At 62.6% G+C, this 56,107-nt stretch carries 52 protein-coding genes and 2 pseudogenes (1 of these 54 cut by a window edge); 31 read left to right on the top strand and 23 right to left on the bottom strand.

The window, feature by feature from the left end; all coding sequences use genetic code 11:
• The 3 genes from RFM52_RS00275 to RFM52_RS00265 all read right to left on the bottom strand — a co-directional run.
• Positions 1-177, bottom strand: the beginning of a protein-coding gene (locus RFM52_RS00275; protein WP_320293872.1) for an SDR family NAD(P)-dependent oxidoreductase. The gene continues 591 nt to the left of window position 1, outside the view; only the first 177 of its 768 coding nucleotides appear in the window; its start codon is at positions 175-177; its stop codon lies off the left edge, out of view.
• A gap of 648 nt (positions 178-825) precedes the next feature.
• Positions 826-2,175, bottom strand: a complete 1,350-nt coding sequence (locus RFM52_RS00270) for a putative bifunctional diguanylate cyclase/phosphodiesterase (RefSeq protein WP_217578399.1) — start codon at positions 2,173-2,175, stop codon at positions 826-828.
• A 264-nt stretch (positions 2,176-2,439) separates the two neighbouring features.
• Entirely contained in the window at positions 2,440-4,236 is a 1,797-nt protein-coding gene (locus RFM52_RS00265; RefSeq protein WP_320293871.1) for a GtrA family protein, read from the bottom strand.
• Between the two features lie 127 nt (positions 4,237-4,363).
• On the opposite strand from RFM52_RS00265, the gene RFM52_RS00260 reads away from it, so the two are divergent.
• The 5 genes and pseudogenes from RFM52_RS00260 to RFM52_RS00240 all read left to right on the top strand — a co-directional run bounded on the left by RFM52_RS00260 (position 4,364) and on the right by RFM52_RS00240 (position 8,775).
• The gene (locus RFM52_RS00260; RefSeq protein WP_320293870.1) at positions 4,364-5,368 is read left to right on the top strand and encodes a glycosyltransferase; all 1,005 of its coding nucleotides are present in this window, start codon (positions 4,364-4,366) and stop codon (positions 5,366-5,368) included.
• A gap of 110 nt (positions 5,369-5,478) precedes the next feature.
• Positions 5,479-5,856 carry a GtrA family protein gene (locus RFM52_RS00255; RefSeq protein WP_430699222.1) on the top strand — a complete coding sequence of 126 codons (378 nt, stop codon included), beginning with the start codon at positions 5,479-5,481 and terminating at the stop codon, positions 5,854-5,856.
• Positions 5,857-5,935: 79 nt separating this feature from the next.
• Positions 5,936-6,877: a glutathione synthase gene (gene gshB / locus RFM52_RS00250; RefSeq protein WP_320293869.1), complete on the top strand. Its 942-nt coding sequence runs from the start codon at positions 5,936-5,938 to the stop codon at positions 6,875-6,877.
• Between the two features lie 189 nt (positions 6,878-7,066).
• Positions 7,067-7,708: pseudogene (locus RFM52_RS00245) on the top strand (magnesium chelatase domain-containing protein); the annotation flags it as partial.
• 116 nt (positions 7,709-7,824) lie between these two features.
• Entirely contained in the window at positions 7,825-8,775 is a 951-nt protein-coding gene (locus tag RFM52_RS00240; protein ID WP_320293868.1) for an HNH endonuclease, read from the top strand.
• Between the two features lie 33 nt (positions 8,776-8,808).
• Here the strand turns inward: RFM52_RS00240 and RFM52_RS00235 are convergent, their stop codons facing one another.
• Together RFM52_RS00235 and RFM52_RS00230 are read right to left on the bottom strand one after the other, a co-directional pair.
• The gene (locus RFM52_RS00235) at positions 8,809-9,387 is read right to left on the bottom strand and encodes a hypothetical protein (RefSeq protein WP_320293867.1); all 579 of its coding nucleotides are present in this window, start codon (positions 9,385-9,387) and stop codon (positions 8,809-8,811) included.
• A 295-nt stretch (positions 9,388-9,682) separates the two neighbouring features.
• Positions 9,683-10,999, bottom strand: coding sequence for a zinc-binding metallopeptidase family protein (locus RFM52_RS00230; RefSeq protein WP_320293866.1), 1,317 nt, complete (start codon positions 10,997-10,999; stop codon positions 9,683-9,685).
• A gap of 204 nt (positions 11,000-11,203) precedes the next feature.
• Between RFM52_RS00230 and RFM52_RS00225 the strand changes: the two genes are divergently transcribed.
• The 3 genes from RFM52_RS00225 (at position 11,204) to RFM52_RS00215 (ending at position 14,165) form a co-directional block, all read left to right on the top strand.
• Entirely contained in the window at positions 11,204-11,575 is a 372-nt protein-coding gene (locus RFM52_RS00225; RefSeq protein ID WP_320293865.1) for a hypothetical protein, read from the top strand.
• Positions 11,572-12,627 (top strand): serine/threonine-protein kinase, encoded by a 1,056-nt coding sequence (locus RFM52_RS00220; RefSeq protein ID WP_320293864.1) that lies wholly within the window; start codon positions 11,572-11,574, stop codon positions 12,625-12,627. The genes RFM52_RS00225 and RFM52_RS00220 overlap by 4 nt, the downstream gene beginning before the upstream one ends.
• 134 nt (positions 12,628-12,761) lie before the next feature.
• Entirely contained in the window at positions 12,762-14,165 is a 1,404-nt protein-coding gene (locus RFM52_RS00215) for a tetratricopeptide repeat protein (RefSeq protein ID WP_320293863.1), read from the top strand.
• On the opposite strand, the gene RFM52_RS00210 is transcribed toward RFM52_RS00215, so the two are convergent.
• On the bottom strand, positions 14,122-14,751 hold the full coding sequence (locus RFM52_RS00210; protein ID WP_320294438.1) for a recombinase family protein: 630 nt from the start codon (positions 14,749-14,751) through the stop codon (positions 14,122-14,124). The two genes, RFM52_RS00215 and RFM52_RS00210, sit on opposite strands and share 44 nt — an antisense overlap.
• Before the next feature lie 190 nt (positions 14,752-14,941).
• Here RFM52_RS00210 and RFM52_RS00205 point away from each other — a divergent pair, with 190 nt between their 5' ends.
• On the top strand, positions 14,942-15,685 hold the full coding sequence (locus RFM52_RS00205; protein WP_320293862.1) for a hypothetical protein: 744 nt from the start codon (positions 14,942-14,944) through the stop codon (positions 15,683-15,685).
• Between the two features lie 159 nt (positions 15,686-15,844).
• Here the strand turns inward: RFM52_RS00205 and RFM52_RS00200 are convergent, their stop codons facing one another.
• Complete coding sequence (locus RFM52_RS00200) at positions 15,845-16,729, bottom strand: hypothetical protein (protein WP_320293861.1); 885 nt, start codon at positions 16,727-16,729, stop codon at positions 15,845-15,847.
• Positions 16,730-17,721: 992 nt separating this feature from the next.
• Here RFM52_RS00200 and RFM52_RS00190 point away from each other — a divergent pair.
• Positions 17,722-19,032 carry a hypothetical protein gene (locus tag RFM52_RS00190; protein ID WP_320293859.1) on the top strand — a complete coding sequence of 437 codons (1,311 nt, stop codon included), beginning with the start codon at positions 17,722-17,724 and terminating at the stop codon, positions 19,030-19,032.
• Positions 19,033-19,038: 6 nt separating this feature from the next.
• Here the strand turns inward: RFM52_RS00190 and RFM52_RS00185 are convergent, their stop codons facing one another.
• A complete protein-coding gene (locus RFM52_RS00185) occupies positions 19,039-20,601 on the bottom strand; it encodes a recombinase family protein (RefSeq protein WP_320293858.1) in 1,563 nt (520 codons plus the stop codon).
• A gap of 35 nt (positions 20,602-20,636) precedes the next feature.
• Here RFM52_RS00185 and RFM52_RS00180 point away from each other — a divergent pair.
• Positions 20,637-21,536 (top strand): annotated as a pseudogene (locus RFM52_RS00180) (YifB family Mg chelatase-like AAA ATPase); the annotation flags it as partial.
• Between the two features lie 166 nt (positions 21,537-21,702).
• On the opposite strand, the gene RFM52_RS00175 reads toward RFM52_RS00180, so the two are convergent.
• The 5 genes from RFM52_RS00175 to RFM52_RS00155 form a co-directional block, all read right to left on the bottom strand.
• A complete protein-coding gene (locus RFM52_RS00175; protein ID WP_320294437.1) occupies positions 21,703-22,290 on the bottom strand; it encodes a TetR/AcrR family transcriptional regulator in 588 nt (195 codons plus the stop codon).
• Positions 22,291-22,421: 131 nt separating this feature from the next.
• Positions 22,422-23,012 carry a DUF308 domain-containing protein gene (locus tag RFM52_RS00170; protein ID WP_320293857.1) on the bottom strand — a complete coding sequence of 197 codons (591 nt, stop codon included), beginning with the start codon at positions 23,010-23,012 and terminating at the stop codon, positions 22,422-22,424.
• 218 nt (positions 23,013-23,230) lie between these two features.
• A complete protein-coding gene (locus tag RFM52_RS00165) occupies positions 23,231-23,578 on the bottom strand; it encodes a hypothetical protein (RefSeq protein WP_320293856.1) in 348 nt (115 codons plus the stop codon).
• Positions 23,579-23,886: 308 nt separating this feature from the next.
• Positions 23,887-24,396, bottom strand: coding sequence for a hypothetical protein (locus RFM52_RS00160; protein WP_320293855.1), 510 nt, complete (start codon positions 24,394-24,396; stop codon positions 23,887-23,889).
• An 11-nt stretch (positions 24,397-24,407) separates the two neighbouring features.
• Positions 24,408-24,920 (bottom strand): hypothetical protein, encoded by a 513-nt coding sequence (locus RFM52_RS00155; RefSeq protein WP_320293854.1) that lies wholly within the window; start codon positions 24,918-24,920, stop codon positions 24,408-24,410.
• Positions 24,921-25,113: 193 nt separating this feature from the next.
• On the opposite strand from RFM52_RS00155, the gene RFM52_RS00150 reads away from it, so the two are divergent.
• Positions 25,114-28,047 (top strand): NACHT domain-containing protein, encoded by a 2,934-nt coding sequence (locus RFM52_RS00150; protein WP_320293853.1) that lies wholly within the window; start codon positions 25,114-25,116, stop codon positions 28,045-28,047.
• Between the two features lie 31 nt (positions 28,048-28,078).
• Here RFM52_RS00150 and lepA read toward each other — a convergent pair whose 3' ends face one another.
• Positions 28,079-29,884 (bottom strand): translation elongation factor 4, encoded by a 1,806-nt coding sequence (gene lepA, locus RFM52_RS00145; RefSeq protein ID WP_320293852.1) that lies wholly within the window; start codon positions 29,882-29,884, stop codon positions 28,079-28,081.
• A gap of 323 nt (positions 29,885-30,207) precedes the next feature.
• Here lepA and RFM52_RS00140 point away from each other — a divergent pair, with 323 nt between their 5' ends.
• The 6 genes from RFM52_RS00140 to RFM52_RS00115 all read left to right on the top strand — a co-directional run bounded on the left by RFM52_RS00140 (position 30,208) and on the right by RFM52_RS00115 (position 36,458).
• Positions 30,208-31,311 (top strand): TadE/TadG family type IV pilus assembly protein, encoded by a 1,104-nt coding sequence (locus RFM52_RS00140; protein WP_320293851.1) that lies wholly within the window; start codon positions 30,208-30,210, stop codon positions 31,309-31,311.
• A 104-nt stretch (positions 31,312-31,415) separates the two neighbouring features.
• Positions 31,416-31,787 (top strand): endonuclease domain-containing protein, encoded by a 372-nt coding sequence (locus RFM52_RS00135; protein ID WP_320293850.1) that lies wholly within the window; start codon positions 31,416-31,418, stop codon positions 31,785-31,787.
• Between the two features lie 264 nt (positions 31,788-32,051).
• The gene (locus tag RFM52_RS00130) at positions 32,052-32,738 is read left to right on the top strand and encodes a DUF1223 domain-containing protein (RefSeq protein ID WP_320293849.1); all 687 of its coding nucleotides are present in this window, start codon (positions 32,052-32,054) and stop codon (positions 32,736-32,738) included.
• A gap of 91 nt (positions 32,739-32,829) precedes the next feature.
• Positions 32,830-33,102: a hypothetical protein gene (locus RFM52_RS00125; RefSeq protein WP_320293848.1), complete on the top strand. Its 273-nt coding sequence runs from the start codon at positions 32,830-32,832 to the stop codon at positions 33,100-33,102.
• A 278-nt stretch (positions 33,103-33,380) separates the two neighbouring features.
• Positions 33,381-34,115 carry a peptide-methionine (S)-S-oxide reductase MsrA gene (gene msrA, locus RFM52_RS00120; protein WP_320293847.1) on the top strand — a complete coding sequence of 245 codons (735 nt, stop codon included), beginning with the start codon at positions 33,381-33,383 and terminating at the stop codon, positions 34,113-34,115.
• Between the two features lie 639 nt (positions 34,116-34,754).
• The gene (locus RFM52_RS00115; RefSeq protein WP_320293846.1) at positions 34,755-36,458 is read left to right on the top strand and encodes a phospholipase D-like domain-containing protein; all 1,704 of its coding nucleotides are present in this window, start codon (positions 34,755-34,757) and stop codon (positions 36,456-36,458) included.
• Positions 36,459-36,618: 160 nt separating this feature from the next.
• Here RFM52_RS00115 and RFM52_RS00110 read toward each other — a convergent pair whose 3' ends face one another.
• Complete coding sequence (locus RFM52_RS00110) at positions 36,619-36,951, bottom strand: hypothetical protein (protein WP_320293845.1); 333 nt, start codon at positions 36,949-36,951, stop codon at positions 36,619-36,621.
• 220 nt (positions 36,952-37,171) lie between these two features.
• On the opposite strand from RFM52_RS00110, the gene RFM52_RS00105 reads away from it, so the two are divergent.
• Positions 37,172-38,098, top strand: coding sequence for an ABC transporter ATP-binding protein (locus RFM52_RS00105; protein WP_320293844.1), 927 nt, complete (start codon positions 37,172-37,174; stop codon positions 38,096-38,098).
• The gene (locus RFM52_RS00100) at positions 38,095-38,856 is read left to right on the top strand and encodes an ABC transporter permease (protein WP_320293843.1); all 762 of its coding nucleotides are present in this window, start codon (positions 38,095-38,097) and stop codon (positions 38,854-38,856) included. Before RFM52_RS00105 ends, RFM52_RS00100 begins: the two co-directional genes overlap by 4 nt.
• Before the next feature lie 287 nt (positions 38,857-39,143).
• On the opposite strand, the gene RFM52_RS00095 is transcribed toward RFM52_RS00100, so the two are convergent.
• A complete protein-coding gene (locus RFM52_RS00095) occupies positions 39,144-40,181 on the bottom strand; it encodes a phosphatidylglycerol lysyltransferase domain-containing protein (protein ID WP_320293842.1) in 1,038 nt (345 codons plus the stop codon).
• A 94-nt stretch (positions 40,182-40,275) separates the two neighbouring features.
• Between RFM52_RS00095 and RFM52_RS00090 the strand changes: the two genes are divergently transcribed.
• Entirely contained in the window at positions 40,276-40,494 is a 219-nt protein-coding gene (locus RFM52_RS00090) for a GNAT family N-acetyltransferase (protein ID WP_320293841.1), read from the top strand.
• A 280-nt stretch (positions 40,495-40,774) separates the two neighbouring features.
• Here the strand turns inward: RFM52_RS00090 and RFM52_RS00085 are convergent, their stop codons facing one another.
• Positions 40,775-42,772 (bottom strand): PhoX family protein, encoded by a 1,998-nt coding sequence (locus RFM52_RS00085; protein ID WP_320293840.1) that lies wholly within the window; start codon positions 42,770-42,772, stop codon positions 40,775-40,777.
• A 233-nt stretch (positions 42,773-43,005) separates the two neighbouring features.
• Here RFM52_RS00085 and RFM52_RS00080 point away from each other — a divergent pair, with 233 nt between their 5' ends.
• The 3 genes from RFM52_RS00080 (at position 43,006) to RFM52_RS00070 (ending at position 44,419) form a co-directional block, all read left to right on the top strand.
• On the top strand, positions 43,006-43,344 hold the full coding sequence (locus tag RFM52_RS00080) for a hypothetical protein (protein ID WP_320294436.1): 339 nt from the start codon (positions 43,006-43,008) through the stop codon (positions 43,342-43,344).
• Between the two features lie 14 nt (positions 43,345-43,358).
• Positions 43,359-44,060 carry a phosphatase PAP2 family protein gene (locus RFM52_RS00075; RefSeq protein WP_320293839.1) on the top strand — a complete coding sequence of 234 codons (702 nt, stop codon included), beginning with the start codon at positions 43,359-43,361 and terminating at the stop codon, positions 44,058-44,060.
• A gap of 89 nt (positions 44,061-44,149) precedes the next feature.
• Complete coding sequence (locus tag RFM52_RS00070; RefSeq protein ID WP_320293838.1) at positions 44,150-44,419, top strand: helix-turn-helix domain-containing protein; 270 nt, start codon at positions 44,150-44,152, stop codon at positions 44,417-44,419.
• A 10-nt stretch (positions 44,420-44,429) separates the two neighbouring features.
• Here RFM52_RS00070 and RFM52_RS00065 read toward each other — a convergent pair whose 3' ends face one another.
• Together RFM52_RS00065 and RFM52_RS00060 are read right to left on the bottom strand one after the other, a co-directional pair.
• Positions 44,430-45,356: a DMT family transporter gene (locus RFM52_RS00065; protein ID WP_320293837.1), complete on the bottom strand. Its 927-nt coding sequence runs from the start codon at positions 45,354-45,356 to the stop codon at positions 44,430-44,432.
• A gap of 132 nt (positions 45,357-45,488) precedes the next feature.
• A complete protein-coding gene (locus RFM52_RS00060; RefSeq protein WP_320293836.1) occupies positions 45,489-45,935 on the bottom strand; it encodes a MerR family transcriptional regulator in 447 nt (148 codons plus the stop codon).
• A gap of 30 nt (positions 45,936-45,965) precedes the next feature.
• Between RFM52_RS00060 and RFM52_RS00055 the strand changes: the two genes are divergently transcribed.
• Positions 45,966-46,610, top strand: coding sequence for a hypothetical protein (locus tag RFM52_RS00055; RefSeq protein ID WP_320293835.1), 645 nt, complete (start codon positions 45,966-45,968; stop codon positions 46,608-46,610).
• 345 nt (positions 46,611-46,955) lie between these two features.
• On the opposite strand, the gene RFM52_RS00050 is transcribed toward RFM52_RS00055, so the two are convergent.
• Positions 46,956-47,810 (bottom strand): SMP-30/gluconolactonase/LRE family protein, encoded by an 855-nt coding sequence (locus tag RFM52_RS00050; protein ID WP_320293834.1) that lies wholly within the window; start codon positions 47,808-47,810, stop codon positions 46,956-46,958.
• Positions 47,811-47,923: 113 nt separating this feature from the next.
• Between RFM52_RS00050 and RFM52_RS00045 the strand changes: the two genes are divergently transcribed.
• A complete protein-coding gene (locus RFM52_RS00045) occupies positions 47,924-48,718 on the top strand; it encodes a helix-turn-helix domain-containing protein (RefSeq protein ID WP_320293833.1) in 795 nt (264 codons plus the stop codon).
• 192 nt (positions 48,719-48,910) lie between these two features.
• Here RFM52_RS00045 and RFM52_RS00040 read toward each other — a convergent pair whose 3' ends face one another.
• Both RFM52_RS00040 and RFM52_RS00035 read right to left on the bottom strand, forming a co-directional pair.
• Positions 48,911-49,843, bottom strand: a complete 933-nt coding sequence (locus tag RFM52_RS00040; RefSeq protein WP_320293832.1) for a CHAD domain-containing protein — start codon at positions 49,841-49,843, stop codon at positions 48,911-48,913.
• The gene (locus tag RFM52_RS00035; RefSeq protein WP_320293831.1) at positions 49,840-50,313 is read right to left on the bottom strand and encodes a CYTH domain-containing protein; all 474 of its coding nucleotides are present in this window, start codon (positions 50,311-50,313) and stop codon (positions 49,840-49,842) included. Before RFM52_RS00035 ends, RFM52_RS00040 begins: the two co-directional genes overlap by 4 nt.
• A gap of 91 nt (positions 50,314-50,404) precedes the next feature.
• On the opposite strand from RFM52_RS00035, the gene RFM52_RS00030 reads away from it, so the two are divergent.
• The 5 genes from RFM52_RS00030 (at position 50,405) to RFM52_RS00010 (ending at position 54,747) form a co-directional block, all read left to right on the top strand.
• Positions 50,405-51,109, top strand: coding sequence for a CerR family C-terminal domain-containing protein (locus RFM52_RS00030; protein ID WP_320293830.1), 705 nt, complete (start codon positions 50,405-50,407; stop codon positions 51,107-51,109).
• Complete coding sequence (locus RFM52_RS00025) at positions 51,106-52,059, top strand: HlyD family secretion protein (protein WP_320293829.1); 954 nt, start codon at positions 51,106-51,108, stop codon at positions 52,057-52,059. The genes RFM52_RS00030 and RFM52_RS00025 overlap by 4 nt, the downstream gene beginning before the upstream one ends.
• Positions 52,056-52,976 carry an ABC transporter ATP-binding protein gene (locus tag RFM52_RS00020; RefSeq protein WP_320293828.1) on the top strand — a complete coding sequence of 307 codons (921 nt, stop codon included), beginning with the start codon at positions 52,056-52,058 and terminating at the stop codon, positions 52,974-52,976. The genes RFM52_RS00025 and RFM52_RS00020 overlap by 4 nt, the downstream gene beginning before the upstream one ends.
• On the top strand, positions 52,973-54,109 hold the full coding sequence (locus RFM52_RS00015) for an ABC transporter permease (RefSeq protein WP_320293827.1): 1,137 nt from the start codon (positions 52,973-52,975) through the stop codon (positions 54,107-54,109). The genes RFM52_RS00020 and RFM52_RS00015 overlap by 4 nt, the downstream gene beginning before the upstream one ends.
• A 212-nt stretch (positions 54,110-54,321) precedes the next feature.
• The gene (locus RFM52_RS00010) at positions 54,322-54,747 is read left to right on the top strand and encodes a VOC family protein (RefSeq protein ID WP_320293826.1); all 426 of its coding nucleotides are present in this window, start codon (positions 54,322-54,324) and stop codon (positions 54,745-54,747) included.
• 136 nt (positions 54,748-54,883) lie between these two features.
• On the opposite strand, the gene RFM52_RS00005 is transcribed toward RFM52_RS00010, so the two are convergent.
• The gene (locus RFM52_RS00005) at positions 54,884-55,861 is read right to left on the bottom strand and encodes a threonine/serine dehydratase family protein (RefSeq protein WP_320293825.1); all 978 of its coding nucleotides are present in this window, start codon (positions 55,859-55,861) and stop codon (positions 54,884-54,886) included.
• Positions 55,862-56,107: the final 246 nt, after the last annotated feature.

The following is a 56,107-nucleotide window of genomic DNA, read 5'->3' as shown; positions in this document are numbered from 1 at the left end:
CTCCTTCTCCAGCCGGTCGGCGAGGGCGGTGCTTGGCTTGTCGGCGATGTCGATGAAAGCGACCCTGGCGCCCTGGCGCATAAAGCCTTCGGTCAGCGCCGCGCCGATGCCGGAGCCGCCGCCGGTGATCAGCACCGAGGCGCCGTCGAGGTCGGCGAACCGCGCCGATGGCATCATGATCTGTTTCTCCCGTTTGGCCGGCGCGCATCCTAGCCAGACAGGTCGAGGGGGCAAGGGCGAAAAGCCGGATTCCCTCGCTTATGTCTGACAAAATGATCGACGCGTCGCCACGATAGCGGCCGCCGGTCTTTCGAACCGTCGAAAAGCTCCAGAGCGTTTTCTCCGTTTCACGGAAACAGCGAAATGCTATTTTGGCGCAAGATTTTCCGTTCATTTCCGTGAAATCAGCGCAAACGCCGGGGATTGGTTGAAGCCGCCCCAAGCTCGTCATTCTATGGCGGAGCAAGGAGCGATGCGACGCGGCGCAGACCATAGAATCCATGCCGTGACTTGGAAGCGTTGCTGCGGTGCAGAATTCTGCTCCGCTGCGCTCTTCGGCGAAGGTTACGGCATGGATTCTAGGGTCTCCGCGACGGAGCTTCGCTCCTGCTCCGCCCTAGAATGACGATCGCGATGGGGCGTTTCGGCCAATCTCCAACGCATGCTACCTGCCCAAGCAAAAAGAGCCGACCGGTCAAAATCCCTGTGCTGGGGAACTAAAGCGCGTCGCGATCTTTCAGATTCGCTCCCCTGCGCTTTAGGTTTTTGATTCTACGCATGTCTTTGTCCCGAAACCGGTTCCCACTTTCGGGGGACATGCTTTAATCAGATCGCTTTGGCGTGCAGCGCGCCGCGATAGGAATCGCGCAGATAGCCGAGCGTGGCGTCGGCGTCGGCCGGCTTGCCGAACAGATAGCCCTGCCCGCCGGCGCAGCCGAACTGGACGAGGCGATCGGCCTGCGCCTCGTCCTCGATGCCTTCGGCGACGACATCCATGCCGAGCCCTTCGCACATGGCGAGGATGGCGCGGATGATGTGCTCGGAGGGCCGGTCGTCGAGGATGGAGGAGACGAAGGCGCGGTCGATCTTCAGCTTGTCGAAATGGAACTCGCGCAGGCGGCCGAGCGACGACTGACCGGTGCCGAAATCGTCGAGCGAGACGCGGATGCCGACGCGGCGCAGATCCTCGACGATCTTCTCGGCCGAGGCCGGATCGTTCATCAGGCCGGTCTCGGTGATCTCGATCTCCAGCCGGCGCGGATCGAAGCCGGTGCGGTCGAGGATGGCCAGGATATGCAGGCCGGTGTTCTGGTCGACGAGCTGCGAGGGCGACAGGTTGAAGGACAAGAACAGTTCCTTCGGCCAGCTACGCGCCGCCTCGGTCGCCTTGCGCAGCACCAGCTGCGACAGCGGGCCGATGATGCCGCGTTCCTCGGCGATCGGGATGAAGACGGATGGCGGCACGACGCCGAGGTCGCGATCGGTCCAGCGCGCCAGGGTCTCGAAGCCGATGGTGCGGCGGCTGTTCAAGTCGACGATCGGCTGGAAATGCGGCTCGACCTCGCCGGCCGAGACGGCGCGGCGCAGCGCCTGCTCGATGCGGGTGACGCGCTTGGCCGCCTCCTCCATCTCGCGGGTATAGACGACGACGCGGCCGCGGCCCGAGCGCTTGGCGTGATAGAGCGCGGTCTCGGCCTTGTTGACCAGGATCTCGGTGGTCTCATCGCCGGAATAGAACAGCGAGCAGCCGACCGAGGCCGAAAGCCTCGCGGTGCGCTCGCCGACATCATAGGGCGCCGACAGGATCTCGATCAGCATGCGCGACTTCTCGGCCGCCTGCTCCTCCGAGAACACCATCGGGTAGAGATAGGCGAATTCGTCGGCGCCGATACGGCAGACGGTGGAATAGCCATCCATCGAGGCGCGCAGCCGCATCGCCACCTGGATCAGGATGTCGTCACCGGCCTTGTGGCCGAACAGGTCGTTGATCGGCTTGAAGCCGTCGAGGTCGAGGATGCCGACGGTGAAGGGCGCGGGATCGTCGGCGCGGTCGCTTATCAGGCGATCGACCTTGTCGAAGAAGCGACGATGGTTGCCGAGCCCGGTCAACGAATCCGTGAAGGCCAGATCCGTGTTTTCCTTGCCTGGCTGACCGGTGCCAAACGTCGTTTGCATCATGCCTCTGTTCTGATGTCGGTATTTTCGGCCAGACTGGCAGCAAAGCGTTTAGGAAAAGTATCGGAAAATCGATTTTCCATCGTCTGGGAGTTGCTTGGCTCGCCGGCGGCTGTTCAGCTTAAGGGCAAGAGACGGCAACCCAGCCCAAATATTCGTTTATGCGTAATTTCTAATGGAAATATCGAACGGCGTTTTCCCGAGATACAGCTTCCGTTCAAGCAGTTGCAGACGAAAGGCCGTTTCGAGCTTTCGGGAATTGCCTTAGCCGGCTTGCCTGACACGATAGAGCTCGATCGGGCCGCCCTTCTCGCCGACCGGCTCGAGCCAGTCCGGCACGGAGCCGCGCAGCAGGCCGGCGAGGAAGCCTTGCGGAGCCTTCCGGGTCAGGATTAGGGTCTCGACATTGCCGGGGCAGACGGCGACGACGCCGACGCGATGTGCCTCGACGATTGCCCGCGCATCATCGGCCGAGCCGAGAAAGGCGTCCAGCGCCAGGAGATTGCCGGCGACATTGCGGTGGTAGGGGCCGGCGAAGGCGCGATGGCCGCTATAGGCGAGGACCGGCGCCCCGAGATTGGAGATCGTCAGCACGGTGGTGTCGGCCATGGCGCCGAGCGGCGCGAAGGTGACCTTCTTCTCGCAGGTCTTGTCTACAGCGCCGCCCTCGGCGACGGCCTTGCCTTTTTCCAACGCCACCGAGGCGGCCGCGGCGACGCCCGTCCAGACCGGGTTGATCGAGACCAGCCAGACGGCCGCAAGGCGCAGCGCCACGCCGAGCGAGGAACTGGTTTCGGCCCGCGCCCGCCATTTGGCGATCCAGGCCGACAGCGGAACGACCGCAAAGGCGATCGAGAAGGTGGTGCCGCGCACCTGCCAGGCGCCGACCGCGAAAGCGACGACGAGCAGTGCCGTGACGAGGCTGTCCTGCCGCCGCCAGCCGCCGCGGCGCAAACGCAGCGCCATCAGGATGATCGCGACCAGCGGCGTGGCGTAACGCGCCGCCACGCGCGCCGGATCGCGGACAAGCAGCGTGAACAGCGACTGGGCCTCGTCGATATGGTCGAGCCACAGTTCCTTGAGGCGCGGATCGAGGGAGGCGTAGGGGGCTGAGAGGCATTGCGGGAACAGAACCGCCACGACCACGCCGAGGGCGACGCCCAGCGCCGCAAGCGACGCCAGCCTGCGCCGCAAGCTGCCGGCGGCGGGCTCGACGGAGGCGATTGCCGCCAGCCCCGCGCCGGCAATGGCCGCGACGACGAACTGCGCGACCGAGAAGGCATCGCACTGTGCCACGCCCCACGCGGACGGCGAGACGGTGGTGACGAAGACAAGTGCCGCAACGCCGGCGAAGCCGAGACCGAAATCCCGGGCGATCGCCCGCTCGCCGTTTGGATCGGCGACGAACAGCAGCGCCACGCAAAGGCCGATGGTGGCGACGTAGGGCGCGGTTTCCATGCCGACGGCGAGCGTCAGCGCGGCGCAGAGGCCGGACCATAGCGCGGCCCGGTGCCGCGCGGGCGCTTCGAGCAGCAAAGCGAGGCTTGCCATGGTGAGCATCAGCTGGACGTTGTGGTGATCGAGCGCGCCGGGGTCGTAGATGCCGATGAAATAATAGCCGGCCGCGCCGATCAGGATGGCGGGCAGCACCGCGCCACCGCCGCCGAAGCTGCGCGCGGCGCGGGCGGTGAAGAACAAGGTCGACCAAAGCAGCAGCGCCGGCCACAGCACCTGCGCCACGTCCTCGCCGAGTGGCCTGCTGCCGGTGAGCGCCGAGGCGGCAAGCGCGATGGCGGCGATCGGCGCATCCACCAGCCTCGACCAGTGCATGACGAAACCACCTTCCAGCCCCATCCGGTACTGGTGCAGGTCGAACCAGCCCTGGCCGGCCAGCAGGTCGCGGACCTCGACGAGGCGCAGCAGGTTGTCGTTGTCGCCGCCCGCATCGGTCAGTTGGCCAAAGCCGGCCCATGCATTGAAGGCGAAGCCGAGCAGGGCGGCCAGCAGCGCCAGCACCAGATCGGACTTCCAGGTGGCGGCGCCGTTCTCGGCTGTGCCCATTGCCATGGCCTTTGAAGGGAGAGGATCGGGTTTAAACCTAGCCTTAACGGCTTCAATAAATAGTAAAACGGCTCGAAGGGGCCGGCACAAAGGCGGCCGGAGGCTGATCGAGCGTCCGGAGACAGACATGCCGCATGCAGTCCGCCACGAGCCGGTCATCGCCGTGCTCCTGCCTTGCTACAATGAGGAGCTGACGATCGGCGATGTCGTGCGGCGCTTCCGCGAGACGCTGCCTTCGGCCGCGATCTACGTCTACGACAACAATTCCAAGGACCTCACGGCGCTGAAAGCCCGCGCCGCCGGCGCCACCGTCGTGCGCGAGCCGCGCCAGGGCAAGGGCAATGTGGTGCGGCGCATGTTCGCCGACATCGACGCGGACATCTATGTGATGGCCGACGGCGACGGCACCTACGCGCCGGAGGATGCGCCGCAACTGATCAACGTGCTGCAGACGGAGCGCTGCGACATGGTGGTGGGCACCAGGCGCGGCGTGACCGACGATGCCGGCCGCAACGGCCACGCCTTCGGCAACCGCGTCTTCAACCGCCTCTACAAGGGCCTGTTCGGGACCGACTTCACCGATATCTTCTCCGGCTACCGGGTGTTTTCACGCCGCTTCGTCAAGAGCTTCCCCGCCGTTTCCGGCGGCTTCGAGATCGAGACCGAGATGTCGGTGCATGCCTCGCAGCTCAAGCTGCCGGTAAGCGAGATGGCGCTCGACTACGGCCGCCGCCCGGAAGGCTCGTCGTCGAAGCTGTCGACCTTCCGCGACGGCGCCAGGATCCTGTGGATGTTCGCCATGCTGGTGAAGGAGACGCAGCCGCTGCGCTTCTTCGGCACGTTCGCGCTGTTCTTCCTGGCGGCGAGCATCGGCCTGATGATCCCCGTGCTGGTCGAATTCGCGGAGACGGGACTGGTGCCGCGCATGCCGACCTGGGTGCTGTCGATCGGCATGCTGCTGCTGGCCATGCTCTCGATGATGACCGGCCTCATCCTCGATTCGGTATCGCGCGGCCGGGCCGAGCAGAAGCGTATCTTCTACCTGTCGATTTCCTCCGGCCGGGCCGAGCGCGGGATATCCGCGCAAGCCGCGCCGAAGAGCGAGCCGGGCAAGGCCCCAAGGGCGGCTTAGAGCATGATCCCGAAAAGTGGGAACCGGTTTTCGGAGAAAGCTCATGCTCCAACAAAGAGTTAGATCGTGAGGGCGATTCAACGAAACGCCATCACGATCTAGTGGGCGGCATGGTGGGCCGCCTCGTCCGCTTCGCCTTTACCGGCGGCATCGGTTTCGTCGCCGACGCGGCGGCGCTTTGGCTGCTGCTAGCCACCACGCCGCTCGGCGCGCTTTCGGCACGCGTGCTGTCGATCGGCTTCGCGCTCTGCGTCACCTGGCAGATCAACCGCCATCTGACCTTCTCGCCGTCGAGCCGAAGCATCGCGCAGGAAGGCGCGCGCTATGGCGGCGTCGGCATCGCCACCGGCATCGTCAACTACCTGGTCTATTGCGCGCTGCTCTTGGCAATGCCGGCGCTGCCGCCGCTGGCGGCGCTCGCCTTTGCCTCGATCGTCGCCATGGCGCTGTCCTTCCTCGGCTATTCCAGGCTGGTCTTCGACCGGTAAGCGTCTGCACCAAGCGAGCACGATTGGCAGACGCCGCCGATTTCCTTATATCGGCGGCAGAGCACGCCGGAGAGAAAAAATGCCGCTGAAGATCGCCGTCCAGATGGACCATGTCTCCACCGTGTCGATCGCCGGCGACACGAGCTTCGCGCTGTCGCTCGAGGCGCAGCGGCGCGGCCACAAGCTTTTCCACTATACGCCCGACCGGCTGTCGCTGCGGGACGGCAAGGTGTTCGCGCGCATCGAGGAGATGCAGGTGCGCGACGAGAAGGGCAACCACTATTCGCTTGGCGAAAAAGTACGCACCGACCTCTCCGAGATGGACGTGGTGCTGCTGAGGCAAGACCCGCCCTTCGACATGAACTACATCACCACCACGCACATACTGGAGCGCATCCATCCGAAGACGCTGGTGGTCAACGACCCGGCCTGGGTGCGCAACAGCCCGGAAAAGATCTTCGTCACCGAATTCCCGGACCTGATGCCGGAAACGCTGATCACCAAGGATCCCCAGGAGGTCGCCGCCTTCCGCAAGGAGTTCGGCGACATCATCGTCAAGCCGCTCTACGGCAATGGCGGCGCCGGCATCTTCCATCTGCACGAGGCCGACCGAAACCTCGCCTCGCTGCTCGAAATGTTCGGCCAGCTGTTCCGCGAGCCCTATATCGTGCAGCGCTACCTCAAGGACGTGCGCAAGGGCGACAAGCGCATCATCCTGATCGACGGCGAACCGGTTGGCGCCATCAACCGCGTGCCGGCCGAGCACGATTCCCGCTCCAACATGCATGTCGGCGGCCGCGCCGAGAAGACCGAGCTGACGGCGCGCGAGCGCGAGATCTGCGCTCGCATCGGGCCTTCTCTGAAAGAACGCGGCTTCATCCTGGTCGGCATCGACGTGATCGGCGACTACATGACCGAGATCAACGTGACCTCGCCGACCGGCGTGCGCGAAGTGCAGCGCTTCGGCGGCGCGGATATCGCGAGCCTGTTCTGGGATTGCGTGGAGGGGAAGCGGGGGTAGTTCTCGCCACGACGCAGGCGGCGCTCCAAGCATCGGGCTTGTCGATGCCGCCGGAGAATAACGAGGCGCGCAGTTGCTCGCGTTCTCGTAATGTTCTTGCCCAAGGCGAAAATCTGTGGTTGTCTAGCCTGATTTCGCTCGCGGCCTGATCGCAGGATCACGCGAGCCGATATTGGGGGCTTGAGACAAATGGTGGCGCGGGTTCGCACGGTCGCTTTCCAGGGCATCGAGGCCGTTCCGGTCGATGTCCAGGTGATGGTCGGGCCGGGCAAGGTCGGCATGCAGATCGTCGGCCTGCCGGACAAAGCGGTGGCCGAGAGCCGCGAGCGGGTGCAGGCGGCGCTGCACGCATCGGGCCTGTCGATGCCGTCGAAGAAGGTGACGGTGAACCTCGCGCCGGCCGATCTTCCCAAGGAAGGCAGCCATTACGACCTGCCGATCGCGCTCGGCCTGATGGCGGCGCTCGGCGCCATACCCGGCGACATGCTGGCCGGCTATGTGGTGCTGGGCGAATTGTCGCTCGACGGCACCATCGCAGGCGTTGCCGGCGCGCTGCCGGCGGCGATCGGCGCCAATGCCGAAGGCAAGGGCCTGATCTGTCCCTTCGCCTGCGGACCGGAGGCGGCCTGGGCCGGCAAGGATTTCGACATATTGGCGCCGCGCAGCCTGATCGCCGTCGCCAACCACTTTCGCGGCACGCAGGTGCTGTCGCGGCCCGAAGCCGGCATAAAGCTCGCCGCGCGCGACCTGCCTGACCTCGCCGACATCAAGGGCCAGGAAAGCGCCAAGCGGGCGGTCGAAGTGGCGGCGGCCGGCGGCCACAACCTTCTCAAGTTGTGGACGAAAGACCCCTACTTTGGGCCTTGGACGCGATTGAGGTAAGAGATAGCCTTACTTGGGCTTTGAATGCCGCTCAGATTGTTGTCGATACCGGGGGGAGATCGGCCATGCTGTACCTTGAGATGTCGCGGGATGACGTCCATGGAGGTGGCTCTTGGGGTTTCACAAAGTGTATTTGGGCTCCGGTTCGGAAAGAGAACGGGGGTTCTTGGCCTTTCTGGAGCAAGGTCGGAGATGTGGAGGCAGGCGATCTCATACTTCACCTCCGGGGCGTTCCGCCCAGTGCCGAGTTCGTCGGGTATTCGATCGCGGCATCGAATGGCTACTCAACGGTCGACCGGCCTCCCGAGCCTAAAGGATGGTCATTTTCAGACGCATTCTACCGCGCTGACCTTGAACAGTTCACGCCCTTCGAAGCCCCAGTCAACCTGAACGACTTGTTCAAGGTCAGACGCGAGCCGCTTGAAGCGTACTTCGAGCGCAACAAAGTGAAGGGCACGGATAAGCGAAACATCTTCTTCGTGCGGCAGGCAGGCAGGCTTCAGTGTCTCAACGGCGCCTATTTGAGCGAGGTGGACGACGAACTGCTGGGGGCCTTGTTCGACGACGACGTGCAACGGCCAGCGGAGAGGGACTATGCCAACGTCAAAACGGCCTCGGTATTGGCTGTTGTGAGACGGCGGGTTGGGCAGCAGCAGTTTGCTCAAGAGGTCAAAGCCCTATACGGGGGGAGGTGTTGCTTCCCCGGCTGCGCAGTTGACGATGATCGCTTCTTGGTGGCATCGCACATAGCGCGGTGGAGCGACAATGTTTCGCTCCGTGGCCACATTGGGAACGGTCTGTGTTTGTGTCTCACTCACGATAGGGCGTTTGAGCTTGGCCTCTACACCTTGGATGCTGAGTTCCGCATCCACGTCAATCCGGCGGCGAAACGCTCAGCCGTGGTGGAGACCATTGCCCAGTCTAACGGCGAACCAATGCGGCTTGCATCTACCTTGCCGCTTCAAGAGGCTCTATTGGAACATTGGGTAAGGATTGGCGCCGACCCGATGACGTGAATGCCTTTTGCCCTTCAAAGCGCGACCCTGATATCATTCCATACTCTGTGAGTAGGGTGCCGGCGACGGCAGTCGATGCTTCTCAACCAGCAATTCACACGCATTCTCCAGCGCCTCGCCCATGTGCCGCAGGACCCTTCCACGCGGTCTCGGGTAGACGTGCAGTTCGGTCGTTGTCGGCCCCTCGCCCCACCGCTTGTGCGTGCCAGAAGCCATACGATGGACGAGCTTGGCGGCCTGCACCTGCTTGAACTCGGCCTTGCGCTCGGCCTGCGGGTCGTCGCTGATAATCATCTCGACGGCCAGCCAAGCGGCGACCACTCGGCGCGGGTCGATGCCGGCCTTCCGCAGCCTCGCCCAGGCAGCCTTGGCGCGCTCCTGCGGTGACAGCCCACGCAACCGGAAAGCCTCTACGTGAGGCCCTGCGGTCCGCAAAAGCGTGGTCACTCGGTCGACGGCATTGGCCACATGGGTGTCATTCTGGTTTGCCTCAAGCCATGTCAGCGCGGCGGCCCGGTACGGGTTGATCTCTCGTGCCCTGTAGGAGCGTTTGTAAGGGCTGCCGTGGCGCGCGTAATGATCAGCATGGGAACGGCAGAACCGCGTGTCCAAGCCGTCTCCGGTGCCAGCACGAGCGGGCCTGCTGCAGCCGACCACTCGGCAGCGTGTGAACATAGAACTGGGTTCTGCCGCCCGGCTTTTGACCTCAGCTTTGCGTTCTCGCCTGCGGATTAGCTTCTCGGTCAATCTCGGGTCCCCCTAAGGGGAGCGCGGGGTGAACACCTATGGTCCACTGAAGGTCCAACTGGTGGAGAAGTGAGGGGGAACATGGACAGGATAGATACCTCCATAGAGACAGAAGAGAGGGAAGCTGACGTACCGAAGCCTAAGGATGAACAACCATCGGTCATGGGGCCTCTGCCTTTGACTGGGTCACAATTCCTTCGACACCCGCCACTCGCTGGAAGACCGAGAGCATCATCTCCCTCGCCGTCGCAGCTGCAGACGCGGGGACCATGAGGGCGTCGTGGATCGGCAATGCAGTGATCCCTCTCGCCTTCATGACGAGCAATACCTCCACCATGATCTGACTTTCGATGAACTGAACTTCGTGACCAAGTCCACGATGGAACCGATCCCTGATCGGCTCGTGCTCCTGCTCGATGGCTTCCACCACATCGGCGATCTTGTCACCGCTGCGGAACAGCTTGCGCGTGAACTGAGGGAACCTCTCAAGGGGCTTGTCGGCGAAGATCATGGCGCTCATGACACGCTTGATCCCCTCTCGCTGCTGCACGTAGCCCCACAGACGGTAGAGGTCGTGTGAGGTCGGCTGCCGTCCCGCCATTCCGTAGAGGATGCGAGCGCCCGCCTGACCATAGTCCAGCTCAACCGCCTTCTCGCCGCTGATGCGGAGGCCGACCCGTCTCTCGTCTTTGCGAAGTTGTTGCCAGAACCCGCCGAACAGCCTGCCGCCGCTGTCAAAGCGACCTTGGGTGAATACCCGCCGCAGTCTTCGGTCCCGCAGGGAAATCGGCGTGTGAGGCCAAGCGATACCCTTCCAGTCGAACTTGAGGTCGGCTTCATGGAGCCACTGGTTGATCTCGGCCATCTGCGCACGGTATCGGTCGGTCGCACCGTCATCCGGGTAGTCGAGACGCTCGCCGTCATCCCAGAAATTGGCGCGGTCCTTCAACCTCTTCAGAATGATTGTCTCGCCGGTCTGCTGCGTATCGAAATCGTCGAGGTCAACGTCGTGTTCGGTGATGCGGTCGAGAAGCCGCTGTCCCGGTCGGATGACAGTCGACCGCGATACGCCCTGAATGTCAGGGGCGACGTCTTGCTCGACGTAGCCCATCTCTGGCTTCGACAGGAGGTCGAGGGTGGCCGGAAACGCTTTACTGTACACCGCAGGCCGATAGCGGCTCTTCGCTCCCAGAACGCGGTTGGATCGGGTGACGAAGATGCCTGATCCGCCGACCAAGTGCCCGTGGATGAGGTCGGACAGTATGGCTTCGACGGTCTGCTCGAACGTCTCTTGATCTTTGGGGCGCCTCTTGTTGCGCCTGAGGCCGAAGCGAACCTCGTAGGTAGAGAGGAGCCCTATGGCTTCCCTGACGATGTCCTTGGCATTCTCCGAGGCGGCGAAGCGGTAGGGATTGAATGGGCGGTCGCGTTCGACCTCCCTTCCTTCTACCCTGGCGGCTGAACTAAGCTGATCCATGCGCTCCCGGAGATTGCAAACTCGCCACCCCGCGTACCGGGACAGGCGGCGTCTACCAGCGCGGCAATGCCGCCGGCAAGCCTTAAAGTCACCTGATCACCTTTACCCTGCGACAGGCCCCGCCGGTCCTGCGTCTCCCAACCAACCGGCCTTGAATACAAACCCATTAAGGGATATATATCCTATATTGAATATGGAGTGGTCATGCGTTCATTCAATCCCGATCAGCAAATGCGCCTCTTGCGCCTCAGTGGCGCGATTGCGACCCTTCCCGGGCTCAAGCTCGAGCTGTTGGCCAGCCTCCTGACCATCGCTGCTGAACCAGGATTGTCGGTCAATGAACTGGCCGACAAGACCGCCACGCCGCAGGCGTCAGCAAGCCGTTATGTCTCGGTACTCACGGGTCGATATCATGGCGACACATCAGAGCCGGCCGTCCCGCTCGTCAGTCAGGAGATACGCGCTGACGACCCACGCAGGCGGGCGCTGTTTCTTACCCCCGAAGGCTATGAGGCGGTTCTGTCCATCATCGAAGCCGTGGAGCCGATTTCGAATGCCAAAGGAGAAACAAGATGACGGCGTCCGCTCAACTTGAAGGGCTTGATCTCCGCGACGGCTGGAGGGTTATTCGGAACCTCCCGCGCAATCCGAACGGCTCTGGTGGGACATTCTCAAACAGCTACTTGGCTGAGAAGAACGGGCGTGTAGCGTTCGTCAAAGCGTTTGATTTCTCCGATGCTTTCGAGCCCGGCGTGGACACGCTGAAGAGATTGGCCGTTCTGGTCTCATCGTATGAGCACGAGAGGGATGTTTTGGAGCATTGTCGGGGCCGGCGACTTTCCCATGTAGCCGTTGCGATTGACCATGGCTACGTTGACGTTCCAAACCTGGGGCAGGTTGAGGGGCGGGTCTACTACCTCTTGTTCGAGCAGGCGGCCGGAGACATTCGTTGCCAGATGGACGAGGCGCAGACGTCAGACCTCGTCTGGTGCATGCGAGCCTTACGAAGCGTCTGCCTCGGGTTGGCTCAGGTTCATCGGGAGATCATCGCTCATCAGGATTTGAAGCCCTCCAACGTGCTCGCGTATGACGACGGTGTCTTCAAAATTGCCGACTTCGGTCGCTCATCTAAACGGGGGGCTTCCATTTGGCATGACGATCTTCGGTTTCCCGGGGATCGAACCTATGCGCCCCCCGAGCTGCTCTACGGTTTTGTCGCTCCTGATTTCGTACCCCGACGGATGGGGACCGACCTCTACATGCTCGGAAACCTTGCGGCATTCCTATTCACAGGCACAAATATGACGGGTTCGCTATTGGCACGACTGGATCCCCAGCATCATTGGACGAAATGGAGTTCCGACTACGCCGGTGTCTTGCCTTACGTGCAGGAGGCGTTCGCGCGTGTTCTTGAGGAGCTCGAAGGCAGGTTGCCGGCGGAAGTAAAGAGCTTCGTATTGGGTTTTGTGAGACAGCTCTGCAACCCGGAACCAAAGAGGCGCGGGCACCCGAAGGCCATTGGTCGACCGGACCAGTACTACTGCGAGCGGTACATTGCCGAGCTGACACACACTGTGACCTTGTTGGAGCTGCGGGCTCGGGTGGCGGCCCGCTCGGGGGTTGCATGATCCCGTCACCTTTCTCAGTTCCACGGCGGGTAGTTCCCCGTTGGCGAAGTCTCGCGCTGACGATTGAGGCAGGCGAGCTTTCGTCCCCTCCGCCGACCTCGGATAAATACGCACCTCCAGCCTTGGTGCCGTCCTTGGTTGAGAAACTGGGCAACTGGCGCGTTGATCCTTCCACCGTTACAGCAGGCGAGCTACTTGAAGCCTCGCTGGTCGAAGGCGTCGAGCGTGAGGCCGCTGCGGCTGCGCGATTTCTCCTTTCGTCCTCGTCCACTGCCACTCTGCCTGTGCGCAGACTGGCTGCCTTGGCACTGAAGCGCGCCGGCAGGTCCGACGACATCCCTGACGATGTCCAGGTGCTCGACACGGCCGACAAAGCAATATGGCGCGCCAGGGCGCGTGAGTATCCCGACAATCCGCTCGCATGGGTCGAGCTCTCTCTACATGACGTCATCAGCGGCAAGCGGGAAGCCGCCCGTCGTGCCATGCGTGTTGCACTGCAGCTGGCACCGGATAGTCGCCATGTGTTGCGGTCAGCTGCGCGTTTGTTCCTTCACTTGCACGAGCCGGATTTGGCGCACGACATTCTCCTCAGGAGTGCGCGCACGCCCTTTGATCCATGGTTGATGTCCGCAGAGATGGCCATTGCCGAATTGGCGCACCGCGAGGCGCGTTTCTTCGGTCAAGGAAGGGTACTAATCAAGTCAGGCAACCTTCGCCCAAGACAGGCTACTGAGCTTGCCAGCGCTTTGGGAACGCTGGAACTTGTGGCTGGGGGGAGAAAGAAAGCGCGGGATTTCTTTCGTGAGAGCTTGCTTGATCCGACAGGCAATTCTCTGGCGCAGGCAGAATGGGCGTCGCCCTCCTTCGGCGCCGAGCTTGTACCATCACAGAGGCTGTCGTTGACCAACGAAGCGGGAGAGGCAACGGCGCTGCATTTATTGAGAGAACAGAAGGTCGACGGAGTTACCGAGGCATGTGAGCGATGGTCCGCCTCAGAGCCTTATTCCATCCGACCCTTTGAAGTTGGTTCGGGGACCGCTGCAGCAATGGGCAAATATACTGAGGCTTTGGCTATTGCGCAGAAGGGACTGCTGATCAGGCCAGACGCACCTTGGTTGCTGAACAATAGGGCATTCGCCCTTATTCATTTGGGGCGCCTGAGGGATGCCGAGCGCGCCTTGCAGTGTATCAACAAGACCGACGATCCCACTTGGTTTGTGAGTGAGGCAAACCGAGGACTGTTGGCCATGCGCCGGGGTGAACATGCCGCAGGTGTGGCTCACTACAGGACGGCGATCGAGGGCTTCCGCGAACAACAGAAGCCAATTTACGTTGCGGTCGCACAAACCTTCCTCGCCCGTGAGGCTGCCTTGGCGGGCCTCGAAGAGGCCAAGGCACTGATCAAGGATGCTCGGGACCTTTGCACGAAGGCTGCACTCAAGGGTCAGGAATGGATATTGAAGGAGGCGGAGGAGGCCCTGAGTAGACCTCGGGTCAGTCCTGCGCAGACTGGCTTGGCAGCCGCTTCGCAATCTTAGACAGCGTTGACCGAGAGCACCCCGAAGCCTTTAGGATAGAGCTCCAGCTTTGACCGCGCTGGAGCATCTTCAAAATAGCCTCGTTTCTCTCGACGTCTTCCCGGCGGCCCTTCATGCGCCCCTCGGCCTTCGCCTTCGCGATGCCTTGGGCCTGCCGGCGGCGGCGGTCGTCGTAGTCCTTTCGGGCAATGGCGGCGAGCATGTCGAGCAGCATGCCGTTGATGGCGTCGAACATCCGCCCGGTGAAATCGTCCCCGGTCTTTAGCATCATGTGCGATGTCGGCAAGTCGAGCGCTACAACCTTGACCTCTCGGTCCTTGATCTCGCGCTTGAGCTGCTCCCAATCCTTGTCCGACAGGCGGCTCAGGCGGTCGACTTGTTCAGTAAGCAGGATGTCCCCCGGCTTGCTGTCCCTGAGCAGCCGGAACAGCTCCGGCCTGTGCAACGATGCGCCGCTCTCGTTCTCCTCGTAGGTGGCGGCGATGGTCAGGCCCCGCTCTCGACAGAACGCTTCAAGGTCGCCACGCGCCCGTCCCGCGTCCTGCTCCTTGGTCGAGGCCCTGAGGTAGGCTCGAATGAATGTCATAGTGCCCTCCAGTTCGATTTGACTGGTTCTGTAATAGGCGGTTCGCTTTGAGTGGTCAAGGGGCATTTGTCGAACCAGATCAGACCCGGTTCGGGAAGGGCACACCCAAAAGAGACTTGGCGACTGGGCCGTTCAAAACAACGCCACGGCAAGGCCTTAATCGGATAGCTACGCTGAGGAGGATGGTCAGATGAGAGAAGACGAACGCATTTCGATCGTTAAGGAACTCCTCTTTGCTTACGTGAGGAGCCCGTCCCTGCGCCACATCCGCGACCCCTATTCGCTGATCAGATTAGCCCAGGAGATCGTTAGGCGAATTGACCGAGGCAACTCGATTTGGAGGAAGTGGGACGGGCAGCGCGAAGTCCTTCTCAAATCCGCCCTGGGATGTTGGATACCAACCGAGGCTCTGCGCGATTTCATCAACGAGATGCCGGGGCCACAGGTTACGACGACAGATGTCGGCCAGCGCCTCAGAGCGTTCGAGGACGAGGAATACTTCTCGTACCCAAAAGAGGAGCTTCGCCCAGGATGTCTAGCAATCTACGAGCAGCAAACGGCCGAGGGCACCGAGCTTCCGGCCATCATCGGCCTACTCAGAGACCACATAGAACAAGAGGAGGAGCGGCTTCGGGTCGAGCAGGAGGAACGCTATAAGAGATTGCGTGAAGAGGACCGAATAGCTCGCGAAGAGCGTCTCTTATCAGGCGCTGACTGTAGGTGGACCCAGCTCCAGAAGTCTCCTCATTGGTTTTGCCGGGCCAATGGCAGGACGTACCGTCTCTCGCCAACGAAGGACAAGATGTGGAACCTCTACCGCGTTAGTTCGGTTTCGGAAGACGACGAGAAGGCCTTGATCGGGCGGTACGGAAGGCGCGGCGACGCGACGAAAGTCGTTTCACAAATGGCCTATCAGCCGGAGCCGAGGTGGTAGCCGTACAAAATGACAACCCAAGCGCCGCACCCGATTGGACGATCCTTTGGATTTCCTCAGGCTTCGTTTGTTGGAGCGAACGGGGGCGCGGGGGGTCCTCGCGCAATCCGGTTATCCGATCCCCCGCGCGAACTTTTGGTCCAAAATATTCTCGCCCCGTCACGGGATTGACGTTCCAAACCAGTGCGCAATGGATAGGTACGGGTCGAAGAAATCCCAGAAGACCTTCCCCGCCAGCAGGGCGACCAGCCCCCACCAGAACGCTCTATGGACCTTCGGTCGGCTGCGCTGTTCCTTCAGTTCGGCAAGAGGGAAAGCCCATTTCGTGTAACCGAATAGAACCCGGTAAACCCAAAGGCTCGCGACGACGATGTAGACATAGGCGGCGGTCCTCAAAAATTGATTGTTGGTCGTCCATTTGTCCACGAGGTCGGATGCCAGCCAGCAGGCATAGAAACCAAATGGAAATCCGAAGGCCATCAATCCGTGGTCGTAAGCGAACGGCGCATGAAGTCGGGTCCTGAACCTGTGTCGCTTGTCGAGATGGCTCAGAACGATCTTCTCGGTGCCTGCAAGCCAACCCTCGCGCACGCTGCCAATGGTCAGTTTGCTTGCATTGTAGGTAGGGCTTGACACGACGTTGTTGGCGTCGAGGAGCGGGGGCTGCGAAAAATCAAGCATCAGCTCGAACAAGTTCGCTGGGTTGGTGTTTGCAATCGCCTTGAACGCGGTTTGATTTGTCATGTAGATCTTCGTGACAAAAGGGGCGTTCTCAGGAAGATCGAAGATTTCCTCAGTTTCTCCATAGGTGCGGGAGCCATCTTCAGCATAGAGGCTGACAGTGACCTTGAACGCCTTCGCCCGGACTTCCTTTTTTTGAGCCTCAGACTGCTCCTTGGTTTGGTCGGGTAGCAACTCCCACTTTGCCAGCGCAAGGTCGGCCTCTTCGTCTACAGTGCGTTGGAGGCCCTTGTAAATCTTCCGCACACTCTCGATTGAGACCGTGTAGGAACCGAGTGGTATTTCTTTATTTACGACGCCCATTTGCAGCCCCTACCCCAAAGCTAAGCGCCATACGGTACTGTCCAGCGGGGAGGTCTTCAACTTAGAGCAAGGCCTTTGCACAGGCTATCTATCTGTAGGCTCCTCCGCCCCTATTCACAGCCGGCCGGCTACCCGGTATTGTCGGGGAGGCGTGGGGCAATCTGAATGGAGCCCGAGGACGATCTAAGGTCTCGCATCGAGGCTGCACTTGTTCGCGGCCGCCTTACCAAATGGCAGCGGCATTTCCTGCTCGACATGCGCGACCGGCTGGTCAAGTACGGTCCACGCACACGGCTGAGCGCGAAACAGTGGGCGAGGCTCCATGAGATCATAGGTCCGACATCGCCGAGCCCCTCTGCACCATCACATTCGCCCCTGAACAGGGCTCCATCGTCGTCGCGCTGGCGACCACGCCGCTCACGAAGCCCACTCGCTCGAGAGGCCCGGTATTTGGCGGCGAGGTTCACCAGAGCCTTCGGTATCGCCTTGGCGCTGGTCGTCGGGTCTCTGATCTATTCGCACATCGAGAAGGGCGGGCACATCTCTTGGCCCTCCATGCCGTCGTTCGCGAGATCAGCCACAGGAGACCGGGTGCCGCTCGCAAGATCGCAGTTCACAGTCACGGATGGCGACACCATTCGCCTCGACGGAGCTGCGAAGGGGACCCGTCTGGTAGGCTTCAATGCGCCCGAGAGCATCGAGCCGAGGTGCCCTGTTGAGGCAGACTTGGGGCGGCGAGCAAAGGCGCGCCTCACAGAACTTGTCGCGTCCGCCAAGCTCGAATTGGAAATGATCCCGTGCTCCTGCACGGCTGGCACTGAGGGCACCGACCGCTGCAACTATGGGAGAAGCTGCGGCTCGCTGTTCGCCAACGGGCAAGACGTGGGCGATGTGCTCATTTCTGAAGGCTTGGCCGTGCCATTTGTCTGCGGAGCTACAAGCTGCCCGCCGACGCCTCGGCCGTGGTGTGCGTCCTGAAGGTGGGATAGATCATGGATAAGACCGCTCAACCGGTCCTGAAGCGAAGGAAGCGAGCCGACCGGATGGTCCTCAAGAAGAGGCGTTATCGCGGTACGCTGTTGGCTCGTGGTCAGCCTGTCGACGTTCGGTTCTCGCTCTCCGCGAAGGCCGATTGCCGACTGCGGTTCAAGTTCGACGCTTTGGGTGGGCAGAGCTTCCTGCTTCTCGCCCAGACATTCGGTAAGCCAGGACTGCCCAGTGAGCGCTTGAGCCTCGATGCACGCACCAAGTCGGGAGACCGCATCACATCCGACACCTTGTCGATGGCGGGATACAGCGTGAACGATGATGGCCACTTCATAGAAGTGAGTTATCTGACCGCTACTGTCTCTCAAGCCATGAAGAAGACTACGCCTAGGCCCCTTCTGAGGCTTTGGTTTCGTGGCTTCTCGTCCTTCAGGAACTCACCTGTCAAAACGCCATTGGGCATCTTGGCCGTCTGGGGGTCCTCTGACGGTTCCCGCGCGGACGAGATGTCTGGGTGCGTGACGCTAGAGGCGCCCAGCGAGGCACCTGGCGCAGGTTGGGTCGCCGATGCAGATCAATTCTTGCGCTACATGCATCAGGGTCTCGCTTTCGCCCACGGCGCGCGCCTCCAGACGCCCAGAGTGGACTACGTCGAGGGCAACACCTTGACTGCCACATTCTACAGCGGTGTCGGTTATCAGCAGGAGTTATCTGTCCAGCACTTCTTGAACCATGGCCCGTTCATTGCGGCATTGGTGCGTCGCTACTTCGAGAAAGGTCCAGTTCCCGAAGTTATTTGGATCGGATTGCGGTGGATGCAAAGCGGCTCGACAGCGGATGAAGTTCGGTTCTTGACCGCGATGACCGCATTGGAAACGATCATTGAAACGGTGCTACCAGCAAAGAAGGGGAGCACTGTTCCCAAGTCGACCTTCAAGGGGCTCCGGCAGAAGCTCTTGGACGTGGTCGATCAGCAACCCGACCTTACCGCAAGTCAAAACGAAATCTTCAAGGAGCGGATCAAGGGCATTAACCAAAAGCCATTGTCGGCCAAAATTGACGGGTTGTTCGATCATTACAAGATGTCGCGTGAGGATTTCGGGATGGACGTGATAGTGTCGCTCGTGAAGCTCCGGAACACGCTCGTTCATACAGGCGTGTTGCCTGAGGAGATCGACATCTGGGACCGCATCATTCTGGTGCGCGAACTTATCACGCGAATTTTATTGAGCGAGATCGGCTTCAAGGGCAGCTATTGCTGCTACATCGGTGGACAGCACGACAGGGATTTCCCGGTGGTACCCTCGCTTCCGTAACGGAACTCAAGCGTCCTCTTTCGGCCACGCATACATGATCCCGGTCGTCTCCCCGGGCGCGTGTTTCCAGTGGAACCACAGGCGACCGCTCGGCCAATCCACCTCGACCTTGCTGAAGAGCTGCCGCAGGGTCGCGTTGATCAAGGCCACGTCTCGCTTCTCGACCTCAGCCGCGTCAACAAACTGCGCTGCGGTCACCTGAACGCGGTTTGTGAGGGTATCCGCTATGCGCCGCTCAAGGTCAGCAATGGTGCGCCGGATGTCTTCCCGTGCTGCCTCGTTCTGATGGAGACGATCGAGCAAAGCCGCCGAACGCCCTCCTCGCGCGATAGCCTCAACCACATTCTCGATCTCATCGCTCGCCGCCATCTCAGCGTTGGTCGCCCCCTCATACTGCATCTGCAACGCCTCGTCGGTTGCCGGCAGCGATGCATTCAGCCATCCGGCGTTCCTGATGATTGCCTCCTCGACACCGTCGATACGAACCTTGTGGCGATAGTCACAGCCGCCCCTGGCCTTAGCCTTCGTACAGACCAAGTAGGGTTTGCCGCCCTTCTCCCCGCCCTTGTTCACGCGGGTCATCGTCGCGCCGCACTTCGGGCACTTGGCCAGCCCAGCAAGGATGTTGGCCATACCCGCGCCGTTGTTCTGCTTGACGCTCCGCGCACTCGACATCGCGTTGACTTTCTCGAACACCTCGCGGTCGACCACTGCCGGGAAATAGCCCTCTACCGTTTCGGTCGGAATGCGCCGCTTCTTCCCCCCCACGATTTCAAGGCGATGGGGCGTGAAAGCTCCGATGGTCGAGGCGTCGGCGAGCATCTTGTTGACGTAGGTCCGATGCCAATGGCTACCTCGGCCAAACACCGGGATGCCTTCTTTGTTGAGGGTCTCGGCAATGGCGTGCTGGCCCATGCCTGCTAGCGTCATGTCGAACACGCGCTGCACAATCTTGGCCCGCTCCGGGATAGCGTCAAAGCCCTTTCGGTCTTCACGAAGGCGTAACCAGCCGGGGCAGAGTGATGACAGCGGCTTGTCACTGACCTTGCGCCTCTTGTTCGCCCACGCCTCCCGCAATCGACGGGCCTTCGTCTCGCTTTCCTCGTTTGCGCGGATGGCAATCATCATGGCCCCCATCAAGGACCAACTGTCGCTGTCCAAGCTGTCCTCGGTGTAAACCCGCCCGTCATTCAATGTGACAACGGCGATACCCGCCTCGCATATCTGCTCAAGCAGCCTAACCGCCTTGCGCGGCTTCTGTCGGCTGATGCGGTCGAGACTTTCGACAAGAAGATAGGAGCCCCGGGGAATGTCCTCATGCTCGACTGCCTCAAGGAACTCCCTCAAGCGCCCTGTCTCGGCCACGTTCGCGCCACGATAGGCCGACACGCCTAGGTCCTGATAGGTCGCTTCTTGGAGGTCGAGGTTGTGGACATCAGCATAGCGCCTCGCTGCCTCAGTCTGCCGCCTGAAGCTGTCGCCCTTCTGCTGCTCAGGGGTGGAGAAACGCACATAGGAATAGGCCTTGGATCGATTGGCGGGCGCGGTGGCGGGGGTATGTTTGTTCATGGCGAATGCCTTACAAGGGTGAAGGGTCTTCTGTCCATACCATGCTGATGGTCGGGCCGCCCGGCTCGGGCAAGTCGATGCTGGCGCAGCGCCTGCCTTCGATACTGCCGCCGCTGGCGCCGAAGGAACTGCTCGAAGTGTCGATGATCGCCTCCGTCGCCGGCGAGCTTGGCGAGGGCAAGTTGACCGACCGGCGGCCGTTCCGCGCGCCGCATCACTCCGCCTCGATGGCGGCGATGGTTGGCGGTGGTCTGCGCGCGCGTCCGGGCGAGGTCTCGCTCGCCCATCACGGCGTGCTGTTCCTCGACGAGTTGCCGGAGTTCACGCCGCAGACGCTGGACGCGCTGCGCCAGCCACTGGAAACCGGCGACTGCATGATCGCGCGCGCCAACCACCGCGTCACCTATCCGGCGCGCATCCAGCTGGTGGCGGCGATGAATCCGTGCCGCTGCGGCATGTCGGGCGAGCCCGGCTATCGCTGCCTGCGCGGCGAGCGATGCCGTACCGACTACCAGGCGCGCATTTCCGGCCCGCTGCTCGACCGCATCGACCTTCGGATCGAGGTGCCGGCGGTCTCGGCAAGCGACCTGATCCGGCCGGACAAGGCCGAGACGAGTAGCGCGGTTGCGCAGCGCGTGGCGCGAGCGCGCGCCATGCAGCGCGAGCGGCTGGAAAGACTGGGAGCCGGCGCCACCACCAACGCGCATTGCCCGCCTTCGATCATCGAGGAGATCGCCAAGCCCGATAGTGCCGGCCTGACGCTGCTCAAGGACGCCAGCGAAAAGCTCGGCTTCTCGGCGCGCGCCTATCACCGCGTGCTGAAGGTGGCGCGCACGCTGGCCGACCTCGACGCCAGCGAGACGGTCGGCCGCATCCATCTCGCCGAGGCGATTTCGTATCGCATGAGCGCCGAGCGGATGGCGCAGGCGGCCTAAAGCAGGTCGCGTGAAAAAGGATTCACGCAACCTGCTTTAAGTCTTTGATCTTAAGCATGTCTTTGTCCCGAAACCGGGACCACTTTCGGGAGACATGCTTTAGACCTATGCGTTTCTAATCGGACCGCATCCGCAGCCACGCCAGATCGCCCCGACCGATCCCACGTCAATCGGTCGTGGGGATCAGCTTCTGCAGCGTCGGCGCCAGGATCATGCCGAACGTCAGGACGTCGCCATAGGCCCGCGCGGAAATCATCGCTCCGTGCACGGTCGCCATGAAGGCCTCCGCCTCCACGCGCGGCGCGGCGGCGATCGTCAGTGAGCCTTGCGCGGCGCCGCGCTCGATGACGCCGGTCAGCCAACCCGACAGAAACTGAAAATACGCCCGGACCTCCACGGCAACCTCCGGCGGAAGGGCGGGAAGCTCGCTGGCAAGCAGCGCGCAGACGCAGATCGGCCTGCTCGCGTCCTCGATGCACTGCGCCCAGAAGCCGGCATAGGTTCGCAGCAATTCCGGCGGCCCAGGCACATTGCGCTCAAGCTCCGTCATGCCCGTCACGGCATCCTCGAGGTAGCGCCGGACCAGGGTCTGCACGAGGTCGACCTTGCTCGGGAAATGGTGGTGGATGCTCGCCTTGCGGATACCGACCACCGCGGCGATATCGGCATAGCTGAACCCGTTGTAGCCGCCGGCGACGATGAAGCTTCGCGCGGCGGCCAGGATGTCATCGGCGGTGTTCGAGGGCTTATCCATGGACATGCCTAGATCGTGATGGCGTTTCGTTGAATCGCCATCACGATCCAACTTTTTGTTGGGGCATGATCTTTCTCCGAAAACCGGCTCCCACTTTTCAGGATCATGCCTAACGCCCGGCGGAAGAAAGCTCAACTCGCGACCTGTCGCGACTTGCGAAGCATATCGCCGACGGAAAGCCACACGGCGGACAGCAGGAAGTAGAAGGCGCCGAACGCGGCATAGGGCGCGACATTGGCGATGCCGATGGCTTCCGCGCCGCCCGCCATCTTGACGAAGAAGAGGCCGGCCAGCGCCGACTGGGCGCCGCTCAGGATCATCGCCCACTGCGCGCCGTTGGTCTTCCAGCGGCGCACCGCCGTCAGCAGTTGAAATGCGCCGGCGACGACGGCCCAGACACCATAGACCGCGAGCACCGCGTTCATGCCGCGGCCAAGCGCGATGGCGACCGCGATCGCGGTGATGATGCTGACGACGAAATTGAGCAGCTGCGATCCGTTGCCGCGAAGCCCTCCGCTGCGCCGCGCGTCGACGTAGTTCGCAAGCGCGTCCCATAGAGGGTAGGCGACCAGCATGATAGCGGCGAGCGGTGGGACTGTCCTCGCGACGGTAACGGCCATCAGGACCCAGGCAGCCGATACGGCAAAGCGCAGATAATAGTAGTTTTTGAGCCAGACATTTGAGGACCGGGCGCGGTTCTGATCGCTCGTTTGTGCAGACATGACGATAATCTTCCTTTGGTTTTTGCCTACCTACTAGAAGGTAGATGGAGATCCGTCAAGCTGGTTTCGAGGTGGCCGCCTGGAGCAATCCAGGAAAAGTGTGAGCGGTCAGGTTCGGCGACTTCGCCGTAGCCTTCCCTCCGGAATTGCGTAAAAACAAAGGGATAGAGCGGTTCGCCGTTTCCGTGAAACGGTGAAACGCAGCTTCAGCGCCCGGCCTACTCCGCCAGATCCACAGTCTCGGTCGAATGCTCGGTGCAGATGAAGCAGCAGGTGTCGCAGGGCTGGTCGTTGTCGGGGCCGACGCCGGCGGAGACCTGGTCGTTGCCGACCACCCAGGCGCCCCAGCAGATGCGCTCGCCCGGCTCGCAGGAGATCGGCACGGACTTTCGCGCCTTCGGCCGGATAAGGAAAACCTTGTCGTCGCCCGGCCAGACTTTTTGGCTGTCGCGGCTGAACAGCTCCACCGCGACGCCATCCGAGCGCTGGTTGCGCACGAAGACGGACATGTCGGCGGCGAAGGCCGGCGAGGTGAGGAAAAGAGCGGCGAGCAGAGCGCGAATCATGGCGAGGTCCCCGAGGGGAGTAGAGCACGGGTGGCGAAGCCGCGCGACCTCCCCTTCCCCCTTGTGGGGTGAGAAGCGGTCCGCTTTAGCGGACGAAAAGCCAATTGCTTGGCTTTTCGAGCTTCGAACGCCCTGAGCCTGCGAAGGGCCGGGTGGTGACCGAGCGAAGCTCGGCCGGATGAGGGGTGCTCCAGCTTGGCGAAGACGTTCGCCGCAACGTGCGCATGGCCGACGCCTCACTCCGCTGGAACACCCCTCATCCGGCCGCTTCGCGGCCACCTTCTCCCACAAGGGGAGAAGGGGGAGTCCTACCTTCTCACCACCACATGCGGCGCGAACTTCTTCACCGCGTCCACCAGATCCTCGCCGCGCACGTCGAGCGAGGAGATCTCCATGTGAACGGTGGTCTTGCCGAAGGGCATCAGGCCGAAGGCGTTGGCGGAGGAGTAACGGATTGCGTCGGGCGGCTCCTCGGTGAGCTCGAAATTGAGCATCGCCGCGCCCTTGCCGCCGGCGGCGAGCCGCACGCTGCGCACCTTGTTCCACGGCACCAGCACGTCGCCGGCGCGACTATCGCGGAAACCGCGCTGGTCCAAAGTTACCTTGATCGACGTGTCGAAGGCGCCGCGCGCGATGAAGACACCGAGCCCCAGGCAGGCGGCGCTAAGCAGCGCGATCCACAGCACATGCCCGCCATCCGCGCCCGACGCCACGCCCTGCAGCACGCCGAAGCCGAAGATGCCACCAAGCAGAAATGGACCGAGGGCGGGGAGGATCTTTCCCGAGGGGCTGTTGCGGATTTCGAGCGGCGCGGCCATCGCCTTCCCACTCAACGCTCCATTTTCAGCAGCGTCCAGATCCAGCCGATGAAGGTGAGGACCAGGAACGGATAGCCAAGCGCCGGCAGCGGCGACGAGGTGGGCAAAAGCGGCGCGCCCCACAGGATCATCAGGACCGAGAGGGCGAAGAGCAAAGCCGAGACGAGAGCGGTGAGCCGCATCCAGAGCGCGAAGGTGTTTTGGGCGCTGACCATGACCAGCCCCGCCGCCCAGAGCGCAATGCCGCCGGCATAGGAAGGTACGCTCGCCTGCAGGCCCGCCGCATTGCCGGCCAGAAGCAGGCTTTCGCCGGCCAGGAAAGTCAGGAAGCCGGCCGCGATGAGATCATTGCCGATCCGCTGGTATTTCGTGGTGAGGAGCGCCGCGGCGACAACGATCGCCACGCCGTCGATGGTCCACAGCGTCTCGCGCAGCGCATCGCTGCCGACGAAAGTGCCCGCCATGCCCAACGCGCCGCCAATGGCGAGGCCGATCGCGGCGACGGTATCCGAGGTGGAGCGCATGCGATGTCTCCCCAAGCTGGGGAGAGGATAGCGCAGAGCCAGCACTTCTCCAAACTGCTACGTCTACAGGAATTACGCCCCGATCACATTAAAGGCCACACTCGATTGCTTTCTAGCGGCAAATTATCGTAGCGTTACCTTCAACAATATATACTGGGTTTGCGCAACTACGCCGCCGAGATTTGGGGGGACTATGACAATTTCCGCTATTGCCTCAGCAGCCGGACTCGATGCGATTACCAAAAAAATCAGCAACTACATCGTATCGCGCCTGTCTCGCCGGTATTTGATACGTCGATCTGCCGAATTTCGTATAAGCACTGAGAGCAGCTTACAATCAGACTTGATGCAAGCTTTTGGTTCTGCTGGCCTCCTAAACGAAACCACCTATCGCGTCCTAAGCACTGTCTCCTCTTCGAGATTGCTAGACCATTTGTTAGACGCTGCTGTTACCAAAATCGATCCAAAGTTCGCGCGTCGGCTAATTGACCGGCTCGAGATGGAGCTCTCAGGTGATGGAGCCATCTCAAATCCTTCTCTTTCGGAACGTTTGTGGTCTGTTTCATCAAGCTTGGCAGACAGCGAAAGCCTCAATCTTCGCCCTCGATTACGGTCGATCGAGCAGTCTTCTCGTACGGAGGAACGAGTGCGGAGGACCGAAGTGTCGATAGCTCAGTCGCTTTCGGACAAGGGACAGGGTGGGGGCACTCAACACCTCCCATTTATTGAGGCCGATGATCAACGCCTTATTGCGGAATCACTCGTCAACGAGACAGAGAATTTCTGTTCCCAAATAGATGTGCACGGAGCCTCCGGAGAAGTTCTCCGCGTCGATCTTGACGAGATGTTTGTATCGACCCCGGTCGAGCACTTGGGGACCTATCAAGATGCGGTCCGATACGGGTCACAACGGCATTACCATTTCTATCCGCTTCGGCCTGCGACCCAGTGGCATATCCTTCTTGAGCAAATTGAGCGATCCGTGATCTTGGGCGACCCCGGCGGGGGAAAGAGCACGTTATCCAAAAAACTTTGCTTGGAGGTCGCTCGAGCCTTCCGAGGCGGCGATGCACAAATTCCTTTTTTCCTACAATTACGGAGCTACGTTGCCGTTTGGGACCAGGATAAAGCTGTCACTTTCCTAGGATATATAGCTGAGCAGGTTTCGCAATCGACGCCAGGCATTCCAATCGAAAGAATATCGGCGATAGTTCACTACTTGCTTGGAACTGGCCGGCTGTTTTTGGTTTTTGACGGTCTTGATGAGGTTTTAAGTTTGGGGAACCGCGAAGATATCGTGAAAAAGGTTCGCAACTTTTGCGACCGGTATCCACTAAGTCGATTCCTCCTAACCTCGCGAATAGTCGGATATGAGACGACGCCGGTCAGAAATTTCGATCACCACGTCGTGCGCGGCCTGACACACGAAGGAATGGAGCAACTTTTTCATAATGTAAACAAGCACATAGTTTCCAAGGGGCAGGCGAACACCCTCACGCAGTTCCCGGCCTTTATTCAGGACGCTCGGAACAAAGCGTTGGAATTGATACCTAATCCGCTTTTGCTGACCCTAATTATTATTATACATTCAAAAAAAAGAGAGATACCGGATAATCGTTTTGACCTGTACTCTTCCTGTGCCGACTTACTTTTCGACAGATGGGATAGTTTCCGTAATATTAATCCGACGCTACCGGAACGCTACCGCCTGTATGACCTGCTGATGCATCTTGCTTCCGTGATATTCGAGGATGAAACGCTCGGGGGCCGACTTAGCAAAGGCGCTCTGGAGGCGGAAGCTAAACGCTTCTTTCGCAACGACTACGTGGACAACAAGGAGGGCCGAGCATCAGAAGCTGCATCTAAACTCGTCGAACACCTGACTGGACGGGCATGGATTTTGCACGAGGTTGGCGAGGGCATATTCGAATTTACCCATCGAACTTTCTTGGAATTCTTCTATGCTCGGTGGCTTGAAGCAAAATACGAAAAGACTGAGGAACTCGTTCGACATATATTGCCTCATACGGAGGGCGGTCAAAGGATTCTCTCATCCCATCTTGCTCTACAGGCGCGGGTGAGAAACAAGCGAAATGCCGCAACTACGGCCGGGCAGCTGCTTGCTAGCGAAGTTGAGAAGAATGGCCGCGGGAGGCACGGGGTCATCTCCTTTGCAGCCGCTTCATTAGAGTACCTGCTTCCTGAAGCCGCCACGCTGACGAAACTGTCGAAGGCGATCTCCGAAGAAGCGCTTGAAAGTGCGATCTACGAGCCCCTTGCGAGCTTGCTTCGAACAAAAAGTCCGCTGCGTCCTGTGATCCTAGCGCCGACTATCCAGAAATTGAGCGCAGTGTCCCGTCTGGAAAACATCCGAGCGATGCAGAAAGTCTACGAGTCACTTTATGGCCATACCAACGACCCTGACATTTCTTCATTTATTGATGAGTATCTCATCCCAAGTCTCCGCTCCAAGCAGGGATCATCACCTTACATCGTTAAGCTAATCGTCGACCTGGACCGTGAGCCCGATTGGAATTTAGCACAGAAGTTTGGGCTTAGATTATGGCGGCCCAACCGGCGTGGCGACAGCGATTTCGATATGCGTGCTACGGATTCAGGGAAGATAATTGATCTCGTTTTAGGTCAACCGGCAGCGGCTTTCTCGGCAAAACAAAACCCATTGATGTATCTATTTCAACTGGTTTGGGAGCGTTGCTCTACCCAGGCTGGCACTGTCAACTTGGAGATTTCGGGTAGATCTGCAATCTATTTTCATAAGAGTTATCAATATGACGATTCGTCTATGGACGCCATTTCGGAGGATAACTTCGGTGCTTTTGTTTTTGCCAATATGATGCTATATGAATACTATGAGAGGGTTGATGATGACCTTACCGCCGCTATTGATCTCCAGACGATTCAGCGGTCTGCACTAAATCGGACTCGATTCTTGGGTATGACAGTGTTTAAGGAATGGATTGAAGGTAACGTTAATCTGTCTTCGCGGGTCGCGCCAAGACGAAATCGCATCGAGCAGCAAGTGGAAATTCGTAAGTTTGCCGAAGCTAATGCGCCAATGGAGGTAGACGACGATGACGATCTTTTCGGATACGAAATGCCATCTTAGTCAATAGAGCTGTAGAACGCAGCGGTTCGTTTCAATCACCCATCTTCAGCGCCTGGATGAACGCCTCCTGCGGGATATCCACCTTGCCGAACTGGCGCATCCGCTTCTTGCCCTCTTTCTGCTTGTCGAGCAGCTTGCGCTTGCGGGTCACGTCGCCGCCGTAGCATTTGGCGGTGACGTCCTTGCGCAGCGCCGAGATGGTCTCGCGGGCGATGACCTTGCCGCCGATGGCGGCCTGGATCGGAATCTTGAACAGATGGTGCGGGATCAGCTCCTTCAGCTTCTCGCACATGGCGCGGCCGCGCTTTTCCGCCGCGGTGCGGTGCACCAGCATGGACAGGGCGTCGACCGGCTCCTCGTTGACCAGGATCGACATCTTGACCAGGTCGCCCTCGCGATAATCGGTCAGATGATAATCGAAGGAGGCGTAGCCCTTGGAGATCGACTTCAGCCGGTCGTAGAAGTCGAAGACCACCTCGTTGAGCGGCAGATCGTAGGTGAGCATGGCGCGCTTGCCGACATAGGAGAGATCGGCCTGGATGCCGCGCCTGTCCTGGCAGAGTTTTAGAATCCCGCCGAGATAGTCGTCGGGGGTGAGGATGGTGGCGCGGATCCACGGCTCCTCGATCGAGGCGATCTTGACCACGTCGGGCATGTCGGCCGGGTTGTGCAGTTCCTTCACCGAGCCGTCATTGAGGTTCAGGCGGTAGACGACGGAAGGCGCGGTGGCGATGAGGTCGAGGTTGAACTCGCGCTCCAGCCGCTCCTGGATGATTTCCAGATGCAGCAGGCCAAGGAAGCCGCAGCGATAGCCGAAGCCGAGCGCTGCGGAGGTTTCCATTTCGTAGGAGAAGGACGCATCGTTGAGGCGCAATTTGCCGACGGCGGCGCGCAGGTCCTCGAAATCGGCGGCGTCGACCGGGAACAGGCCGCAGAACACCACCGGCTGCGCCGGCTTGAAGCCGGGCAGCGCCTTTTGCGTCGGGCGGCGATCCTCGGTGATGGTGTCGCCGACGCGGGTGTCGGCCACTTCCTTGATCGAGCCGGTGAAGAAGCCGAACTCGCCGGGGCCGAGCTCGTCGACATTGACGCGGGCCGGCTTGAACACGCCGGTGCGCTCGACGAGATATTTTGCGCCCGTGCCCATCATGCGAATGGTCTGGCCCTTCTTCATCACGCCGTCGATGATGCGCACCAGAACGATGACGCCGAGATAGGCGTCGTACCAGCTATCGACCAGCATGGCCTTCAAGGGCGCGTTGATGTCGCCCTCGCGCGGCGGCGGCAGCTGGTGGACGATCGCCTCCAGCACATCCGGCACGCCGAGGCCGGTCTTGGCCGAGATCAGCACGGCGTTGGAGGCGTCGAGGCCGATCACCTCCTCGACCTGCTCGCGGATGCGCTCGGGCTCGGCCGCCGGCAGGTCGACCTTGTTCAGCACCACGACGATCTCGTGGTTGTTGTCGATGGCCTGGTAGACATTGGCCAGCGTCTGCGCCTCGACGCCCTGCGAGGCGTCGACCACCAGCAGCGAGCCCTCGCAGGCGGCGAGCGAGCGCGACACTTCATAGGCGAAGTCGACATGGCCGGGGGTGTCGATGAGGTTCAGGACATAGTCCTCGCCGTTCCTGGCGCGGTAGTTCAGCCGCACGGTCTGGGCCTTGATGGTGATGCCGCGCTCGCGCTCGATATCCATCGAGTCCAGTATCTGCTCCTTCATGTCGCGCTCCTCCAGCGTGCCGGTGAGCTGGATCAGCCGGTCGGCAAGCGTGGATTTGCCATGGTCGATATGGGCGACGATGGAGAAATTGCGGATGTGGTCGAGGGGCGTCGTCATGCGGCGCGCTTTAGCAGGGGCGGGGTTGAGGGGCAAGCGCAACGCCTTTTTCCCCTTCTCCCCCTGTGGGAGAAGGTGGATCGGCGCGAAGCGCCGAGACGGATGAGGGGTGTTCCAGCGGAGTGAGCCGTCGGCTTTCCCTGGAGCACCCCTCATCCGGCCGCTGCGCGGCCACCTTCTCCCACAAGGGGAGAAGGAAAAAGGCGCCCCCATCACATCCCGCTCACGAAATATTCAAACGCGCTTAAACATTCATGCACCGCTTTGGCGGATGCTCCGGATGGTAGACCGACTTGCTGCCCGAGACGACGAAGGCCCCCAGAATGTCAAGTTTTGCGCGAAAATTCCGGCTTGCGGAGACGTTAAGGCAATTCCTCGCATGCCGCGACGGCTCGATCATGCCGATGATGGCCATCCTGACGATCCCGATCGTGGCGGCAATCGGCTTTTCGGTCGACTATACCTCGGCGGTGACGACCCGAAGCGACATGCAGAACGCGCTCGACGCCGCAATCATCTCGGTCACCACGCTGCCCACCACGACAAGCTTCTCCGACCGGCAGACGTCGCTGCAGCAGGCCTATGCCGCCAATGCCGGGCAAGGCACGGCGACGCTGACCGGGGTCAATGTCGACAGTTTCGGCACGGCGACCTTCACCGCCACGGCCACCTACCCGATGCCGACCACCTTCATGCAGGTCGCGCGCATCAACACCGTGCAGGTCGGCGTCGGCGCGTCGGTGCGCAAGACGCCGGCGCTGGTGCAGACCACGTTCAAGGTGACGAAGGTGTCGGGCTATTGGGCGAAGACGATGATCCTGTGGGGCACCAAGTTCGGCCAGACCACCGCCCAGAAGCTGATGACGATCAGCTACACCTATAATGGCTATGGCGATCCGAAAGGCTACGGCACCACGGTGGTCAACACCGTCAACGGGTCGACCTCGACGACGGTGCAGACGCAGGCGTGCACCACCGGCACGCTGAAGAGCCTGCAGAAGAGCGTGCCGCCCGGGACGGCCATCCAGACCGACGGTTACGGCACGAGCTATTACTGCGTCGATACATTCACCCCCGCCAATGGCGCGGGCGCGGTGATCGACGTCAGCCAGATGGACCAGCTCTATCTCGAAATGGACGTGCCGTCGGGCAACCCGAAGGTGCTGAAGTCCAACGACCCGACCACCTCGAACCGGCTCTATATCGGCACCAGCGCCACCGACATGCCGGAGGTGGCGACCGGCCAGACCGTCAATATCTTCACCGCCGTGCCCTGCGGCCAGACCGGCTACCAGGCCTGGGAAGACGGCGGCAGCGCGGTGCCGACGCCCGTCTCCGTGGGCACTTCCCAAGCCGACTTCTTCTACACGGTGCAAGGCAAGTGCGACTACAACCAGCGCCCGTCGAACACGGTGCTGACGCAGTAGGACGCCCTCTCCTTCTCCCCTTGTGGGAGAAGGTGGATCGGCGCGCAGCGCCGAGACGGATGAGGGGTGTTGGACGGAGCTCAGCGTCCAGCTAATCTGGCGCAATGCCGCACCAACCCGTCACTCAAGCCAAACGCAGTTTTGCCCGCACGCTTCGTCGTGAAATGACGGAAGCGGAGCACAAGCTATGGCAGGAGCTGCGCGACCGTAGGCTTGATCGGATCAAGTTTCGCCGGCAAGTGCCCATTGGAAAATACGTCGCCGATTTCGCTTGCCTCGAGGCGCGTCTCATCGTCGAGCTTGACGGTAGCCAGCACGCGGACTCGGAATCGGATTTGGCTCGCGGAGCTGAGCTGAAGGCGAAAGGGTTTCGGGTGTTGCGCTTTTGGAACGACGATGTCCTGAAGGATATGGACGGCGTCTGTGATACGATTATCGCGTATGTAAAAGATGCTGGCTTGCAGCCCTGGCGGTGAGCTGGGTCAACCTCGACGCCAAGCTGGAGCACCCCTCATCCGTCTCGGCGCTGCGCGCCGAGCCACCCCCGGCCCTTCGCTAGCTCAGGGCGTTCGAAGCTCGAAAAGCCAAGCAATTGGCTTTTCGTCCGCTAACGCGGACCGCTTCTCACCCCACAAGGGGAGAAGGGGAAGCGCTGCCCCCATCACAAACCGGTGAAGCTGTAACGAACCTCTTCGCCGCGGCGAAATGGGAGCATGACCCCACAGTGGAGACTGCTTCCCATGACCGGATTGAAGACAAGCCTGCTCGCCGGCGCGATGCTTGCCGCGAGCGTAGGCGCGGTGGCCGCGCAGCCGCTGACCGTGGTCGAGCTGTTCACCAGCCAGGGCTGCTCGTCCTGCCCGCCGGCCAACGCCAACCTGATCAAGGTCAAGGACCAGCCCGGCGTGCTGGCGCTGTCGTTCAACGTCACCTATTGGGACTACCTCGGCTGGAAGGACACGTTCGGCCGCAAGGAGTTCACCGACCGCCAGGTGACCTACGAGCCGTCGCTCGGCCATGACGGGCCGTTCACGCCGCAAGTGGTGGTGAACGGCCGCGCGGATGCCGTCGGCGCGGCGCCGGGCGAGATCCAAAGCCTGATCGCCAAAGGCGGTCACACGCGGGGCCCCGAGCTTTCGCTCGACAAGGCCAAGGTCAGCATCGGCGCCGGCAAGGCGCCGGGCGGCGGCGCCGACATCTGGCTGGTGCGCTACACGAGAGGCGTCGTCGAGGTGCCTGTGGCGCGCGGCGAAAACACCGGCCGCACGCTGCCGCACGCCAATGTCGTGCATGCGCTGACAAAGCTCGGCAGCTGGCACGGCGCGGCGACCACGCTGCCGCTGCCGGCGGCCACGGGCGGCTTGAGCACCGCGGTGCTGGTGCAGGCGCAAGGCGGCGGGCCGATCCTGGCCGCGGCCGCCAACTGATCTTTCTTTTCCCTTCGCGCGGGGCCGCATTGGAGCGGCAACGCTTCACCAAGGCCCGCATACGCGCGCGCCAAAACCCAAGGAGACTATCATGACCAAGTTCCTCACGCTGCCGGCGCTCGCCTTCGCGCTTTCCGCCGCCGTCTTCGTGGCCGGCGCCCGCGCCGACGACACGACCAACGCCATGAAGCCAGCCAACGCGATGGCGACCGACGCCATGAAGCCGGCGACGGACGCGATGAAACCGGCCGACGCCATGAAGCCCGACGCGATGAGCACCCAGGCGATGAAACCCGCGACGGACGCGATGAAGCCGGCAGATGCGATGAAGCCGGCGACGGACGCCATGAAGCCGGCACAGTAAGTCGGGCAAATCGCATAGGGCAGCGCAGCCCCCGCTCCGTCTCGGCGCTGCGCGCCGATCCACCTCTCCCCCGCTTTGCGGGGGCGAGGAAACGCCAAGGGGGCGAGGCCTCCGCAACCCCGGGTTCCTCGCCCCCGCAAAGCGGGGGAGAGGTGCTCGGCGAAGCCGAGACGGAGAGGGGGAACGCCGTCGGCGGTTACACACCGCCGCACGGCAAAGTGAGAACCTTCCGGCGGCTTCAAGTCGTATATAATGGAACAACAACAAGGAGACGCAACATGAACGGCATAACGACAAAAGCCGCGCGGCCATTCTTGACCCGTGGCGCGCTGGCGGCGCTGGCGCTGAGCGCGGCGGCGGCCGTCTTCTGGCAGAGCCCGGCCCGCTCGGCCGAGGACGCGGTGGTGATCCCGCCGCCGTCAGTGGACGAAAAGGCGGCGAGCGGCAGTGAGAAGGCGATCTTCGCCGGCGGCTGCTTCTGGGGCGTGCAGGGCGTGTTCCAGCACGTCAAGGGCGTCAGCAAGGCGGTATCCGGTTATACCGGCGGCAGCGCCGAAAACGCCGTCTATGAAGTGGTCGGCACCGGCCGCACCGGGCACGCCGAATCCGTCGAGATCACCTACGATCCGTCGAAAATCACCTATGGCAAGCTGCTGCAGGTCTATTTCTCGGTCGCGCACAATCCGACGCAGCTCAACTACCAGGGGCCGGATTCAGGCACCCAGTACCGCTCGACGATCTTCGCCGAGAATGAGGAGCAGAAGAAGGTCGCCGAGAGCTACATCGCCCAGCTCGACAAGGCCAAGGTGTTTCCGAAGCCGATCGTCACCACGCTCGAGACCGGCAAGACCTTCTACCCCGCCGAGGATTACCATCAGGACTTCCTGACGTTGAACCCGACCTATCCCTATATCGTCTACAACGACCTGCCCAAGATCGAGAATCTGAAGTCGCTGTTCCCGCAGCTCTACAGCGAGAAGCCGGTGCTGGTGCTGGCCTCCAGCAAGAGCTGACGAAGGCTGGTCTCCCGGCATAGGGATTTCGACCGCCGGCCATGCCTGTGCTGGCCGGCGGCTTGCATTGGCGGTTGGCCGAAACGCCCACCCAGTCGTCATCCACGGGCGGAGCAAGGAGCGAAGCGACGCGCGCAGACCCGAGGATCCATGCCGTGACGTTGACGCGCCGCAACGGCGCAAAATTCTGCTCCGCTGCATCCTTTGATCAGAGTCACGGCATGGATTCCAGGGTCTGCGCGACGCCGCTTCGCGGCTGCTCCCCCTGGAATGACGAGGCTAAGGGGCTTGCGCCAATCTCCGAGGTTTGCGCCGACTTCACGAAAAGGAACGGTGAAAATCCTCCCCGCCGACAAACGGCAAGCTAGCCGCTCGCAGTTTCGGTTTGGAAAGCTATCCGCCCTTTATTTTGCTGGCAAACAGAACGCAGTGTGAAGCAGTTCATAGAATTATACTTGACGCTGCAAAACATTGACATCCGATCTTCTGCCGCCGCATAATCATCTCCGTCACCTTTTCGACATTCTGTTTCAAACGATCCGGGGCCCTGCTTCCGGCACGGATACTTGTTGGCTGCATTGGTGGGCCGGACATGCCGGCCGCGCTTTGGGAACAACGACAGATGCCGAGGAACGACAAATGGCCGCCGAGATAAAAGTATCCGTCTACACCAATGGCGACGACGCCTTCGTCGCCTGGGCGCCCAGCGACTTCATCGCCGGATGCCGGGGCTTTCTGCTCGAGCGCGGCCGCAAGGCCGGCGCCACCGAGAAGATCGAGCCGGTGGAGAACCGCGTCGGCTTCACCAAGGACAAGCCGAAATCGGGCGACCACAGGCCGTCGGACGTGTGGCCGTTCCAGCGCTTCAACTGGACCGACCATGCGGCCGATGTCGGCAATGTCGTGCGTTACCGGGTGACCGCGATGCTGAGCGCCGGGCCCGGCAAGCCGCTGACCAAGGGGGTGTCGAGCGACTGGACGGACTGGCATACGCTTGCCACCGACGCCGGCGGCGGCTTCTCCTGCTATTTCAACCGCGGGCTGGTGCTGTCGCAATTCGTCGCCCGCTACATGGCCAAGAACAAGCTCTCGCCGGCGGCGTTCAAGAAGAGCCTGCAGACCAATGGCGACGCGAAATTCCGCGCTTTCCTGGAAGGCGATCTCGGGCTGCGCATGGTGGGGCTGACGCAAGGCGCCGGCGACGAGCTGCATGCCGCGCTCTATGAGCTCGGCGACGCGACCCTGGAGACGGCGCTGATCGGGCTCGGGCCGCGGCTCAACCTCATCCTCGCCAACGGCTCCGACAAGAGCGGCGACGGCAACAAGGATGCGCGCAAGAACCTCAACGACCACGGCATTCCAACCATCGACCGGATGCTGAAATCGAAAGGCCTCGGCCACAACAAGTTCGTCGTCGTCTCGGAAGACGGCGAGCCGAAGAAGGCGTGGACCGGCAGCACCAACTGGAGCACGACGGGCCTGTGCACGCAGGTCAACAACGGCTTGCTGATCGAGGACACGGCGGTGGCAGCGCATTACCGCCAGCATTGGGATCTGCTGAAGGACGCCTCGCCGCCGAAGACCGACCCGGCCAATTTCACGCCGGCGCTGATGGCGGACAACGACGCCCCCAAGACCTTCACCGTCGGGACAGCCAAGACGACCGTCTGGTTCACCCGCACCTCCGACGGCGCCGACATGGCGGCGTTGCGCGACGTCATCACATCGGCCAGGCAAGCGGTGCTTTTCCTGATGTTCACGCCGGGCAAGCAGGGGCTGCATACGCTGGCCGGCCAGCGCGCCCGGGAAAAAGGCATGTATGTGCGCGGCGTGGTCTCGACGCTGAGCGCGGACGAGGGCGGCACCGAACAGAACTTCCTCGACATCGACCTGGTGAGCAGCGATCGCAAATTCACGCCGGACCGCTACACGGTGGCGCAGCCGCAAGGCCTCGACGCGCCGCTCGGACCGTGGATCGCCGAGGTCAACCGGCGGAGCTTCCTGTCGCAGATCGGCCACGCCATCGTGCACTCGAAGATCCTGGTAACCGACCCGCATTCGAACGACTGCGTGGTGGTGACCGGCAGCCATAATTTCTCGGCGCCGGCGAGCGAGAAGAACGACGAGAACCTGGTGATCGTGCGCGGCCACCGGAAGCTCGCCGCCGCCTATGCCACCTACGCGATGTCGGTCTACAGCCACTATCGCTACCGCTCCTACATCCGCGAGATGCGGGCGCAAGGCAAGACGCCGTGGAGCTACCTCGACGACGACGATCAATGGCTGAAGACCGAGCTCCGGACCAAGGCGCAGGAGATCGCCTTCTGGACGGCGCAGACCTGATTTCCTTCTCCCCCCGCTTGCGGGGGAAGGTGTCCGAAGGGCGGATGAGGGACAGCGCCGGCGTTCGTATTTGGCGCCCCCATCGCCCTGCTTGCCAGGGTCAGCACCACCCCTCATTGCTGCTTGCGATCAGGTCGGCGCCTGGCGACGGCACTCACAACTACTTCTGCCTGGACTGTGCCGTCTTCAGCGCTGTTTCCAGCGACAGGTCCGTGTCCTCGACAGTTTCTTCAATGGGCAGTCCAACCCGGATCGCGTTGGCAGGTGGAGTGAACGTCGGGGTCGCGTCATTGACCCTGTTCACAACCCAAAAAAGAAGTGCCATGACCGCGATGTACACTACAAGGAAAATCAGCAAGCCAGCGTTCCCGTAGGAACGTGCTATCCAATGTGCGGTCGACAAGCCGAAAGGCGCAACGGAAAGCCCGGCAAAGATCAGGCCGTAAAGAAGGCGGACCAGACCTCTGCGAAACGGATAGCTCTGTTTGAACATGCCATCATAGTGTGGCGATACAGTTGCAAATTGTTCAAGCGCCCTATTTGAAGTTGAATCATTTCGACAATTGGCGATTCCCGTCGCCGGGCATTCTCCCCGCTTGCGGGGAGAAAGAGGCTCACTGTCCAGAACTGTCAGCAGCGGCGTCGATTCACGGTTGCACCGGGCGGCAACCGCCCTATATCAAGTCACCTTTTCCAGCCGGCCGTATTTCAGCATGTCATCCATCATCTCGATCTCCGGTGTCACGAAAACCTATGCCACCGGTTTCGAGGCGCTGAAGGAAATCAATCTCGACATCGAGCGCGGCGAGATTTTCGCGCTGCTCGGACCGAACGGCGCCGGCAAGACGACGCTGATCTCGATCGTCTGCGGCATCGTCAACCGCTCGTCGGGCTCAGTCAGCGTCGACGGCCACGACATCTCCAAGGATTACCGCGCGGCGCGCAGCCTGATCGGGCTGGTACCGCAGGAGCTGACCATCGACGCCTTCGAGACGGTCTGGGCGACGGTGAATTACAGCCGCGGCCTGTTCGGCAAGGCACCCAACACAGCGTTCGTCGAGAAGGTGCTGCGCGACCTGTCGCTGTGGGACAAGAAGGATTCCAAGGCGATCACGCTGTCGGGCGGCATGAAGCGCCGGCTGATGATCGCCAAGGCGCTGGCGCACGAGCCGCGCGTGCTGTTCCTCGACGAGCCGACGGCCGGCGTCGACGTCGAGCTGCGCCAGGACATGTGGGCGATGGTCAGGCGCCTGCGCGAGGACGGCGTCACCATCATCCTCACCACGCACTATATCGAGGAAGCCGAGGCGATGGCCGACCGTGTCGGCGTCATCAACAAGGGCGAGATCATCCTGGTCGAGGACAAGGCCGAGCTGATGCGCAAGCTCGGCCGCAAGCAGATGAGACTGGAGCTGCGCGCGCCGCTTACCGCCATGCCCGACGGGCTTTCTCGCTATTCATTGGAGCTGTCCGCTGACGGCAACCAGCTCACCTACACCTATGACAACCAGAGCGACCGTCCAGGCGTCGCCTCACTGATCCGCGACCTCGAGGCGGCCGGCATCCAGTTCCGCGATCTCGACACCAAGAACAGCTCGCTCGAAGAGATCTTCGTCAATCTCCTGAGGCAAGAGCCATGAACCTGCGCGCAGTATGGGCGATCTACCGGGTGGAGATGGCGCGCGCCTTCCGCACGGTGCTGCAGAGCATCATCTCGCCGGTCATCTCGACATCGCTCTATTTCGTTGTCTTCGGCTCGGCCATCGGCTCGCGCATCAACGAGATCGACGGCATCCCCTACGGCGCCTTCATCGTGCCCGGCCTGATGATGCTGTCGCTTCTGACGCAGTCGATCTCGAACGCCTCCTTCGCCATCTATTTCCCGAAATTCGTCGGCTCGATCTATGAGCTCCTGTCGGCGCCGGTCTCCTATCTGGAGATCATCATCGCCTATGTCGGGGGTGCGGCGACCAAGTCGATCATGCTCGGCCTGATCATCCTCGCCACCGCGGCCTTGTTCGTGCCGCTCAGGATCGAGCATCCGTTCTGGATGATCGCCTTCCTGGTGCTGACGGCGGTGACCTTCAGCCTGTTCGGCTTCATCATCGGCATCTGGGCAAAGACCTTCGAGCAGCTGCAGCTGGTGCCGCTGCTGATCGTCACGCCGCTCACCTTCCTCGGCGGCAGCTTCTATTCGATCCACATGCTACCCGGCATCTGGAAGACGATCACGCTGTTCAACCCGGTCGTCTACCTGATCAGCGGGTTCCGCTGGAGTTTTTACGGCAAGGCCGACGTTTCGGTCGGCGTCAGCCTCGGCATGACGCTGGTGTTCCTGGCCATCTGCATCGCGATCGTGGCCTGGATCTTCAAGACCGGATATCGGCTGAGGAACTGACCTTCGCTGTACCGCACTTGAGCGGCCGCAACGCTTGGAAATTAGCCGCGGCGCCAGTCCCGTCGTCATTCTATGGCGGAGCAAGGAGCGGAGCGACGCGCGCAGACCATAGAATCCATGCCGTTACATCTGAGCGTCGCTCACGGCGCAGAATTCTGCTCCGCCGTACTCTTCGTGCGAGGTAACGGCATGGATTCCAGGGTCTTCGCGACGCCGCTTCGCGGCTGCTGCGCCCTGGAATGACGAAGCTGCAAAGCTTCCGCCAACCGCAAAGGTTGGTGATATCGCTAAATCGCCTTGATCAGCCGCAGCAGGCCGAGCATCTCCACGAAAGTCCCCTTGCGGAACGCGATATAGGTCGGCTCCTCGACGCCGTGGAAGCGGCGCTTGAAGGCTGCCTGGCCCTGCAGGTTGAAGCGCGAGCGGTTGACCCAGGGCGAGTTGTAGGCGCGCTGGAAGGCGTTGCGCCAGAAATCCGATTCGGCGAAGCCGCTCGGCTCGATGTCGAGCAGCGGCGAGAGGCCGAGCGTCACCTGTGAGATGCCTTCCTCGCGAAAGCGGTCGACGGCGAATTTGGTCAGGCCGATTTCGGCATGCGGCGTCGCGTCGACCTGCTTGCGCTTGAAGGAGGTGGTGTAGCCGATCACCTTGCCGTCGCGAAACAGCGGGTCGAAATCGAGAATGGCGAGCAGCCGGCCCTCGGGGCTGTGCAGGAGGAAGCGACGCATGTCGGCGCCGAGCTCTTCGGAGAAGCGGCGGTTGAGGAAACCCATCTCCCAGCGCTTGATGATGCGCTCCTTGCGCCAGTCGGCTGACAGCTGCTTGATCTCTTCCTGCAGGATGTCGGCCCTGCCCTCGGCGAGGGTAAAACCCTTCTTCGTCAGCCAGCGCTCGGAATAGCGCACGGTCTCGTTGCGCTTGCCGGAAAAATCATGCGCCGGCAAAAGCAGCCTGGTGTCGATGCCGAGGCGATTGACCTGGTAGCCGAGGCCGGTCAGCACCTTGGCCGTGTCGGCGCCGATCTGGACGAACCAGGGGCGGCCGGCGGCCTCGACGAAGCGCTTGATATAGGCCGGGCGGTCGGCCGGATCGGCCACCGGGTCGCCCAGCGCAAAATGACGGCTCATCTTGGTGCCGAAGGCGATGTAGCCGTCGCCATCGCTGAAATAGGACAGTTTCTTCTGCACGGCCGTGGAATAGGCGAGCGAGAAATCGCCGTGGCGGCGGACCAGCGCGAGGCGCTCCCCGTCCGTCAATTCGCGCCGCGGAACCTTGGGCGCCACGGCATCGAGAAGCCTGTCGAAATAGATGCGCAGGGGCGCCATGAGCTCCGCGTGCCAAGAAGTTATGACCTGCCGCCCTCAGGTCGCGAATCGCCGCGCGGCCGGTCACGTCGCGCCAGCGCGATATAGGATGCAATTGGCGGCGAATGAAGGGCAAACGTCCGAAAGCGTCCGTATCGTCCATCGGTGGCCGCAACAGGGCGCGAGCTTCGTCGCGGGCCGGATCGCGGCACGCGGCGAGGTTGCGTACCTGCACGCCTATGAGAGCAGTGCCGCGGCGATCGGGCTTTACGAGTCCATCGGCTTCCGTCTCCGAAGCATGATGAACATGGCGGTGGTTCAACGCGCCGGATAATTGACGTAGGAGATTGGCTCAAGGCGCCGTGACTTCGTCATCCACGGGCGGAGCGGGAGCGAAGCGGACGCGTAGACCCGAGGATCCATGCCGTGACTCTAAGGCGGCGCTGCAGCGGTGCAGAATTCTGCTCCGCTGTACTCTACGACCAAGGTAACGGCATGGATTCCAGGGTCTCCGCGACGGAGCTTCGCTCCTGCTCCGCCCTGGAATGACGACGTTGGGGAGGTTTCGGCCAATCCCCAACGTCCGTGATCATGCATGCCGATGCGGCAGCAACTCACACCGCGATCTTGCCGCCGCCCTGCTTCGTAATCGCGACGACCGAAGGCCGCACCGGCATGTCCGGCTTGAAGTCCGGCCAGCGGGTCGACGGATCCTCGTAGTAGGACGGACGGCCAAAGCCTTCCCAGTCCTCGCCGCCATCGCCCGGATGCTGGACGGCGACGAAAGCCGTCTGGTCGTCCGGCGCGAAGAGCGGGCCGCACATTTCAGCGCCGATCGGCACGCGGAAGAACAGTTTCGAAGTCGCCCGCGCCAGGCCTTCGGTGTCGACCGCCCAGAGGCCGTCGGTGCGGCCGGTGGCCTTCGGGCCCTGGCCGTCGGTGGCGACCCACAGCCGCCCGGCGGAATCGACGGCGCAATTGTCCGGCATGCCGAACCAGCCATGGGCGGTGGTCGCGGTCGAGAAGGTGGCGCCGACATCGGCCACCGACGGATCGCCGCATTTCAACAACACTTCCCACTTGCCCTTGGCAGCGGCGAAGTCGCCGCCATCCTCGACGATCTCGATAATGTGGCCGAAGGTGTTGTCGGCGCGCGGGTTGGCGGCGTCGACCTGCTCGGCCTTGCGCTTGGAATTGTTGGTCAGCATGACATAGACCTTGCCGTTGGCGGCATTGGGCTGGATATCCTCCGGCCGGTCCATCTTGGTGGCGCCGAGCAGGTCGGCGGCGCGGCGCGTCTCGATCAGCACGTCGGCCTGGGACGCAAAGCCGTTCTCCGCCGTCAGCGGGCCCTGCCCGAACACGATCGGCATCCATTCGACCGAACCGTCCTCGGCGAACTTCGCCGCATGCAGCGTGCCGTCGTCGAGCAGGTTCATGTTGGCCGCGCGGTCATCGGGATTGAACTTACCGGCGGTGACGAATTTGTAGACATAGTCGAAGCGCTCGTCGTCGCCGAGATAGAAGACGACGCGGCCGTCCTTGGTGACGATCGATTCGGCGCCCTCATGCTTGAAACGGCCCATGGCGGTGCGCTTCCGCGGCACGGAATTGGGATCGTTGACGTCGACCTCGACGATCCAGCCGAAACGGTTCGGCTCGTTCGGCTCCCTGGCGAGATTGAAGCGATCGTAATGCGCGCCCCACTCATAAGCGCCTTCCGGAATGCCGAGGCGCTTGTAGTTGGCGGCCTCCTTGTGGCCCGCCGGCAGGTCGCCGGAAAAGTAGCCGTGGATGTTCTCCTCGGCCATCACATAGGTGCCCCAGGGCGTGACGCCGCCGGCGCAATTGTTGAGCGTGCCGATCACCTTGGCGCCGGACGGATCGGCGTTGGTCTTGAGGCGATCGTGCCCGGCGGCCGGGCCTGACAGCGCCATTTCGGTGTTGGAGGTGATGCGGCGGTTGAGCTTGCCGTCGCGCACCACCTGCCACTTGCCGTCCTGCTTGCGGATCTCGACGATGGTGCCGCCATGCGCGGCCATCTCGACATCGACCTGCTGCTTCGAAAGCGGTGCGACCTCGGCCTTCTTCTTCCCGTCCTTCTCGACGACCGAAACGATGCCGGGGAACATCAGATGCGGGTTGGTGTATTCGTGGTTGACGACCAAAAGGCCGTGCTCGGCCGAGCCGTCGATCGGGATATAGCCGACATAGTCGTTGTTGTAGCCGAACTGCCTGGCCTGTGCCTCGGCCGACTGTTTTGTCGGATCGAACTCCGGCGAGTCGGCGAAGAGCGGATCGCCCCAGCGCAACAGCACGTCGGCGTCATAGCCCGGCGCGACATGGTGCCTGTCGTCGATGCCGGTCTCGAGCTCGTCGAATTTGAAGGCCGAGCCTTCGGCAGCGCGCGCCTCGTCGGCGGCGACCAGGGCCAGCGGGCTGACGGTGGCGGCGATGGCCGAGACAGCCAGCGAACCCATGAGGAAGCCGCGGCGCGAGAAACGCGCGGCGATGATCTCACCCATGGTGCGGTTGTCGGTCGGGTTAACGGGCGGGCCGTCATTTTCCTCGAGCTGGCTGGTACGGAAACGGGTCTCAGGGGTCACGGTCATGTTGTTCCTCTGGCTTCTTGAGGTGGCTGGGGATTTGACCTTTCGACCCCTAAAGCGCGCCGATCACATTTTCGTGACATGGCCGTGATTTGCCAAGCTGTCGATGCCGGCCGCTTTCTCGCCGTCACTATACGGGAGAAGGAGGCTTCGCCGCGATCAGCTTGACGGCTTCGCCCGCTTCGGAAACAAGGGCGGCGGCCGACGCGGCGACGGCGTTCAAGAAGGGACGGCAAGTGAGTTTCTGGGGACTGGCGCAGCTCGGCATTTCGACGGTGATGTTCCTGCTGGCGGCGATGGCGGCCAAGCAATGGGGGATGGCGCCGAGCCTTGCCAAACTGCTTTTGACATTAGCGCTCTACACGGCCGGCAATCTGATCATGCTGCGGCTGGTGCGCGAGTTCGGCATGTCGGTGTCGTTCAGCCTGTCGGCGGTGATCCAGCTTGTCGCGGTCAATGTCGTGGCGCTCGCTTTTTTCGGCGAACGGCTCAACGCTTTGCAGGCAACCGGCATGGTGCTGGCGATCGCCGCCGTCGCCCTGATCACGCTCGGGCCCTATATGCAGAAGCTCTAACCCTCGAGCCTCTCATGAAGCCATCCGTCGGCGCGCTGCTTGCCAAGATCGAATTCCCCCTGCTTCTGGCCGGGCTGGTCATCGCTGGCGGGCTGTGGGGCTTCGAGGAATTGATGGAGGTGGCGCGGGCCACGACGCCGCACGCCTTCGACACCGAGATCCTGCTTGCCTTCCGCCATGCCGGACAGCCGGACAGCCCGATCGGTCCGCTTTGGCTGCAGGGCGCGATGCGCGACATCACCGCGCTGGGCAGCACCGCCGTGCTGGTGCTGATCACGACGGCGACGATCGTCTATCTGCTCTTGATCCGCAGACCCGCGACGGCCCTGTTCATGTTCGCTGCCGTAGCGGGCGGGCAGGTGCTTTCCAGCCTGCTCAAGCTCGAGGTCGACCGGCCGCGCCCCGACCTCGTCTCGCATCTCGTCACCGAGACGTCGCTGTCCTTTCCAAGCGGGCACGCCATGCTGTCGGCGGTGACCTATCTGACCCTCGGCTCGCTGGCCGCCCGCTTCCTGCCGGACCGCAGGTCGAAAGTCTTCGTGCTTGGCCTTGCCGTGCTCACCACCGTGCTGGTCGGCACCAGCCGCGTCTATCTCGGCGTGCACTGGCCGTCCGACGTGCTTGCCGGCTGGTGCGCGGGCTTTGCCTGGGCCATGCTGTGCTGGCTTGCGGCGCGGCTGTTGCAGCGGCGCAAAGTGGTGGCCGACAGGGATTGATCGATGGTTGACGCATATAAATTGATGCTTTAGACATTGTAATATTTATAATATACATCTTCCATAGCTTCAAAGACAGGTTCCGGCCGATGATCACTGCCGCACAGATGCGCGCCGCGCGGGCGTTGACCGGCATCGACCAGAAGACGCTCGCCGAGCGCGCCGGGGTCTCGCTTCCAACGATCCAGCGCATGGAAGCGAGCGACGGCGTGGTCCGGGGCGTGGTCGACACGCTGATGAAGGTCATCCAGGCGCTCGACGCGGTCGGCGTGGAGCTGATCGGCGAGAACCAGACCAGCGAGCGTGGCGGCAGGGGCGTGCGCCTCAAGGCGACCGCGGCGCAGAGCCCGCAAGGCTGAGCGCAATCCTTCACATCGCCGCTTCGATCGGCTCGGCAAGCTTCGGATTGGCGCGCGCGGCAATCAGGCAGCCGGCAACGATGAGGCATGCCCCTGCCAGCGTGGTCCAGGCCACTTTCTCGCCGAAGAAGAACCAGCCAAGCGCGATCGCCCAGATGAAGGCCGAGTATTCGGTCGGGATCAGATATTGCGCTTCGGCCCGGGCGTAGGACCAGCTCATCAAGAATTGCCCAGCGAGCGACAGCAAGGCCACCCCCGCCAGGGGAAGCCAGAGATCGCTCGGCAGCGCAATGGCGAGCCAAGGTGCCGCGGGACCAAGGATGAGTGCGACGAAGAGGTTCTGGAACAGCATGATCTCGACCGGCCTGGCCAGCAGCGCCTGTTGCCGGGATAGGATCAGATTGTAGGCATAGAACACCGTCGAGACGAGCACCGCGACCGTGCCAAGCAGGGCATCTTGCGAATGGCTGGCCGCCCCGAACTGGCCGGCCAATATGATCGCGACGCCCGCCATGCCGGCCAGCGACGCCCAGACCGCCTGCCGCCTTATGCGCTCTCCTAACAACAATGCCGCGAGCAAAAGCGCAAACAGCGGGGCGACGAAGCTGAGCCCGATCGCCTCGGCGAGCGGCAGCCTGGCCAGCCCCCAGAAGAACAAGACCAGGACGATGCCGACAATCGCGGCGCGCAGCGCATGCAGGCCCAGCACCGGAAGGGCCGGCTTGGAACGCGACCCCGCCGACCATGCCGCGCCGGCGACCATTGTGGCGACCACGCTGCGCCACAGCAGCGTGTTATAAACGCCGACCGCGATGGCCAGAGACTTCATTGCCGCATCCATGCCGGACAGCAGGAATATCGCCAGCGCGCATATGAGCACGGGGATCATCGGCGAAACGGCGCCGTTCAGGCTGGATGTCTTCACGGCTTCGCTCATGTGACGGATGAGAGCCGGATAGTGCTGAGCAGGCAACGAAGCCAGATGGCAGCGCCGTCGATGTGGCGGTCCAATCCCAATCGGCGTCGTTGCCGCCGTGACGACGCTTACCAACATCCTACAGCCAGCTAGCTACTGTCCGCAGCAGCCGCCTTTGGCCGACGCTGCCATATCCTTGAAGATCACGCAGTCTTGGCCGGGACCCCCTGCACATGCGACGTTGCATCGTGTCACGAAGCTCTCCAGCCGCCGTTCAAGCAAACGAAGTTCGTTGAGTTTCTGGCGGACTTCATCGAGGTGGGCTTGTGCTATGTCGCGCGTCTCCACGCAATCGCGCCTGCTGCTGATCGACAGGTCCAGCAACACCCTGACCTGATCGATCCCGAAGCCGAAATCTCGGCATTGCTTGATGAAGGTCAGCCGCCCCAGATCATCGTCGTCATAGGTGCGTTGACCTCCGGCTGTGCGTGGTGCCGGAGGCAGCAATCCGATCTCCTCATAGTAGCGGATGGTGGGTGTGGTGACGCCAGTGGCCTTGGCGAGCGCCCCGATGGTGAACACGCGGACGTGAAGATTCATCGCAAAAATACTCCTTGAACCTAAAGTTACTTGAAGGAGTACGCTGCCTTCAAGGTGATGCGAGAGGAAAGTTCGCTGATGGGCTTTTTCGGAAATCGTGTCGTCCTCGTCCGTTGGACGGCGGCAATGCTAGCCATCTCGGCGCTCCTATTTGCCGCCGCCGTCTTGATGGAAGGGGGCGAGCATCGGGAGCCCGCGAGCATCGCCGCGCAAAAGGAGGGCGCCGAGGCCCAGGAACAGGGCGGCCATGATGAAGCGGCCGAAGGCCCTACTGAGGAACAAGCTCGTAAGAGCGCTGAGGCCGGTGAAACGGGTAGTCACGCTGAGGCTGGAGAACCCGACGGCCACACCGAAGAAACGATCCTTGGCATCAACCTCGAAAACCCCTGGCTGGTATGGGGGTTCGTCGGCGTCTCAATCTTACTCGCCGCCGCCGTCAGTCGGTTTGGGTCCATTGCACGGCTCGGCAACGCGGCGCTCTTGCTGGCCATCCTGCTGGCGGGTGTTGCTGCAATTCTCGACGGCCGCGAGGTCTTCCTGCAACTCGCTCGGGGCAACGCAAGCGTCTCCGGCCTCGCCGGGCTGACGGCGCTTGCCCACGCCGCGGTCGTTATCCTGGCCGTGCTGGCCTGGCAGGCTGCTTCTGGTCCAGGAATGGAGAAAGACACGCAATGAATATTGGCAAGACAACAGCAGGCACCGGCCTTGTTCTGGTGCCTGCGCAGTTTGCTGTGGGGCCCTGATTGCGCCGCCGATCACCGCCGCCCTCGCGGCCGTCGGTGTTGGCTTGGCATCGATCGGCCGGCTTGGCTTGGCTTTGGTGGTTGTCGCCGCGGGTGGGCTTTACCTTCTCTCGCGCCGGAAGGCCGTGCCCAACGCCACCTTTCAATCAGCGATGGCACAGAGCGATTGCGGCTGCGGCCCGTCTTGCCCCTCTGTGGTCGAGGACGATGCGCTACCGATCGCCTGCACCCTTGCCGGTTCTCCTAAGCACCTTTCTGACATTCGCAGCTGCACCTCTCAATTCAGCGCCAGTGCCGCGACCTCGCCCTCGCCCATCAGCGGCACGAAGATGCGCTTGCCGTCGGTGCCGATGTCGGCGCTGCCGGGCTTGAAGTGCGCCACCGCAGTCGGCGCGCCGCCGGACTTGTAGCTGTAGAGCGTGCCGGTCATGTAGGCGGTGGCGTAGATGGTGTCGCCTATGGCGATGACGCCGTCGAGATCGGCGAATTTCTGCGCGCCCGGCAGCGGCGTGACCTTCTTTGTGGCGAGGTCGACCGACAGCAGGCCGCCGGGCTCCGCGGTGCTGAAGTCGGTCTTGTTGATGCCCTTGCCCCAGGACGCGACGATCAGCCTGTCGCCATCGGCGAAGACGCCGTTGGGCGAGGCCAGCAGCGCGTCCTTGACGAACAGCTCCGGTCTGTCGCCGTCGATGCTGTAGATCGCGTCGGCCAGCATGTCGCTGACATAGACCTTGCCGGCGCTGTCCTGCGTCATATCGTTGAGAAACACGGCGCCGGGCACGTCGATGGTCTCGACCAGCTTGCCGCTGGCGAGATCGACGACGCGCACCTTGGTGATGTCGGCGGCATAGAGCCTGTCTCCGGAAATCGCCATGCCCTTGGGCGCGTCCATGCCGTCGACCCAGTGGCTCGAGATGACCTTGCCGTCCATCGACAGGAGCGACAGGTAGCCATTGCCGTCCGCCGCGCCGGGATTGCCGACGATGTTGGAGACGACGATGCGGTCGTGGGCGGCATCGACAAGCGCCGATTCCGGCTGCTCGAAGCCGGTGGCGCGCCAGAGTTCGCCGGCCTGCGCGGCGGACACCGCGGCGATGGCGGCGAAGACGATTGAAGCGATGAGACGTTTCATGGGTGCTCTCCTGTGATGACGGCGGAGAGCTAGGATTTCCGATACTTTCCTGGAAGGTGGAACGAGACTAGTATCGGTCTTCGATACCAAATCGGATGAACGAGGCGCATTCCATGAACGGTCCGATCTTCGAGGCGCTGAAACGGACGCTGAAGGCCAAGGGCCTGACCTACCGGACGCTGGCCGAGCGCATGGGCGTTTCCGAGCCGACGGTGAAGCGCATCTTCCATGAGCAGAACTGCAAGCTCGACCGGCTGATGGAGATCTGCGCCGCGGCCGATGTCGAGCTGGAGAACGTGCTCGGCGCGATGAACCGGGGGCCAGGCCCGGCCAACCGCGTCGGGCCGGAGATCGAGCGCCGCCTGTCGACGCGGCCGGCGCTGCTTTTCGTCTTCATCATGCTGTCGGAGAAATTCACGGCCGAGGGCATCATGCGCTCGCAGGGCTTGAGCGAAGCCTCGATGTTCCTCTATCTGCGCGACCTCGAGGAGCTCGGGCTGGTGGCGCTGGGCCGCGGCCTGTCGGCAAGGCTGCTGATCGACACGCCGATCCAGTGGGATTTCGAGGGGCCGCTGAAGCCGCATTTCGAGATGACCAACAAGAATTTCGTCGGCTGGGCGCTCGGCCATATGGAGCAGGGCGCGACTTTCATCAGCTTTTCCAGGCGCATGCGGCCGCAAACCGCGGAGATGCTGCGGCGCGAAGCCGAGGAGCTCGCCGAACGCGCCAGGCTGCTCGCCCACCACGACCAGCACACCACGCCGGAGGACCAGCTCACCGGTTACAAATGGACCTTTGCTTTTGGAGCGACGCCGTTTCCGGCGATCATGCCGATCGGCCCGCACCCGAGGGATGCGGGGGCGCGGGTGGGCGGAGCCACAAATGGAAAGCGGCCGCTGCCGGCGTAGCGCTTTCCCCTTCTCCCCTTGTGGGAGAAGGTGGATCGGCGCGCAGCGCCGAGACGGATGAGGGGTGTTCCAGCGGAGTGAGACGTTGGCGAATTCCGACTGGATGAGCGGGAGCGTCAAGCTGGAGCACCCCTCATCCGGCCGCTTCGCGGCCACCTTCTCCCACAAGGGGAGAAGGTAAGGGCGCCGCGCTCACGCCGCTTTCGCTTCTTCCTGGGATCCCGCGAGGTCGTCGCGCGCCTTGCGGGCGAGCCTCTTGGCCGAGCGCTTGGGGCTGTCGCCGAACAGGTCGGCGGCCTCGGCAAGGCAGGCCTTGGTCAGGCTCTTTTCGGAGCGCTTCAGCAGCTTGCGCAGCAGCTTCGTGTCGTCGGCGTGGCTGAGCGGCTCGCCTTCGGCATCGAGCAGCGCGCGCATGACGAAGACGTCGTGCAATTCGCCGAGCTGTTCGCCGAGCCTGTCGACCGCCTTGCGGCGCGCCTTGATCGGCGTCGGCCACAAGCGGCCGAGCAGCGACAGATGCATGGAATGCGTCTTGGCCGCCTTGCGCAAATCGTGAAAATCCTCGTCCTCGCCGCGCGCCTCCGCCTTGTCCAGCGCCTTCTTCGCCCGCCGCAAGGTGGCGCGGGCGCCGTCGGCGAGGATGTCGGCCGCCTGCTCGGGCTGGTCGGGCAGGGCCAGCCTGTCGATGCGCTCCAGACCCTCCCGGCAAGCGGCTATCGCCGCATTGATGGCGGCGTCGAGGCCGGGACCGGCATGGAGCTCATGCTGGCGCAGCACCAGCCGCTCGCGCACGGGGTCGAGGCCGCCGCCTGCGGATTGTTCCGGAAAGGCATCGGCCAAGCGGTCGACGGTCTCGATCAAGGCGGTCGCCTCGCGCGGGCCGGCCAACAGCGCCGACACTTGCTTATAACATTCGTTCTCGGTCTGGCAGAACGGTTCGTCCCCGGAACGAACCAGGCGCAGCAAGGCGCGCACGCTTTTCAGCCGCTTGCGGCATTTGTGCAGCCCCTGCTCCGGCTTCTCGCGCGCCATCTCGAGATGGGCGATTGCCTTGCCGATCTCGTCGGCCAAAATGCGCCTGACCTCGCCGGTCAGCGGCAAGCGCGGATCGATGCGGAAGCTCATGCGGCGATCTCCGGAATCCCCCCGAGGGCCAGCGACGCGTTGTAGAATCTCGACTCGCCGGTGACCTCGCGACCGAGCCAGTCGGGCAGCATTTCGTCAGATACGTCCTCCGGCGTCTCCAGCTCCGCGATCACCAACCCCGCGAGCTTGCCGCCGAAAACATCGACTTCATAGAGATAGCCGCGGTGTCTAACATGGTGGCGTGTCTTCTCGATGACACGTCCGATGGCAAACGCCGTCAATTCCTCGGCCTCGGCAAGCGGGATCGAATATTCGAACTCGTCGCGCTCGCGCGCCCTGTCGCCGAACTTCAGCGTCAGCCTGGCGGAGCGCCCGTCGCTGATGCGCACGCGCACGGTGCGGCCGGGCTGGGCGGCGACATAGAACTGGCGAATGCGGATTTCCGCCTCGATCCCGTCGCGCCAGGCCGAACTGGAGACCAGGAACTTACGCTCGACTTCCTTGCCCATGGCCGGGCACTAAAGCCTGTGAGGGCTGAGAAGGCAAGCCGACTCAGGGGTCAAATTTGACTTTAATCAATCGATTGATTAAAGTTGAGACATGAACAGGCAACCAGGCATAAAAAGGCAGCAGCGCGAGGCCACCACTGCGGAGCAAACGCGAACGGCGCTTGTGCACGCCGCGCTCAAGCTGTTCGGACGGCAGGGTTTCGACGGCACCTCTACGCGCCAGATCGCGGCCGAGGCCAAGGCCAATATCGGCTCCATCGCCTATCATTTCGGCGGCAAGGAGGGCCTGCGCGCGGCAGCCGCCGACTTTATCGTCGACACCATCCAGGGGGTCGCCGGCCAGGCGCTGGGCGGCGCGCAGGCAGCCGCACCCCTCGACCCCGAGGCGGCCCGGGCCCAGCTTTTCGCGGCGCTCGAGCGGATGGTGGGTTTCGTCGTGGCCAGTCCGCAGGCCGGCGAGATCGTACAATTCGTACTTCGCGAGCTCTCGCATCCGACCGCCGCGCTCGACCGCATCTATGCCGGCGTGTTCGAGCCGACGCACCGACGGCTGTGCCAGATCTGGGAACAGGCGACCGGCGAACCGGCCGAGAGCGAGGCGACCAAGCTCACCGTCTTCACCATGATCGGCCAGGTCATCTATTTCCGCATCGGCCGCGAGGCGGTGATGCGCCGGATGGGATGGCACGGGATCGGCAATGAAGAGGCCGCCAAGGTGGTGGCGGTCACGACCGACAACCTCAGGGCAATGCTGGCGGCGCGCGGGCCGGCCGCCGGCAAGAAGGGCAAATCATGAGTTTCCTCTGTTCGCTGCCGCTCGCGGCGCAACTGTTCGGCGCCTGCGCGCCGACAGCACCTTTGGCCGTCGGCTATGTCGAAGGCGAATATGTGCTGATGGCGCCGATCGAAGTGGCCCAGGTGGCGACGGTGACGGTCAAGCGCGGCGACCGCGTCGAGACCGGCGCGGCGGTGGCGACGCTCGAGGACGCCGACGCCAAGATCGAGGTGGCGCAGGCTGAGGCCGCGCTGGCGCAGGCGCAGGCCCAGCTCGCCGATTTGCAGGTCGGCAAGCGCCCCGAGGAAATCGCCGTGCTCAAGGCCGAGGTCGACATGGCCAAAGCCCAGGCCGCCGACGCCAAGCGCAAATATGACCGCGCCAGCGACCTCTACAAACGCGGCACCGGCACCCAGGCCGACTACGACACCGCCTCGGCTTCGCTGGAGACGGCCAACGCCCAGGTCGGGCAGGCGGAAGCCAATCTCGCCGTCGGCAACCTGCCGGCGCGGGCCGAGACCATCAAGGCCGCCGACAACCAGGTCAAGCAGGCGCAATCGAGCCTGGAGCAGGCCCGGTGGCGGCTGTCGAAGCGGGTGCTGACCGCGCCCTCGCCCGGCCGCGTCAACGACGTCATCCGCAACCCCGGCGACACCGCCGGGCCGACCGCGCCGGTGATCTCGATGCTGCCGGACGGCGCCGTGAAGCTCAGCGTCTATGTGCCGGAAAGGGCGTTCTCGGCGGTCAAGGTCGGCACCGAGCTCGACGTCCATTGCGACGGTTGCGGGGCAGGATTGAAAGCGCGCGTCAGCTATGTCTCGCCCGATCCCGAGTTCACGCCGCCGGTGATCTATTCGCTCGAGAACCGGCAGAAGCTGGTCTATCTCGTCGAGGCGCGACCGGAGGGCAATGCGGGACCGCTGCAGCCCGGCCAGATCGTCGATGTCGATCTCGCGGATCTCGGGCAATGAACGTCATCGACGTCCGCGGCCTGGTCAAGCGCTTCGGCGACAAGACCGTCGTCGACCACGTGACGATGACGGTCGCCGAAGGCGAGATCGTCGGCTTCCTCGGGCCGAACGGCTCGGGCAAGACGACGACGATCCGCATCATGTGCGGGCTTCTGACGCCGGATGAAGGCGACGGCACGGTGCTGGGCTTCGACATCCGCACCGACGCGCTCAAGATCAAGCGCGAAGTTGGCTACATGACGCAAAAATTCTCGTTCTACGAGGACCTGACGATCGGCGAGAACCTCGAATTCGTGGCGCGGCTCTACCAGCTGAGGCCGGTCGAGCAGTACGTGGCGAGGACGCTGGAAGAGCTCGGCCTGGCGAGCCGCCGCAACCAGCTGGCCGGCACGCTTTCCGGCGGCTGGAAGCAACGACTGGCGCTGGCCGCCTGCATCATGCACAAGCCGAAGCTGCTGCTGCTCGACGAGCCAACGGCCGGCGTCGACCCCAAGGCGCGGCGCGAATTCTGGGACGAGATCCATCGGCTGGCCGGCGGCGGACTGACCGTGCTCGTCTCCACCCATTACATGGACGAGGCCGAGCGCTGCCATCGCATCAGCTACATCTCCTACGGCAAGATGCTCGCCACCGGCACGGTGGACGAGGTGGTGAGGAATGCCGGGCTGACGACGTTCGTGCTGCAGGGGCCGCTGCTCGACCAGGTGGCCGAAGCGCTGCAGGGTCGGCCCGGCGTCGACCAGGTGGCGCCGTTCGGCGCGACGCTGCATGTCGTCGGCTCCGACAAGGCGGCGCTGGAAAAAGCGCTGGCCGATGTCGAGAAGGAGCACGAGGACGTGACGGTGACGCCGGGCGAGACCAGCCTGGAGGATGTGTTCATCCAGTTCATGTCCGGCTCGAAGGACAACATGACATGAACGCGGTCTTCTCCTTCGCCAGGCTTGGCGCGCTGCTGATCAAGGAATTCATCCAGATGCGGCGCGACCGCATCACCTTCGCCATGATGCTGGGCGTGCCGCTGATGCAGCTCGTGCTGTTCGGCTTTGCGATCAACAACGACCCGAAGAGCCTGCCGGCCGCACTCGTGGCGACCAGCAGCGATCCCTACACGCGCGCCATGGTCTCGGCGTTGCAGACCACCGGCTACTACCGCTTCGACCATGTCGCGCAAAGTGCGGCGGAAGCCGAATTCCTGATGGCGCGCGGCGACGTCTCTTTCGTCGTCACCATTCCCGCCGATTTCGCCCGGCGGGTGGAGCGCGGTGACAACCCGCAGATCCTGATCGAGGCCGACGCCACCGACCCGTCCGTTGCCAGCGGCGCCATCTCCACGCTCGGCACCGTTGCCGGCCAGGCGCTGCTGAGAGCCCAGGGCACCCAGGACGCGGCCAGGGAAGCGGCGCGCGGCCAGCTCGATGTCGTCGTGCACCGACGCTACAATCCGGAAGGCGTCTCGCAATACAACATCGTGCCCGGCCTGCTCGGCGTCATCCTGCAGATGACCATGGTGATGATGACGGCGATGGCGCTGACCCGCGAAACCGAGCGCGGCACCATGGAGAACCTGCTCGCCATGCCGTCCAGTCCCGCCGAGATCATGCTGGGCAAGGTGCTGCCTTTCCTCGTCGTCGGCGCCGTGCAGGTGGTGGTGGTGCTGGTGGCGGCGAAGCTCCTGTTCGGCATCCCCTTCGTCGGCAGCCTGACGCTGCTGCTCTCCTCGGTGCTGGTCTTCGTGCTTTCGCTGGTGCTGCTCGGCTATACGATCTCGACCATGGCCCGCTCCCAGATGCAGGCGATGCAGCTGACCTTCTTCTTCTTCCTGCCATCGCTGCTGCTCTCCGGCTTCATGTTCCCCTATCGCGGCATGCCGGGCTGGGCGCAGACTTTCGGCGAGATCTTCCCACTGACGCATTTCTTGCGCATCACCCGCGCAGTCATGCTGAAGGGCGCGGCGCTGCCGGCGGTGGCGACGGAGATCGGCTGGCTGGTGGTGTTCGTGGCGCTGTTTGCCGGCGTGGCGCTGGTGCGGTTCAGGCGGACGCTGGACTGATCGCTTTCATAGACAAGCAAGAAGCTTACGAGCCGAGATAGCAGCTCCAGCGCTTGTTCGCGCCCAAATCACACTTCCGGTTTGGGCTTGATTTGGCCGATTCGTTCAATCGCCGCACAGCCCGCATTCGATATCTTGACAGACATATGGCCCGCGCCGCGACCGGGTCGCGGTCAGCGAGCGCAAAACGAACACAATAAAGGAGAAGTGCAATGAGAGCGCGATTTGGAATATTGACGCTCGGCGTGGACGATCTTGAGCGGTCGCTGAAGTTTTACCGCGATGGCCTTGGATTGCCCACGGAGGGCATCGTCGGGCAAGAGTTTGAGCACGGAGCGATCGCCATCTTCCATTTGGAAGGCGGCATGGTGCTTAGCCTGTTTCCGCGCAGCGACCTCGGGCTCGACGCGGGCATCGATCCTACACCACGCAGCCCCACCGAATTCAGCATTGGTCACAACGTGTCCAGCGAAGCCGAGGTCGATCGAGTGATGGCGCGGGCCGAAACTGCGGGAGCGCGTATCACGATACCAGCGCGCAAGACCTTCTGGGGCGGCTATGCCGGTTATTTTCAGGATCCCGACGGTCATCTCTGGGAAATCCTGCACAATCCGGCCTTCCTCCCGGCCGGTGAGTGAGCAGCTGATTAAGGAAAAGTGTGAGCGGTTATGCTCGGCGACTTCGCCGTAGCCTTCCGTCTGGAATTGCGTCAAAACAAGGAGATAGAGTGGTCTAGGCATTCGCCTCCGGGTGCCGCGATACCAATCGCCACTTCTACGCAGCAGCCATGATCCGCGCATAGGTGCCGAAATCGACATTGCCGCCTGACAGGACGACGGCAACGCATTTGCCGGCGAGGTCGATCTCGCCGGAGGAGAGCGCGGCGAACGCGACGCAGCCGCCAGGCTCGACCACAAGCTTGAGATAGGCCATGGCGTCGCGCATCGCCTGGGCGGCGGCCTCGTCGGAAACGGCGATGGCGCCGGCGAGATTGCGGCGGTTGATCTCGAAGGTGATGGCACCGGGTTCGGCGGTCAGCAGCGCATCGCAGATCGAGCTATGGCCCGGCTCGTTCGAGACCCGCTCGCCCTTGGCCAGCGAGCGGCGCGTATCGTCGAAATGTTCCGGCTCGACGGCCCAGACGGCGGTTTGCGGCGAAGCGTCCTTGACGGCGACGGAAATGCCGCTCGACAGGCCGCCGCCGCCGCAAGGCACGACGACGGCGTCGAGCGCCACGCCGAGCGCTTTCGCCTGCTTCATCAGTTCCAGGCCGATCGTGCCCTGGCCGGCAATGATCGCCGGATCGTCGAAGGGCGGCACCAGCACCATGCCCCTCTCGACATAGGGGCGTACGACCGCCATGCGGTCGTCCTTGAAACGGTCGAACGGCACCACTTCGGCGCCCATCTTGCGGACATTGCCGACTTTGAGCGCGGGCGCGTCGGCCGGCATGGCGATCACCGCCTTGACGCCGAACATGGCGGCCGAGGCCGCCACGCCTTGCGCGTGGTTGCCGGAGGAGAAGGCCACGACGCCACGGCCGCGCTCCTCCTCGCTCAAGCTCGACAGCTTGTTGTAGGCGCCGCGGATCTTGAAGGAGCCGGTGCGCTGCAGCGTCTCGGGCTTGAACAGGATGCGGCCGCCATAGCGCTTGTTGAGCTCGGGCGATTCGATCAGCGGCGTTTCGACGGTCAGGCCGGAAAGCCGCGCGGCGGCGGCGCGGATGTCGGAGATGCCGGGGAGGGTGGTCATGGCGGGCCTCGCAGGATGGATCCCGGCATGGTGCACGCAAATCGAGGCGTCGCGCCAACGAAAAAATGTGATGGAGACAAGGTTGGCGATGGTGGCAACTGCGGCGAAACGCTGATCTCCCCCGCAAGGGGGGAGATGGCCGGCAGGCCAGAGGGGGTGCTGTCCCGCCGGCCTGTCCTTCGTCATTCTAGGGCGGAGCAAGGAGCGAAGCGACGCGCGCAGACCCTAGAATCCATGCCGTGACGG

Source organism: Mesorhizobium humile (assembly GCF_033977215.1).
Classification (GTDB): domain Bacteria; phylum Pseudomonadota; class Alphaproteobacteria; order Rhizobiales; family Rhizobiaceae; genus Mesorhizobium; species Mesorhizobium humile.
Note: the sequence above shows the minus strand (reverse complement) of the source record. Positions and strands in the feature narration are given on the sequence as shown.

Bases quoted from the DNA above. Each gene is read 5' to 3' on its own strand.
- RFM52_RS00270 (WP_217578399.1), bottom strand. From the start codon at position 2,175: ATGCAAACGACGTTTGGCACCGGTCAGCCAGGCAAGGAAAACACGGAT.
- RFM52_RS00265 (WP_320293871.1), bottom strand. From the start codon at position 4,236: ATGGGCACAGCCGAGAACGGCGCCGCCACCTGGAAGTCCGATCTGGTG.
- RFM52_RS00260 (WP_320293870.1), top strand. From the start codon at position 4,364: ATGCCGCATGCAGTCCGCCACGAGCCGGTCATCGCCGTGCTCCTGCCT.
- RFM52_RS00255 (WP_430699222.1), top strand. From the start codon at position 5,479: ATGGTGGGCCGCCTCGTCCGCTTCGCCTTTACCGGCGGCATCGGTTTC.
- gshB (WP_320293869.1), top strand. From the start codon at position 5,936: ATGCCGCTGAAGATCGCCGTCCAGATGGACCATGTCTCCACCGTGTCG.
- RFM52_RS00240 (WP_320293868.1), top strand. From the start codon at position 7,825: ATGCTGTACCTTGAGATGTCGCGGGATGACGTCCATGGAGGTGGCTCT.
- RFM52_RS00230 (WP_320293866.1), bottom strand. From the start codon at position 10,999: ATGGATCAGCTTAGTTCAGCCGCCAGGGTAGAAGGAAGGGAGGTCGAA.
- RFM52_RS00225 (WP_320293865.1), top strand. From the start codon at position 11,204: ATGCGTTCATTCAATCCCGATCAGCAAATGCGCCTCTTGCGCCTCAGT.
- RFM52_RS00220 (WP_320293864.1), top strand. From the start codon at position 11,572: ATGACGGCGTCCGCTCAACTTGAAGGGCTTGATCTCCGCGACGGCTGG.
- RFM52_RS00210 (WP_320294438.1), bottom strand. From the start codon at position 14,751: ATGACATTCATTCGAGCCTACCTCAGGGCCTCGACCAAGGAGCAGGAC.
- RFM52_RS00205 (WP_320293862.1), top strand. From the start codon at position 14,942: ATGAGAGAAGACGAACGCATTTCGATCGTTAAGGAACTCCTCTTTGCT.
- RFM52_RS00200 (WP_320293861.1), bottom strand. From the start codon at position 16,729: ATGGGCGTCGTAAATAAAGAAATACCACTCGGTTCCTACACGGTCTCA.
- RFM52_RS00190 (WP_320293859.1), top strand. From the start codon at position 17,722: ATGGATAAGACCGCTCAACCGGTCCTGAAGCGAAGGAAGCGAGCCGAC.
- RFM52_RS00185 (WP_320293858.1), bottom strand. From the start codon at position 20,601: ATGAACAAACATACCCCCGCCACCGCGCCCGCCAATCGATCCAAGGCC.
- RFM52_RS00175 (WP_320294437.1), bottom strand. From the start codon at position 22,290: ATGGATAAGCCCTCGAACACCGCCGATGACATCCTGGCCGCCGCGCGA.
- RFM52_RS00170 (WP_320293857.1), bottom strand. From the start codon at position 23,012: ATGTCTGCACAAACGAGCGATCAGAACCGCGCCCGGTCCTCAAATGTC.
- RFM52_RS00165 (WP_320293856.1), bottom strand. From the start codon at position 23,578: ATGATTCGCGCTCTGCTCGCCGCTCTTTTCCTCACCTCGCCGGCCTTC.
- RFM52_RS00160 (WP_320293855.1), bottom strand. From the start codon at position 24,396: ATGGCCGCGCCGCTCGAAATCCGCAACAGCCCCTCGGGAAAGATCCTC.
- RFM52_RS00155 (WP_320293854.1), bottom strand. From the start codon at position 24,920: ATGCGCTCCACCTCGGATACCGTCGCCGCGATCGGCCTCGCCATTGGC.
- RFM52_RS00150 (WP_320293853.1), top strand. From the start codon at position 25,114: ATGACAATTTCCGCTATTGCCTCAGCAGCCGGACTCGATGCGATTACC.
- lepA (WP_320293852.1), bottom strand. From the start codon at position 29,884: ATGACGACGCCCCTCGACCACATCCGCAATTTCTCCATCGTCGCCCAT.
- RFM52_RS00140 (WP_320293851.1), top strand. From the start codon at position 30,208: ATGTCAAGTTTTGCGCGAAAATTCCGGCTTGCGGAGACGTTAAGGCAA.
- RFM52_RS00135 (WP_320293850.1), top strand. From the start codon at position 31,416: ATGCCGCACCAACCCGTCACTCAAGCCAAACGCAGTTTTGCCCGCACG.
- RFM52_RS00130 (WP_320293849.1), top strand. From the start codon at position 32,052: ATGACCGGATTGAAGACAAGCCTGCTCGCCGGCGCGATGCTTGCCGCG.
- RFM52_RS00125 (WP_320293848.1), top strand. From the start codon at position 32,830: ATGACCAAGTTCCTCACGCTGCCGGCGCTCGCCTTCGCGCTTTCCGCC.
- msrA (WP_320293847.1), top strand. From the start codon at position 33,381: ATGAACGGCATAACGACAAAAGCCGCGCGGCCATTCTTGACCCGTGGC.
- RFM52_RS00115 (WP_320293846.1), top strand. From the start codon at position 34,755: ATGGCCGCCGAGATAAAAGTATCCGTCTACACCAATGGCGACGACGCC.
- RFM52_RS00110 (WP_320293845.1), bottom strand. From the start codon at position 36,951: ATGTTCAAACAGAGCTATCCGTTTCGCAGAGGTCTGGTCCGCCTTCTT.
- RFM52_RS00105 (WP_320293844.1), top strand. From the start codon at position 37,172: ATGTCATCCATCATCTCGATCTCCGGTGTCACGAAAACCTATGCCACC.
- RFM52_RS00100 (WP_320293843.1), top strand. From the start codon at position 38,095: ATGAACCTGCGCGCAGTATGGGCGATCTACCGGGTGGAGATGGCGCGC.
- RFM52_RS00095 (WP_320293842.1), bottom strand. From the start codon at position 40,181: ATGGCGCCCCTGCGCATCTATTTCGACAGGCTTCTCGATGCCGTGGCG.
- RFM52_RS00085 (WP_320293840.1), bottom strand. From the start codon at position 42,772: ATGACCGTGACCCCTGAGACCCGTTTCCGTACCAGCCAGCTCGAGGAA.
- RFM52_RS00075 (WP_320293839.1), top strand. From the start codon at position 43,359: ATGAAGCCATCCGTCGGCGCGCTGCTTGCCAAGATCGAATTCCCCCTG.
- RFM52_RS00070 (WP_320293838.1), top strand. From the start codon at position 44,150: ATGATCACTGCCGCACAGATGCGCGCCGCGCGGGCGTTGACCGGCATC.
- RFM52_RS00065 (WP_320293837.1), bottom strand. From the start codon at position 45,356: ATGAGCGAAGCCGTGAAGACATCCAGCCTGAACGGCGCCGTTTCGCCG.
- RFM52_RS00060 (WP_320293836.1), bottom strand. From the start codon at position 45,935: ATGAATCTTCACGTCCGCGTGTTCACCATCGGGGCGCTCGCCAAGGCC.
- RFM52_RS00050 (WP_320293834.1), bottom strand. From the start codon at position 47,810: ATGAAACGTCTCATCGCTTCAATCGTCTTCGCCGCCATCGCCGCGGTG.
- RFM52_RS00045 (WP_320293833.1), top strand. From the start codon at position 47,924: ATGAACGGTCCGATCTTCGAGGCGCTGAAACGGACGCTGAAGGCCAAG.
- RFM52_RS00040 (WP_320293832.1), bottom strand. From the start codon at position 49,843: ATGAGCTTCCGCATCGATCCGCGCTTGCCGCTGACCGGCGAGGTCAGG.
- RFM52_RS00035 (WP_320293831.1), bottom strand. From the start codon at position 50,313: ATGGGCAAGGAAGTCGAGCGTAAGTTCCTGGTCTCCAGTTCGGCCTGG.
- RFM52_RS00030 (WP_320293830.1), top strand. From the start codon at position 50,405: ATGAACAGGCAACCAGGCATAAAAAGGCAGCAGCGCGAGGCCACCACT.
- RFM52_RS00025 (WP_320293829.1), top strand. From the start codon at position 51,106: ATGAGTTTCCTCTGTTCGCTGCCGCTCGCGGCGCAACTGTTCGGCGCC.
- RFM52_RS00020 (WP_320293828.1), top strand. From the start codon at position 52,056: ATGAACGTCATCGACGTCCGCGGCCTGGTCAAGCGCTTCGGCGACAAG.
- RFM52_RS00015 (WP_320293827.1), top strand. From the start codon at position 52,973: ATGAACGCGGTCTTCTCCTTCGCCAGGCTTGGCGCGCTGCTGATCAAG.
- RFM52_RS00010 (WP_320293826.1), top strand. From the start codon at position 54,322: ATGAGAGCGCGATTTGGAATATTGACGCTCGGCGTGGACGATCTTGAG.
- RFM52_RS00005 (WP_320293825.1), bottom strand. From the start codon at position 55,861: ATGACCACCCTCCCCGGCATCTCCGACATCCGCGCCGCCGCCGCGCGG.